This is a genomic window from Pseudarthrobacter sp. AG30, assembly GCF_003116525.1.
GTDB lineage: Bacteria > Actinomycetota > Actinomycetes > Actinomycetales > Micrococcaceae > Arthrobacter.
The window spans coordinates 456,493-502,988 of record NZ_QEHL01000003.1; the positions used below are offsets into that span (position 1 = coordinate 456,493).

41 protein-coding genes and 1 pseudogene (1 of these 42 running past the window's edge) are annotated in these 46,496 nt (G+C 66.5%); 22 read left to right on the forward strand and 20 right to left on the reverse strand.

The window, feature by feature from the left end:
- The 3 genes in view from fdh to nrfD are tightly spaced (each overlapping or abutting the next) and all read left to right on the forward strand, a layout consistent with a single transcriptional unit that may run on beyond the window.
- On the forward strand, positions 1 to 2,042 hold the 3' portion of the coding sequence (gene fdh, locus DC347_RS05325) for a formate dehydrogenase (protein WP_206073885.1). It extends 1,201 nt beyond the left edge of the window; the window shows 2,042 of its 3,243 coding nt (coding positions 1,202-3,243); the start codon falls outside the window, past its left edge; its stop codon occupies positions 2,040 to 2,042.
- Entirely contained in the window at positions 2,039 to 2,866 is an 828-nt protein-coding gene (locus tag DC347_RS05330; protein WP_109044653.1) for a 4Fe-4S dicluster domain-containing protein, read from the forward strand. The genes fdh and DC347_RS05330 overlap by 4 nt, the downstream gene beginning before the upstream one ends.
- Positions 2,863 to 3,807 carry an NrfD/PsrC family molybdoenzyme membrane anchor subunit gene (gene nrfD, locus DC347_RS05335; protein WP_109044654.1) on the forward strand — a complete coding sequence of 315 codons (945 nt, stop codon included), beginning with the start codon at positions 2,863 to 2,865 and terminating at the stop codon, positions 3,805 to 3,807. Before DC347_RS05330 ends, nrfD begins: the two co-directional genes overlap by 4 nt.
- Positions 3,808 to 3,867: 60 nt before the next feature.
- Here nrfD and DC347_RS05340 read toward each other — a convergent pair whose 3' ends face one another.
- The 4 genes from DC347_RS05340 to DC347_RS05355 all read right to left on the reverse strand — a co-directional run bounded on the left by DC347_RS05340 (position 3,868) and on the right by DC347_RS05355 (position 9,378).
- On the reverse strand, positions 3,868 to 5,868 hold the full coding sequence (locus tag DC347_RS05340) for a VWA domain-containing protein (protein ID WP_109044655.1): 2,001 nt from the start codon (positions 5,866 to 5,868) through the stop codon (positions 3,868 to 3,870).
- Between the two features lie 14 nt (positions 5,869 to 5,882).
- On the reverse strand, positions 5,883 to 7,271 hold the full coding sequence (locus DC347_RS05345) for a sigma 54-interacting transcriptional regulator (RefSeq protein ID WP_109044656.1): 1,389 nt from the start codon (positions 7,269 to 7,271) through the stop codon (positions 5,883 to 5,885).
- Between the two features lie 90 nt (positions 7,272 to 7,361).
- Complete coding sequence (locus DC347_RS05350) at positions 7,362 to 8,093, reverse strand: SGNH/GDSL hydrolase family protein (RefSeq protein ID WP_109044657.1); 732 nt, start codon at positions 8,091 to 8,093, stop codon at positions 7,362 to 7,364.
- A gap of 238 nt (positions 8,094 to 8,331) precedes the next feature.
- Positions 8,332 to 9,378 (reverse strand): NAD(P)-dependent alcohol dehydrogenase, encoded by a 1,047-nt coding sequence (locus DC347_RS05355; protein ID WP_109044708.1) that lies wholly within the window; start codon positions 9,376 to 9,378, stop codon positions 8,332 to 8,334.
- Between the two features lie 312 nt (positions 9,379 to 9,690).
- Here DC347_RS05355 and DC347_RS05365 point away from each other — a divergent pair, with 312 nt between their 5' ends.
- Positions 9,691 to 10,308: a TetR family transcriptional regulator gene (locus DC347_RS05365; protein ID WP_109044658.1), complete on the forward strand. Its 618-nt coding sequence runs from the start codon at positions 9,691 to 9,693 to the stop codon at positions 10,306 to 10,308.
- 12 nt (positions 10,309 to 10,320) lie between these two features.
- Here DC347_RS05365 and DC347_RS05370 read toward each other — a convergent pair whose 3' ends face one another.
- Entirely contained in the window at positions 10,321 to 11,145 is an 825-nt protein-coding gene (locus tag DC347_RS05370; RefSeq protein ID WP_109044659.1) for a DUF1206 domain-containing protein, read from the reverse strand.
- A gap of 154 nt (positions 11,146 to 11,299) precedes the next feature.
- The gene (locus DC347_RS05375; RefSeq protein ID WP_109044660.1) at positions 11,300 to 12,472 is read right to left on the reverse strand and encodes a serine hydrolase; all 1,173 of its coding nucleotides are present in this window, start codon (positions 12,470 to 12,472) and stop codon (positions 11,300 to 11,302) included.
- Between the two features lie 90 nt (positions 12,473 to 12,562).
- On the opposite strand from DC347_RS05375, the gene DC347_RS05380 reads away from it, so the two are divergent.
- The 4 genes from DC347_RS05380 (at position 12,563) to DC347_RS05395 (ending at position 17,325) form a co-directional block, all read left to right on the forward strand.
- Entirely contained in the window at positions 12,563 to 14,095 is a 1,533-nt protein-coding gene (locus tag DC347_RS05380) for a S8 family serine peptidase (protein WP_109044661.1), read from the forward strand.
- Between the two features lie 23 nt (positions 14,096 to 14,118).
- On the forward strand, positions 14,119 to 15,402 hold the full coding sequence (locus DC347_RS05385; protein ID WP_109044662.1) for a serine/threonine protein kinase: 1,284 nt from the start codon (positions 14,119 to 14,121) through the stop codon (positions 15,400 to 15,402).
- Positions 15,403 to 15,639: 237 nt separating this feature from the next.
- Complete coding sequence (locus tag DC347_RS05390; RefSeq protein WP_018761201.1) at positions 15,640 to 17,073, forward strand: flotillin family protein; 1,434 nt, start codon at positions 15,640 to 15,642, stop codon at positions 17,071 to 17,073.
- 9 nt (positions 17,074 to 17,082) lie between these two features.
- On the forward strand, positions 17,083 to 17,325 hold the full coding sequence (locus DC347_RS05395) for a hypothetical protein (protein ID WP_109044663.1): 243 nt from the start codon (positions 17,083 to 17,085) through the stop codon (positions 17,323 to 17,325).
- A 23-nt stretch (positions 17,326 to 17,348) separates the two neighbouring features.
- Here the strand turns inward: DC347_RS05395 and DC347_RS05400 are convergent, their stop codons facing one another.
- From DC347_RS05400 to DC347_RS05410, 3 genes are all read right to left on the reverse strand, one after another.
- A complete protein-coding gene (locus tag DC347_RS05400) occupies positions 17,349 to 18,380 on the reverse strand; it encodes an aldo/keto reductase (RefSeq protein WP_109044664.1) in 1,032 nt (343 codons plus the stop codon).
- A 14-nt stretch (positions 18,381 to 18,394) separates the two neighbouring features.
- Entirely contained in the window at positions 18,395 to 19,288 is an 894-nt protein-coding gene (locus tag DC347_RS05405; protein ID WP_018761198.1) for an SMP-30/gluconolactonase/LRE family protein, read from the reverse strand.
- 113 nt (positions 19,289 to 19,401) lie between these two features.
- Positions 19,402 to 20,181, reverse strand: coding sequence for an SDR family oxidoreductase (locus tag DC347_RS05410; protein WP_109044665.1), 780 nt, complete (start codon positions 20,179 to 20,181; stop codon positions 19,402 to 19,404).
- Between the two features lie 236 nt (positions 20,182 to 20,417).
- Here DC347_RS05410 and DC347_RS05415 point away from each other — a divergent pair, with 236 nt between their 5' ends.
- On the forward strand, positions 20,418 to 21,884 hold the full coding sequence (locus DC347_RS05415) for an FAD-binding oxidoreductase (protein WP_018761196.1): 1,467 nt from the start codon (positions 20,418 to 20,420) through the stop codon (positions 21,882 to 21,884).
- Positions 21,885 to 21,916: 32 nt separating this feature from the next.
- Here DC347_RS05415 and DC347_RS05420 read toward each other — a convergent pair whose 3' ends face one another.
- From DC347_RS05420 to DC347_RS05430, 3 genes are all read right to left on the reverse strand, one after another.
- Positions 21,917 to 23,830 (reverse strand): DUF2264 domain-containing protein, encoded by a 1,914-nt coding sequence (locus DC347_RS05420; RefSeq protein WP_109044666.1) that lies wholly within the window; start codon positions 23,828 to 23,830, stop codon positions 21,917 to 21,919.
- A 65-nt stretch (positions 23,831 to 23,895) separates the two neighbouring features.
- A complete protein-coding gene (locus tag DC347_RS05425; RefSeq protein ID WP_109044667.1) occupies positions 23,896 to 25,041 on the reverse strand; it encodes a LacI family DNA-binding transcriptional regulator in 1,146 nt (381 codons plus the stop codon).
- Entirely contained in the window at positions 25,038 to 27,047 is a 2,010-nt protein-coding gene (locus DC347_RS05430; protein ID WP_240617695.1) for a heparinase II/III family protein, read from the reverse strand. Before DC347_RS05430 ends, DC347_RS05425 begins: the two co-directional genes overlap by 4 nt.
- A 160-nt stretch (positions 27,048 to 27,207) precedes the next feature.
- Between DC347_RS05430 and DC347_RS05435 the strand changes: the two genes are divergently transcribed.
- The 6 genes and pseudogenes from DC347_RS05435 (at position 27,208) to DC347_RS05460 (ending at position 33,931) form a co-directional block, all read left to right on the forward strand.
- Positions 27,208 to 28,221, forward strand: a complete 1,014-nt coding sequence (locus DC347_RS05435; protein WP_109044668.1) for a hydroxyacid dehydrogenase — start codon at positions 27,208 to 27,210, stop codon at positions 28,219 to 28,221.
- A 44-nt stretch (positions 28,222 to 28,265) separates the two neighbouring features.
- Positions 28,266 to 29,546: a sugar ABC transporter substrate-binding protein gene (locus tag DC347_RS05440; RefSeq protein WP_109044669.1), complete on the forward strand. Its 1,281-nt coding sequence runs from the start codon at positions 28,266 to 28,268 to the stop codon at positions 29,544 to 29,546.
- Positions 29,547 to 29,555: 9 nt separating this feature from the next.
- Positions 29,556 to 30,494 carry a carbohydrate ABC transporter permease gene (locus tag DC347_RS05445; RefSeq protein ID WP_018761190.1) on the forward strand — a complete coding sequence of 313 codons (939 nt, stop codon included), beginning with the start codon at positions 29,556 to 29,558 and terminating at the stop codon, positions 30,492 to 30,494.
- Positions 30,494 to 31,429 carry a carbohydrate ABC transporter permease gene (locus DC347_RS05450; protein ID WP_109044670.1) on the forward strand — a complete coding sequence of 312 codons (936 nt, stop codon included), beginning with the start codon at positions 30,494 to 30,496 and terminating at the stop codon, positions 31,427 to 31,429. The genes DC347_RS05445 and DC347_RS05450 overlap by 1 nt, the downstream gene beginning before the upstream one ends.
- Positions 31,426 to 32,160, forward strand: coding sequence for a DUF624 domain-containing protein (locus tag DC347_RS05455; RefSeq protein ID WP_109044671.1), 735 nt, complete (start codon positions 31,426 to 31,428; stop codon positions 32,158 to 32,160). The genes DC347_RS05450 and DC347_RS05455 overlap by 4 nt, the downstream gene beginning before the upstream one ends.
- A gap of 10 nt (positions 32,161 to 32,170) precedes the next feature.
- Positions 32,171 to 33,931, forward strand: a pseudogene (locus DC347_RS05460) (beta-galactosidase family protein).
- 46 nt (positions 33,932 to 33,977) lie between these two features.
- Here the strand turns inward: DC347_RS05460 and DC347_RS05465 are convergent.
- A complete protein-coding gene (locus DC347_RS05465) occupies positions 33,978 to 34,514 on the reverse strand; it encodes a GNAT family N-acetyltransferase (protein ID WP_109044672.1) in 537 nt (178 codons plus the stop codon).
- 73 nt (positions 34,515 to 34,587) lie between these two features.
- Positions 34,588 to 35,340, reverse strand: coding sequence for a lytic transglycosylase domain-containing protein (locus DC347_RS05470; RefSeq protein WP_109044673.1), 753 nt, complete (start codon positions 35,338 to 35,340; stop codon positions 34,588 to 34,590).
- 55 nt (positions 35,341 to 35,395) lie between these two features.
- Between DC347_RS05470 and DC347_RS05475 the strand changes: the two genes are divergently transcribed.
- Both DC347_RS05475 and DC347_RS05480 read left to right on the forward strand, forming a co-directional pair.
- Positions 35,396 to 35,911 carry a nucleoside kinase gene (locus DC347_RS05475; protein WP_109044674.1) on the forward strand — a complete coding sequence of 172 codons (516 nt, stop codon included), beginning with the start codon at positions 35,396 to 35,398 and terminating at the stop codon, positions 35,909 to 35,911.
- Between the two features lie 185 nt (positions 35,912 to 36,096).
- Positions 36,097 to 36,606: a hypothetical protein gene (locus DC347_RS05480; protein ID WP_109044675.1), complete on the forward strand. Its 510-nt coding sequence runs from the start codon at positions 36,097 to 36,099 to the stop codon at positions 36,604 to 36,606.
- Between the two features lie 177 nt (positions 36,607 to 36,783).
- On the opposite strand, the gene DC347_RS05485 is transcribed toward DC347_RS05480, so the two are convergent.
- Both DC347_RS05485 and DC347_RS05490 read right to left on the reverse strand, forming a co-directional pair.
- The gene (locus tag DC347_RS05485; protein ID WP_043423874.1) at positions 36,784 to 37,398 is read right to left on the reverse strand and encodes a gluconokinase; all 615 of its coding nucleotides are present in this window, start codon (positions 37,396 to 37,398) and stop codon (positions 36,784 to 36,786) included.
- Positions 37,395 to 38,801, reverse strand: a complete 1,407-nt coding sequence (locus DC347_RS05490) for a gluconate:H+ symporter (protein ID WP_018761181.1) — start codon at positions 38,799 to 38,801, stop codon at positions 37,395 to 37,397. Before DC347_RS05490 ends, DC347_RS05485 begins: the two co-directional genes overlap by 4 nt.
- Positions 38,802 to 38,956: 155 nt before the next feature.
- On the opposite strand from DC347_RS05490, the gene DC347_RS05495 reads away from it, so the two are divergent.
- Entirely contained in the window at positions 38,957 to 39,673 is a 717-nt protein-coding gene (locus DC347_RS05495; RefSeq protein WP_109044676.1) for a FadR/GntR family transcriptional regulator, read from the forward strand.
- A gap of 176 nt (positions 39,674 to 39,849) precedes the next feature.
- The gene (locus DC347_RS05500) at positions 39,850 to 41,235 is read left to right on the forward strand and encodes an MBL fold metallo-hydrolase RNA specificity domain-containing protein (protein ID WP_109044677.1); all 1,386 of its coding nucleotides are present in this window, start codon (positions 39,850 to 39,852) and stop codon (positions 41,233 to 41,235) included.
- Between the two features lie 168 nt (positions 41,236 to 41,403).
- Here DC347_RS05500 and DC347_RS05505 read toward each other — a convergent pair whose 3' ends face one another.
- The 3 genes from DC347_RS05505 to DC347_RS05515 all read right to left on the reverse strand — a co-directional run bounded on the left by DC347_RS05505 (position 41,404) and on the right by DC347_RS05515 (position 43,013).
- The gene (locus tag DC347_RS05505) at positions 41,404 to 41,712 is read right to left on the reverse strand and encodes a transcriptional regulator (RefSeq protein WP_018761178.1); all 309 of its coding nucleotides are present in this window, start codon (positions 41,710 to 41,712) and stop codon (positions 41,404 to 41,406) included.
- Positions 41,709 to 42,152, reverse strand: a complete 444-nt coding sequence (locus tag DC347_RS05510; protein ID WP_109044678.1) for a hypothetical protein — start codon at positions 42,150 to 42,152, stop codon at positions 41,709 to 41,711. The genes DC347_RS05505 and DC347_RS05510 overlap by 4 nt, the downstream gene beginning before the upstream one ends.
- Positions 42,153 to 42,290: 138 nt before the next feature.
- Complete coding sequence (locus DC347_RS05515; RefSeq protein WP_109044679.1) at positions 42,291 to 43,013, reverse strand: HNH endonuclease family protein; 723 nt, start codon at positions 43,011 to 43,013, stop codon at positions 42,291 to 42,293.
- Between the two features lie 173 nt (positions 43,014 to 43,186).
- On the opposite strand from DC347_RS05515, the gene DC347_RS05520 reads away from it, so the two are divergent.
- The gene (locus DC347_RS05520; RefSeq protein ID WP_109044680.1) at positions 43,187 to 43,588 is read left to right on the forward strand and encodes a VOC family protein; all 402 of its coding nucleotides are present in this window, start codon (positions 43,187 to 43,189) and stop codon (positions 43,586 to 43,588) included.
- Between the two features lie 182 nt (positions 43,589 to 43,770).
- The gene (locus tag DC347_RS05525; RefSeq protein WP_018761174.1) at positions 43,771 to 43,971 is read left to right on the forward strand and encodes a hypothetical protein; all 201 of its coding nucleotides are present in this window, start codon (positions 43,771 to 43,773) and stop codon (positions 43,969 to 43,971) included.
- A gap of 121 nt (positions 43,972 to 44,092) precedes the next feature.
- Here the strand turns inward: DC347_RS05525 and DC347_RS05530 are convergent, their stop codons facing one another.
- The gene (locus tag DC347_RS05530) at positions 44,093 to 44,677 is read right to left on the reverse strand and encodes an NADPH-dependent FMN reductase (protein WP_018761173.1); all 585 of its coding nucleotides are present in this window, start codon (positions 44,675 to 44,677) and stop codon (positions 44,093 to 44,095) included.
- Between the two features lie 460 nt (positions 44,678 to 45,137).
- On the opposite strand from DC347_RS05530, the gene DC347_RS05535 reads away from it, so the two are divergent.
- Complete coding sequence (locus tag DC347_RS05535) at positions 45,138 to 46,202, forward strand: neutral zinc metallopeptidase (protein WP_109044681.1); 1,065 nt, start codon at positions 45,138 to 45,140, stop codon at positions 46,200 to 46,202.
- Positions 46,203 to 46,496: the final 294 nt, after the last annotated feature.

The window sequence follows — 46,496 nt, forward strand, 5'->3', positions numbered from 1 at the left end:
TGGTGGAAGAGGTGTGCGGGGTACCGCAGGCCTTGTTCGAGGAGGTGGCCGAGGCGCTCACCAGCAACTCGGGCCGGGACCGGACCACGGCCTTCGCCTACGCCGTGGGCTGGACGCAGCACACCACGGGGACGCAGTACATCCGGGCCGCATCGGTTTTGCAGCTCCTGCTGGGCAACATCGGCCGCCCCGGTGGCGGGATCATGGCCCTCCGCGGGCATGCCAGCATCCAGGGCTCCAGCGACATCCCCACCCTCTTCGACCTGCTGCCCGGCTACCTGCCCATGCCGCACGCCAAGCAGCACCTGGACTTGGCCGGCTACGTCGAGGCGGACTCCGCCAAGCAGGGCTTCTGGGCCAACATGTCCGCCTACACCGTGAGCCTGCTCAAGGCCTGGTGGGGGGACGCCGCCACGGCCAGCAACGACTACTGCTTCGACTACCTTCCCCGGATCACCGGCAGCCACAGCACCTACGACACCGTCATGGCGCAGCTGGAAGGAATCTGCAAGGGCTACTTCCTCATGGGCGAAAACCCCGCCGTCGGATCCGCCAACACCCACCTGCAACGTGCCGGGATGGCCAACCTCAACTGGCTCGTGGTCCGCGATTTCTCCCTGATCGAAAGCGCCACCTGGTGGAAGGACGGCCCGGAAATCGCCACCGGCCAGATGCGCACGGAGGACATCGGCACGGAAGTCTTCTTCTTTCCGGCCGCAGCCCATACGGAAAAGGCCGGCAGCTTCACCAACACCAACCGCCTTGTCCAGTGGCGCGAGCAGGCCGTGGAGCCTGGCGCCGAGCGCCGCAGCGACCTCTGGTTCATCTGGCACCTTGGCAACCGCATCCGGAAGCTGCTCGCGGACTCGCGCGACGACGTCGACCGTCCCATCCTGGACCTGACGTGGGACTACCCCACCGTCGGCACCCAGGATGAACCGGACGCGGACGCCGTTTTCGCCGAGATCAACGGCCGCGGCCCCGACGGCAACCCGCTCTCCGCCTACACCCAGCTCAAGGACGACGGCTCCACCTCATGCGGCTGCTGGATCTACTGCGGCTGCCGCGCCGACGGCGTCAACCAGGCGGCCCGGCGGAAACCCCACACCGAGCAGGATATTTCCAGCCGCGAGTGGGGCTGGGCATGGCCGGCCAACCGGAGGGAACTGTACAACCGGGCCTCCGCCGATCCGGAGGGACGGCCGTGGAGCGAGCGGAAAAAGCTCATCTGGTGGGACGCGGACGCCGGGACATGGACCGGCGACGACGTCCCCGACTGCGAGCCCGCCAAACCACCGTCCTACCGTCCCGCCGAGGACGCCACGGGCACCGACGCCCTCTCCGGCATCGACCCGTTCATCATGCAGTCCGACGGAAAAGGCTGGCTCTTCACCCCCGCCGGCCTGACCGACGGGCCGCTCCCCACACACTATGAGCCGCAGGAATCCCCCTTCGACAATGCCCTCTACGGGCAGAACCGGAACCCGGTCCGGAAGCTCCTCAAACATGACGGCAACCGGTACCAACCCAGTGGCCGGGAACCGGGGGCGGAGGTGTACCCGTTCGTGCTGACCACCTACCGGCTCACGGAACACTTCACCGCGGGGGCCATGACCCGTTGGCTGCCCTACCTTGCCGAGCTGCAGCCGGAGTCGTTCTGCGAAGTGTCACCGGAACTGGCGGCCGAGCGGGGACTCACCAACAACGGCTGGGCCACCCTGGTCTCGGCCCGCGGAGCCATCGAGGCCAGGGTCCTGGTGACCGGCCGGATGAAACCGCTCACCGTGCAGGGCCGCACCGTGCACCAGATCGGGATGCCCTACCACTGGGGCCCCAACGGGCTCAGCCGCGGCGATGCGATGAACGAGCTCTCCTCCATCGCCATGGACCCGAACGTCCACATCCAGGAGGTCAAGGCATTGACAGTGGACATCCGTCCCGGGCGGAGGCCGCAAGGGCCGGCCTTGCCATCCCTGGTGGCGGAATACCGTCAGCGGGCAGGCATCGATGAGCACACCGGCCAGGAAGGAATCAAGGCATGAGCGTCACCCAGTTGGGAATGCCCGCCATCGGAGCACCCGGTGAAGCACGCAAGGGCTTCTTCACGGACACCAGCCTCTGTATCGGCTGCAAGGCTTGTGAGGTGGCCTGCAAGGAGTGGAACTCGCTGCCGGCAGAGAGGCCGTTACAACTCACCGGTGAGTCCTTTGACAACACTTCCCGGCTCAGCGCGGACACCTGGCGGCACGTGGCCTTCATCGAGAAGAAGGTTCCGGCTCCGGCGGCTGGCGGAACCGAGGGCATCAAGTGGCTGATGTCCTCGGATGTCTGCAAGCATTGCACCAACGCCGCCTGCCTGGATGTGTGCCCCACCGGGGCGTTGTTCCGTACCGAGCATGGCACGGTGGTGGTCCAGCAGGACATTTGCAATGGCTGCGGGTACTGCGTTTCGGCGTGTCCGTACGGCGTGATCGACCAGCGGCCCGACGACGGCCGCGCCTTCAAGTGCACCATGTGCTACGACCGCCTGGGTGTCGGCGAAGAGCCGGCCTGCGCCAAGGCATGCCCCACCCAGTCCATCCAGTACGGTGAGCTTGATGAGCTCCGGGAACGGGCCGACGCCCGGGTCGCGGAGCTCCACGAGCGGGGTGTGGATGAGGCCAGGCTCTACGGCAGGGATCCCGACGGCGGGGTGGGCGGTGACGGGGCCTTCTTCCTGCTGCTGGATGAACCCGAAACCTACGGGCTGCCGCCGTATCCGGTAGTGACCACCCGGGACCTGCCTGCCATGTGGCGGCGGGCCGCGGGTGCTGCTGCCGGGCTCCTGGCGGGGGCCGCCGTCGTCTTCTGGGGAGCCAGGAAGTGAGCCGCCGCCGGGAGCGTGAGGAATTCACCTCATACTATGGCCGGCCCATCCTCAAGGAACCCACCTGGGAGGCGGCGGACATCGCGGGGTACATTTTTGCCGGCGGCGTGGCTGCAGCCTCCTCCATGCTGGCGGCCGGAGCGCAGTACACGAGGCGGCCCGCACTGGAACGCCGGGCCAAGCTCACGGCGCTGACCGCGATCTCGGTGTCCGCAGCGGCGCTGGTGCATGACCTGGGCCGGCCGGAACGGTTCCTCAACATGCTGCGGGTGGCCAAACCCACCTCGCCCATGAGCATGGGTTCGTGGATCCTTTCCGTGTACGGCCCGCTCGCCGGCGCGAGTGCGGCCGCCAACATCACGGGACTGTTCCCGGCGGCCGGGCGGGCCTGCGGCCTCGGCGCAGCTGTCAGCGGTTCCGCGGTGGCCACGTACACGGCGGTGCTGCTGGCCGACACCGCGGTTCCCACCTGGCATGACGCCCACGAAATCCTGCCGTTTGTGTTTGCCGGTTCGGCCGCCGCTGCCGGCGGCGGCATCGCAGCCGCCCTGGCGCCCGTCCCGGAGGCCGGTCCTGCGCGGCGCATGGCAGTGGCGGGTGCGCTGCTGGAAACGGTGGCGAGCCTGCGGATGGAACGCAGCGGCCACCTGAGCACGGAGACACTGCGGGAGGGCCGGGGCGGTACGTTGATGCGCCTGTCCAAGGCCTTCAGCATCGGCGGCGCCGTGGGGCTGGCCCTCGGCGGTCACCGGTCGCGCACCGTCAGCGTCGTGGGTGGCCTCGCCGTGGCTGCGGGGTCGGCCCTGCTGCGGTTCGGTGTCTTCGAGGCCGGAAAAGCGTCGACGCGCGACCCCAAGTATGTGGTGGTCCCCCAGCGGGAGCGCCTCAACGCTGCCGAAGCCGCCAAGAGGGAAGCCGCCGGCATCGACGCGGCAGCCTGAGCCGGCCGCCTGAACGGAAGCCGCAGCCCGGGCCGGGACGCTGCGGAGCGCCCGGCCCGGTCAGAACCAGTCGCCGTCGGCGTAGGCGCTGCGGACGTGCGCCCGGAGGTATTCCCCCACCACGGCTGCGCCCAGGTCGCCGACGTCAGGGGCCACCACGCGGCCGTCCACCCGGCGTGCCAGGCGCTGGATGAAGCGCTCCAGCCCGGGATCGTTCCCAAGCCGGAAAAACGTGGTCTGTGTCCCCGCCCTTCCCAACCGGTCCAGCTCGGCAACGGTGGCCCGGATGGTTTCCGCGTCCGGCGGCCAGTTGAACCAGGAGTCTCCGTCCGGCAACAGGTGGGCGGTCGGTTCCCCGTCCGTCACCACCAGGAGCACCGGCTGCATGGAGGGGTGCCGGCGGAAGAAGCGGCCGGCCAGCAGCAGCCCGTGGTGGAGGTTGGTGCCCTGTTCCCGCAGGGCCGGCAGGGCCGTCAGTTCCGCGATGTCCATGGACTGGGCGTAACGGCCGAAGGTCACCAGCTGCAGCCGGTCACCGCGGAACCGGGTGGACACCAAGTGGTGCAGGGCCAGCGCCGTGCGCTTCATCGGGACCCACCGCCCCTCCGCGGCCATGGAAAAGGAGACGTCCACCAGCAACGCGACGGCGGCCTGGGTCCGGGCCTCCGTTTCGGTTACCTCGATGTCCCCGACGGCGAGGCGCAGTCCGCGCGCCGGATCGCCGCCGTCGGCCATGGTGCGGCGGATGGCGTTGGTCAAGGTGCGCGTCACGTCCCACGGCTCGGCGTCGCCGAACTCCCACTGGCGGCTGGAGCCGGACTGTTCACCGGCGGCCCCTGCCGTCCGGGTATCCCTGTTTCCCTGCCGCCCGGACAGCTGTTTGGCGGTGTCGCGCAGCAGCGACTTGCCGAGCCGGCGCATGGCCTGCGGCGAGAGCCGGAGGTCGCCGTCGGCGCCGCGGCGCAGGTAGCCGCCCTCCTGCATGGCCCGCTCGATTTCGGCAAGAGTGCGGGCGCTGACGGCCGCACCCTCACCAAGTTGACGGGCCAGCGCGTCGAGGTCAAGGTCATCGAGCCGGGATCCGTTGTAGGACTGGGACAGCTGTTCGGAGAGCTCATCAAGTTCCGCGATGTCCTGCAGGACGCCGGTTCCGTCGCCCAGGCCGAGTCCTTCCTGCCCCTCGAACCGTTCCGAGCCGCTCCAGTCCTCCCCTGGGCGCAGTGCCTGCAAGGAGGCGTCGAGCTCGCTGAGCTGGGCCATCAGTTCCGGCGAGCCGAATGCCTGGGCGGACAACTGCATCAATTCCGCGCGCTGTTCGGCGGACATGGACTGCAGGAGCCGCTGGGCGGCGGCGGCACGTTGCGCCAGGGCATCCACGAGCTCTTCCACTGATTGCGGGTCTTCCGGGAAGAACTGGCCGTGCTTGGCCATGAACTCCTGGAAATCGGCCTCGGTGTCTTCGCCGCGGCGGTGCTTCGCCAGCAGCCCGTTGAGGTCCCGGAGCATGGCATTGACGGCCTCGCGGTCCTCATCGGTGGCGCTCTCCAGCGCCTGTTTCATTCCGGCAAACCGCTGTTCCAGGACCTCCCGGCCCAGCAGGTCCTTGATCCGGTCGTACGCTTCCTTGGCGGTTCCGGACTGCCAGTCGTAGGAGGCGAGCTCGTTGACCGCTGCGGCGGTGGAGGCCGGCAGGTTCTGGAGCTGCATCTCGCGGAAGTCGCGTTCGGTGTTGTCCATCATGGCGTCCCGGGCCAACTGCTTGCGTTCCTCCAGCACGGCGGTATCCAGGAGCTTCCTGACTTCCTCCAGCGTGCCGTCCAGCCGGTGCCTGCTGAGCAGGTCCCGCCGCCGCTCCTGCACGCGGCGGGCAAGGTCGTCCAGGCCTTCGCGGTTCCGTCCACCTCGCCGCAGGAACTCTTGCAGGGCATGCCGCGGCGAATAGCCTGCCATCACGTCGTCGGCGACGGCGTCGAGCACTTCCGCCAGGTCCACCGGCGGAGCCAGGGGGTCCGGGCCGCCGGTGTACCGGCCGTACCTGGCGGACCTTTTGTGGATGGCCATGCTGCCTCCTGCGCCTAGCCGTAGATGGTTTCCTCGTCGTCGGACTCCTTGGAGATCCGCCGGCCCAGGTAGAGCCCTTCCAAGGCCAGTTCGACGGCGGCAGCCCGCTGCCCGTCGTTCGTCGCACCCAGGCGGCGGCCGATTTCGTCGTACAGACCGGAGCCGTTGAGGGACGGGAGGTTAGCGAGGAACTCCTGTGCCGTGACTTGCTCCCCGGTGGTGACGGTTCGGTGGCCGTCCAGGGCCGATACGAGCGGTCCCATATCGAGACCTTGGAAGTGGGCCCTGACGGCCTCTGCGGTGGCGGTGCGGAGGAGGTGGTCGAGGATGCCTTGTTCGCGGCCTTCCTCACCCGATTCGAACTCGATCTTGCCGGTCAGGACTTCCACGGCAGGTTCAAGGTCGATGATCCGGGCCACGGCGTGGTCCTCCCCGCGGAGCCGGGCCCGGCGGAGCGCCGCCGCGGCCACGGTTTCGGCACCGGCGATCGCGAACCTGGCCGAAACTCCGGAGGTCTGGTTGATGGCCGGGGACTCGCGCAGCGCCCGGGTGTAGCGGGCAAGGATCTCCAGGATGAAGGGCGGGACGTCAGCCACCAGCCGGCCCTCCTGCCGGATGACGGAGACCTCGTCCTCGAGTTCGATCGGGTAGTGGGTCCTGATCTCGGCACCGAAGCGGTCCTTCAGCGGGGTGATGATCCGGCCGCGGTTGGTGTAGTCCTCCGGGTTGGCGGAGGCCACAACAAGCACGTCGAGGGGCAGCCGCAGTACGTACCCGCGGATCTGGATGTCACGTTCCTCCATCACGTTCAGCATGGACACCTGGATGCGTTCGGCCAGGTCCGGGAGCTCGTTGATGGCGATGATGCCGCGGTTGGAGCGCGGAATAAGCCCGTAGTGGATGGTCTCCGGATCCCCGAGCCTTCGGCCCTCGGCCACGCGCATGGGGTCGACGTCGCCGACGAGATCCGCCACGGACGTGTCCGGCGTTGCGAGCTTCTCGACGTACCGTTCGGAACGGTGCCGCCAGCCGATCCTCAACCGGTCCCCCTCGGCCCGGACGCGGGCCAGGGACTGTTCGGTGATCGGCTGATAGGGGTGTTCGTTCAGTTCCGAGTCCTCAATCACCGGAGACCATTCGTCCAGCAACCCGGCCAAGGTGCGGAGCAGGCGGGTTTTGCCCTGTCCGCGTTCTCCCAGCAGCACGAGGTCATGGCCGGCGATCAGGGCTCGCTCAAGCTGGGGCAGGACGGTCCGGCTGAACCCATAGAGGCCAGGCCACGGGTCACGACCTGCTGCCAGGGCGGCGAGGAGATTGTCGCGGATTTCGTGCCTCAGGTCCTTGAGGACATGGCCCGCTGCTCGGAGTTCACCAACGGTGTAGATTTCGGGGCGGTCAGTCACTCCTCTACCGTAATCCCCGCCCTGAAGGTAATCGATAGATTCCTCCAGATTCCTGGACCGTCATGCCGGCCGCCGGCAGGAGCCGGCGTATCACTGGGGTTCGGGGCGTCCTTGCACGGCCGCCGCGGCAGCCGGCGCCGCCTGCTCAAGGTAGGCGCCGATGTGTTCCAGGAGGTAGTGCTGTCCGGCCACGGTGGGGTGGTCGCCGTCGGGGCCGATCAAGTCATCGAAGTCGCCGCTGATCCAGCCCTCGGCGATGGGGTCCACGAATTCGCCTCCGGCCCGGGCCGTGGCGGCCTTGAGCTGGCTGCTGATCTCCAGGAGGCCGGGGTCCGGGTCCGGGGAGTACGACGGCGGTCCCACCACAATGATTTTCGCTTCCGGGGCGAGCGTCTCGGCCCGGTCCATCGCCGCCAGCGCGGCGTCGCCAATTTCATCGGACGCGTAGCCGAGGTCGTTTTCCGAGCCGAAGAACACCACAATCCCCGTTTTGGCGTTGACGAGCTCCTCAACCTGGGTGCCAAACGTGCCGTCAAAATCGCCGGGGCTGACGTATCCACTGCCGTCTTCTGCTGCGTTGACCACTTCCAGGCCGGCGCCTACGGGGTCGTTGCGCATCAGGGCCGGCCAGGCTTCCTGCGGCGAGGTGCCGTGGCCGGTGCTGAGCGAGTCCCCCACCACTACCACCCGGACCGGGGCCTCCCCCGTGGCCGGCGGCTGGGTTTGCGCCGCGCTGCCTGACGTAACGGCCAGCAGGACGCCGAACGTGCCGGCAGCAACGAGCCTGGCCGGGTGCCCGCGCAGCGGCACGGTGTGTTGCATGGGTGCCGCCTCCTGCCTGGAATCCGGCGGCGGCTAAGTCGCCGGCCGCCACGTTATTGTCGTTTGTCCGTGTCCCATCGTAGGCATTCAGTGAGGATACTGTAGTGCCGGCGGGGCCAATGCGACAGATCGCACAGCAACTCCACAGCCAATTCACACCTTCCGCATCGGTTGCCTGCCGGGCGGCCGGACTCGTCCGGCAGGCCTGGAGTGGCCGCCCGGGACCGGCCCCGGGTGGTCAGCCCTGGTGCGGGACAACCACCGCCCGGGCGCTCAGCTTCCCCTCCGCCAGCCGGCGGTAGGCGTCCAGGCCGTCGTCAAGGGAGAAGGTCTCGATCTCCGGTACGATCTGGCCCGCCCGGTACATGTCCACCACCTCGTGGAGCTCCTCGATGGTGCCCCAGTACGTGTTGGTGATGGTGGATTCGTAGGGCGTGTTGAAGAACGTCCATTCGTGGACTCCGCCGGCGATGCCCACCACGGTCAGCCGTCCGCCCTGGGCCATGGACCCGGTGGCGGTGGCGATGGTGGGGGTGACGCCCACGAAGTCGAAGGCCGCGTCCACGCCCCGGCCGCCGGTAAGCTCACGGATTTTGGCCACCTGGTCCGGGCCGCCGGGCACGGTGACGGCCCCTGCCGCTTCAGCCTTGGCCATGGCCTCCGGCTTCATGTCGGTGGCAATGATGGTGGCGCCCGTGAGTGCCGTGAGGATCTGGACTGCGATCTGTCCCAGCCCGCCGAGTCCCACCACCAGCGCGAAGCGGCCTCCGCCGTTCAGGTGCGGAAGGGCAGTCTTGATGGCGTGGTAGGGCGTCAGGGCGGCGTCGGCCAGCGGTGCCGCGGCAATCGGATCCGCCGCACCGAGCGGAATGAGGTTGCGCACCGGGACGGTGACGTATTCGGCCATGCCGCCGTCCCGTCCAAGTCCGATACCCAGGTAGGGGTTGGTCGCCGCATTCTCGCAGTAGGTGTCCTGGCCGCGGGAGCATGCCTTGCAGTGCCCGCAGCCGATGGGCCCGTACACCAGGTAGGCGTCGCCGACGTTGATGCCGTCGACGCCGGGGCCGAGCTCTTCAACCCACCCGGAGTTCTCGTGGCCCAGGATGAAGCCTTTCGACATGTTTCCGGGCACCTCAGCCGTGAAATCCTCGAAGATGCTGACATCCGAGTGGCAGGCACCCGCTCCGGCCACCTTGAGCAGGACTTCGCCGGGCCCGGGAACGGGCCGGGCCACTTCCTGAAGCTCGGGAAACTGCTTCCATTCGTTGAACACTATGGCGCGCATGCTGCTGCCCTCTTCTTTCTGTTGCATTGATGTGGGTTTCTGGTTCAGCGGGCGGTGTAGCCGCCGTCGAACACGAGTTCGGACCCGGTCATGAACGCGGCGTCGTCGCTGGCGGCGGGAAGGATGCCGCCGCCACATCCTCAGGGCGGCCCAGCCGAGACATGGGAATGGTGGTGCTTCCTTTCAACCGTGAGCCGAAGGTACAGTGGCCCGATCGAACTATCCAACAAATGTTGGATAGTTAGAACGCTACGCCCGCGGGGGCGGTATATCCACCGCCGGCGGCCAAGATCACCAGGGAGTGTGACCGGCATGACAAAAGGACCGGATCAGGGCACGGAGGTACCGGCTGCCCGCGATCCCCGCGCGGCCAGGAGCCATGCCAGGCTCGCCGCCGCCATCCTGGAACTGGCAGCGGACCACGACGCCGGGACACTGGGGGCCGCGCAGGTCGCCGCTGCCGCGGGGGTCAACAGGTCGACGTTCTACCAGCACGCGGCATCCCCCGCCGCCTTGCTGCGGCAGGTCCTCTCCGCCGAACTGGATGCCCTGCGGGACGAGCACCTCTCCGTGTCCGGCGGCGACATTGGCCACGCCGTCGCAGCCGTAACCGCCGGGGTGGTCCGCCACGTGGATGCCCACCGCCGGATCTACCGCCACGGCCTGGCCGCCGAGCCGGGAACTGCGGGGTTGCACGGCATGCTCGGCGCCCATTTCGAGGGTTCGGTCCGCCTGCTGATCGAACGCAGGGCCATCGCCGTTCCGGCACCGGGTGGCCGCGACGTCCCGCCGCCCATGGTGGCGCGGTTCATTGCCTACGGCGTGGTGGGGGCACTGGAGTCACGCCTCCTGGAGGATCAGCCCCGGCCGGCGGAGGAATTCCTGGCGGACCTGTGGCAACTGCTTCCGGACTGGTGGCCCATCGGCTGACAAGACCGCTCCCTAGAACTTGCCGTACCGGGCCCGCGCCATGGAGTACACGCCGTAGCAGATGAGGCCGGCGGCGATGGCCGCGAGCAGGAACACGCCGTAGGGCTGTGAACCCAGTGCCTTCAGGCCGCCATCCAGTCCTGAAGACTTGGACGGATCGGCGGTCGCAGCCGCCACGATAATCAGGACACCAACGACGGCGAGGACCACTCCTTTGGCGATGTAGCCCACGGTGCCGAGCCACTCGACAGCGGTGCGGGCGTTTCCGGGATCCTGCAGGTCTTCCATGAACTTTCGGGTGAAGCCCCGGTACGCGTAGTAAACGCCGGCGGCAACGATCGCCAAGCCGACAACGACCAGCAGCACCACTCCAGCGGGCGCAGCCATGAGCTTGGCCGTAAAGTCACTGGCCGACTGGCTGGAACTCTTGGAACCGCCCGTCGCGAACACGGCGAACGTGAAGGCCAGGAAACCGAACACCACGGCCTTTCCCGCAGCGGATCCTGCCTCTTTCAGCTTCTTCTTCGAATCACTTTCGGAACGCGCACCAAACACGGCTTCGCCGACCATCCACAGAGCGAGGGCCGCGCAGGCAACCGCCCCTGCCCACAGGAGGATTCCGCCGCCGGGTTTTGAGGCAAGGGATCCGATCGCCCCTGACTGGTCCGCTTCCCCGCCCTGGCCCCGGTCCAGCTGCAGGGCGATCACGCCGATCAACACGTGGACCAGGCCGATGAACACGAAGCCGGCACGGGCCAGAATGCGTAACGCCGGGCTGCGGCTGGCCGATGCCGCTTCCGAAACTGCCCGGTTAGCTCCCTGCGACGCGTTGCCCATGGTCCGCCCTTCCAGCTATGTAGTTGATCCTCTGTTCCCACGCCAGCTTTCCCCGGCCGCAACGTGTCGCGGGATGCTTCAGTGTAGATCCGCGGGGACCATCCGGACAGGCCCCGGGTGCGGCCTTAGGCGCGGCTGACCGGCGCGTTTGTGCTCAGCGGGCAGGCTGGCAGAGCCTGTCCAGCGCCTCGTTGAGGGTGGACTCGATCTGGCCGTTGAGGAGGTCCCGGCGGCCGGTGCTGGCGGGGTCTTCAACCTCGCCGGGCATGGGCGGCGCCGTGACCGTCATTGCGGCTTGGTAGCGCCCGTCGTCGCTGCTGACGGCAACGGTCTGGAAGTCCCGGAACGAGCCCTTGCTTTCCTGCCGCATGGCCGGTGAACACTGATCCGCGAAGCGCCACAATCCCAGCCCGAAGCGGCCAAAGCCGGGGCTGGTCTTCATCTCCCGCAGCGAGGACGGGGAAACGGCCCGGCCCTGGAGGAGTGCGGCCATAAAAAGGTTCAGGTCCGCCACCGTTGACACCACACCGGATGCCGGGGAGCCGGCGACGGACGCGTCGTCGGTGGTGTCGATACGCTCGCCGTGAAGGGTGACGTAGCCATGGAGGATGTTTGGTGCCCGCGCGTCCGGCCGGTCCAGGGTGCTGTCCTTCAGCCCCAACGGGGAGAACACCTGTTCCAGCATGACCTGCGCGAATGGCTTATGGCGCAAGGCTTCCACCACGAGGCCCAGGACCACGTAGTCGGTGGTGGAGTATGTGAACAGTCCGACGTCGGAGGCCCGCCAAGGCAGCGTCCCGGCGGCCTGCACCTGCTGCTCGAGGTCCAGGGCCCGCGACAGTGCCGGGCGGAAGTCCACGTCATGGGGCAGTGCCGTGGCGGCGTCCGGCATCCCGGAAGTGTGACTCAGCAACTGGCGCACAGTGAGCGGTCCGGGCGGCCGCAGCAGGCCCGCGAGTTCAGGGACGGCGTCGATAACAGGGTCATCAAGGCCGATGAGATGGTCATCGACGAGCCGAAGCACCGTGACGGCGGTCATCGCTTGGGTGACGCCTGCTATCTCCACCCTGTCCGTGGGCTGCGCCGGGTCCAGGGAGTCGAGGTCGCGCACGCCAAAGGCCTGTGACCATTCGCCGCCCGGCCACCGGACCTGGACTACGGCCGAGACGGCGCCTTGGTTCAGGAACAGCTGGATCTGCTGCACCATAGGCTCCAAGGCAGGGGGAAAGGTACCGGGCGGAAGGGGGTCGTCCGTGTAGGTGCAGCCGGAGACGGAGAGGGCCACCGCGAGCGCCGCCCGCCTCACGATGCGGTTTTTCGAGCCCACACCTCATGGTAGGGCGGCCCGCGCCGTATTGACATGCCGGGGCCGCTGCCCATAATTGGTGGCAGCACCTCAGTGAGACCGGAGAATGGCATGACGCGTTTGGTGAGCTCACTGCTAAGGCCCCGCAACAATTCAGAGCAGCGCGGACACGACCTTCTGGTCCACACCGACGTCAACCAGCGGCAGGCCGTCCTGGTGGAACTGCAGGTGGGGCACGGGACGTTGGCCACATCCGCGGGGGCCCGGTTCGCCACGCTCTTCAACGACACCTTTTCATCGGTTGCGGATCCGCCTGCCCCGCCGCTGCAGGTCTCAACCCTGTACCTCCAGTGCCGGCTCCGGCCCGACGAGCTCATCGACCTCCTGGCCGCAGATGCGGCACACGGGGTTGCGGAGCGCACCATCTACCGTGTGTGGCCCGACTACATTGTGCGTCCGCACATCGACAGGTCGGCCGCCACTGTGCAGGCCGATGCCGCCCTGCGCACATTCGGGGCCTCGGGCCGCGGATGTGTATGGGCCGTCATCGACTCGGGCATCGACGGCACGCACCCGCATTTCCTTCCTGTCCAGGCGGGAAAAGCGGACAACCTGCATGACCCGCGGGTGGCGGATCTCCACCGCGACTTCACGGCTCTGGTCTCCGGCCCGGATGCCGACGGCTCGGCTCCCCAGGACGCAGGAGCCGTCCGCTCAGCCAAGGACCTGGTCCCGCAGGACCCGGCACCTGCCCTGGTGGACGACGTCGGACACGGGACACACGTGGCAGGGATCATCGCCGGCTCCGCTCCCCCGGCGGCAGTCATCATGATGAGCCGCTCCACCCCGGACGGGCTGCCTGAATGGACACCGCGGGAACTGGACCCCGGCCGGTCTCTGGCCGGCCTGGCTTCCGAGGCCCTGCTGGTGAGCCTGAAGGTCCTCAACAACCAGGAGCACACGCTGTCCAGCGCCGTGATCGCCGCACTGAACTACGTCAGGGCGGTCAACTCCTACGGCCGCAACATGGTGATCCACGGCGTCAACCTCTCGCTCGGCTGCGATTGGTACCCCGGTGACTTCGCAGCCGGCCAAAGCCCCCTGTGCCGGGAGATCGACCTGCTGGTGGGCTCCGGCGTCGTGGTGGTGGTCAGCGCAGGCAACGGTGGCGACGCCCGGGACGATAACGGCGACTTCTACGGCCGGCTCTCCACCATCACCGACCCGGGAAACGCAGCCAAGGCCATCACGGTCGGCTCAACGCACCGGGACCAGCCGCACGTCTTCGGGGTGTCCTATACCTCCTCCAAGGGGCCCACCCTTGACGGGCGCCTGAAGCCGGATCTTGTAGCCCCCGGCGAGCGCATCACGTCAGCAGCAGCCGGAAAGACCCGCAGCCAGGTCCCGGGCTTCAAGGACGCGACCGCTCCCATGCCCTGCTACGTCGAGGACAGCGGAACCTCGATGGCTGCCCCGCACGTTTCAGGAGCCATCGCCGCGTTCCTCTCGGCACGGCCGGAATTCATCGGCAAGCCTGAGGTGGTCAAAGACCTGTTCATGCAAAATGCAAGCTCTCTGGGCCGGCACCCGTTCTTCCAAGGCAGCGGCCTGGTGGACCTGATGCGGGTCCTGAACTCGATCTGACCACCCACCAGCCAGGAGCAGCCATGACCGGTCGCATCGGTGACCTCGACTACTACGAGCTGGCCTTCGCCGCAGATGGCAGCCCAGACCCTGGAAACCCGGCAGACGGTGCTTCCCTGGCCGCCGCCGTTGCGGATGGCAGCATCCGTGACCTTTTCGTCTTCTCCCACGGCTGGAACAGCGATGTCCGGTCCGCGCGCAGCCTCTACCAGTGGATGTTCGGCAATCTGTCCGGCCAGCTGGGACAACAGGCGGAAGGCTGCGCCGCCGTCGGAATCATCTGGCCGTCCCTGCTCTTTCCCGAGGACCAGGCAACCGCCGCGCCGGCAGCCCCGTCCACGGGGGCGGCACTGGCGGCGCACCTGGCCCCGGCGTTCCCCCGGAACGAGCAGGACCTCGGCGCGATCGGAGACCTGCTGGACCGGCAACCGGAAGATCCGCAGGAACTCGAACGCTTCCACCACCTTGCGCTCCGGCTGGTCAGCTCCCCCGTGCCGCCGCCCGAATCCGAGGACTCGAACCTGCAGGCAGCGTTGGCAGCCACCACAGCGCCCCTCCTGACCCACGCCGCCGCGCTCGCCGCCCCGTCGCAGTCGAGTGCGCAGGACATCGGGAACCCCTTCGGCATGCTGTGGAAAGGCGCCCGTGAGGTGCTGCGCGCGTTCAGTTACTACGAAATGAAGAACCGTGCCGGCGTCATCGGCAGCCAGGGACTGGGCCCGTACCTCGGTTCCCTCGCAGGACCCGGTGGCCAACCGCGCATCTACCTGATGGGGCACAGCTTCGGGGCCCGGCTGGTGGCCAACGCGCTCGCCGGGCTGCCGGCCTCCGCTGTTGGCCCTGGCAGCCCCGTCAAGTCGCTCTACCTCATCCAAGGGGCCTTCTCACACTTCAGTTTCGCGTCCCCGCTGCCCACCGACCCCGCACGGTCGGGCCTCCTGGCATCCTGTGCCGGCCGGGTGGACGGGCCGTTCATCGCCACCTTCAGCAAAGCCGACCGCGCGGTGGGGACCTGGTATCCGACGGCTAGCTTCCTCCAGCGCCAGGACAACGAGGACGTCCACGACTTCATGTACCGCTGGGAGGGGATGGGCCATGACGGCTACCAGCAGGCCGGCACAACGACGGTCCCCATGCGCCGGCCGGGTGAGTCCTACGGATTCAGCGCGGGCGGGTTCTACTGCCTTGACGCCAATGCGGTGATCTCCCAGGACCAGAACCCCTTCGCCGGCGCCCACAGCGATATCCGGCACCCCGAGGTACTGTGGCCGGTCGTGGACGCGTTCGCTGCCGCCGCCGGACGGTGAGGCTCGCCGGCCAAGACTGGACAGCCGCCGACTCCCCCGCAGGCCGCCCCGTTTTCTGTTGCCGCAGGCAAATATCAGCCCAGCTCTGGACTCTTGGGCGGGGCCCAACCAGACTGTCTACAACAGCTGGCCGGGCGCGCCGACGGCGAGATTTATTTCTACGGCGGAATTCCCGACGGCTGCATTTATTGGGGCTTTACCGTGATGCCTGTTCCGCGGCATCGAAAGGACCTGGTCATGCCGGATTTCACCGCATTCTTCCCGCTTATTGCCACCATTCTGGCGGTGCTCGTCGCCATCGGATTCATTTGGACGGCAACAAAACTGATGTGGAAGGTGGCCGAACCCAACGAAGCCCTGATCATTTCCGGGCTGACCCGCGGAACCCTCGAAACCCGGGCCGGAATGGACTTCAAGATCGTCACCGGCAAGGGCGCCCTGGTGCTGCCCGGACTCCAGACGGTGCGGACCCTCTCGCTCACGCTGAATGAGACTGAGCTCAAAGTGTCCTGCGTTACTTCCCAAGGCATCCAAGTGATCGTGGAAGGGGTTGTCATTTACAAAATCGGCGATGCCCCGCCTTTTATTGCCAATGCGGCCCGACGTTTCCTGGGCCAGCAACCAAAAATGGAAAGCCAGGTCTATAACGTTTTTGAAGGGCACCTGCGCTCCATTATTGGCAGCATGACCATGGAGGAAATCATCCGCGAACGCGACAAGCTGGGTTCGCAGGTCCGCAGCGCCAGCGGCGTGGAAATGGAGAAGCTGGGCCTCGTGGTGGATTCGCTGCAGATCAAGGACCTGCAGGACCCCACCGGGTACATCCAGAACATCGCCAAGCCGCACATCGCGCAGGTGAAGATGGAGGCCCGCATTGCCGAGGCCACCCGCAACCGCGAGGCGGCCGAAAAGGAGGCGGAGGCTGCCGCGCTGATTGCCGACGCGCAGAGCGTCTCGGCGATCAGGCAGTCAGTGGCGCAGGCGAACGCCGAACGCGCCAAAGCCAACGCTGCGCAGGCCGGCCCGCTGGCGGAGGCCACGGCCCGGCAGCAGGTGGTGGTTCAGGAGACCGAAGTTGCCAAGCTGGAGGCGGACCGGGAAGAGCAGAAGCTGCAGACCACCATCCGGAAGCCTGCCGATGCGAAAGCGTACGCCAAGCGCACCGACGCGGAGGGCCAAAAGGCCGCCGACATCTCCGCCGCAGAGGCCCTGGCCCGGCGCACCGAGCTTGAGGCCACGGCCAATGCCCGCCGAACGGAACTTCAGGCGCAGGCCAACGCCAACGCCGCAGCTGCTGCCGCCGGCGCCACCAAAGTCACCGGTGAGGCCGAGGCCGCAGCCACCAAGGCCAAGGGCGACGCGGCAGCGTCGGCAATCAAGGCCAAGGCCCTTGCAGAGGCGGACGGCATCAAGGCCCGGGCCGAGGCTTTGGGAACCAACCAGGACGCCGTCATTTCGCAGCAGCTCGCCGAAAACATGCCCGCGATCATCGCCGCAGCGGCCGAGCCCTTCTCCCACGTGGGGCAGATGACGGTCCTGAACGGCGGCGAGGGGGTCAACAAGATGCTGGGCGGGATCCTGGCCCAGGTGGGTGACTATCTGCCGGCCCTCTCGTCAGCGCTCCGCAAGGGCGGCGAGGATAAGCGTGCGCCCAAGGCTCCGGGCGCGTAGGGACCGCCGATGCACAAAGAGGTGGACCGGAGCCTGACGGGAAAGATTGGGCGGGTGACCGGCCGCATCGGGCCGGGCACCATCGGGGAGGTCATGCTGCCGTACCTGGGCGGCATCATGGCGTTCCACGCCTACCCGTATGACAAATCAAGCGGCTTCGCGGTGGGCGAGGAAGTGCTGGTGATCTACTACGACCCGCCGCAGACGGTGTACGTGGACCAACTGCCCGATGTGCTGAAGCACCCGGCGTAAAGGCCCACGCACCGCCGCCGTTCCTAGCGGCCGCCCTCCATTTTGCGGCTTCGCTGCTCCTGCGCCATCGGCCCATACGGGTAGACCCCCGTCTGCGGCAGGCTGGCCTCGGTCAGCCTGCTGACTTCTTCACTGCTGAGCCGCAGGTCGGCAGCAGCCATGTTGTCGGCCAGCTGTTCGGTGGTTCGGGCTCCCAGGATCACCGAGGTCACGGCCGGCCGGTCCGCGAGCCAGGCCAAGGCCACCTGGGCGGGGCTTACCCCGTGGCCCGCGGCGATGTTTTCGACTGCGTCAATGACCGCCCAGGTCCGGGGGTTGTCATTGCGTGCCTTCCACGCCTCCATGCCGCGTTCGGGGTTTTCACCGAGGCGGGTTGCGCCGGCCGGACGCTGGTCCCGCTTGTACTTGCCGGACAACCAGCCGCCGCCCAACGGGGACCACGGCAGCAGGCCAATCCCGGCGTCGAGGGCCGCGGGGACAATCTCGAATTCGATGTCCCGGACCAGCAGGCTGTACTGCGGCTGCAGGCTCACGGGCGCGCTCCAGCCCTGGTTGCGCGCCGTGTGGACGGCCTTGGTCAGCTGCCAGCCGAGGAAGTTGGAGAAACCGTAGTAGGCGATCTTGCCCCGGCTCACGGCGTCGTCGAGGAAGCGGAGGGTCTCTTCCAGCGGCGTGATGGGGTCCCACGCGTGCAGCTGGTAGAGGTCGATCTGGTCCACGCCCAGCCTGCGGAGGGAATCGTCCAGAGCGCGCGTCAGGCGCCGCCGCGAGGTTCCGACGTCGTTCGGTGCCGTTCCCATGGGGAAGCGTCCCTTGGTGGCGATGACCGCCGTGTCCCGGAGCGCGGGACGCTGGGCCAGCCAGCGGCCAATGATCTCCTCCGACGTGCCCGAACTGTAGACGTCGGCGGTGTCGATGAAGTTTCCGCCCGCGGCGAAGTAGCTGTCCAGGATGGCGTGCGAATCTTCCTCAGTGGCTTCCGCGCCGAACGTCATGGTTCCGAGCGCGTAGTTGGTCACGACAGTGCCGCTGTGGCCCAGGGTTCTGTACTGCATGGATGTCCTCACGTTCAGGGGTGGGTTGATGGAATGTTCCGGCCGGCCGCATCGCGGGTTCTGGTGCGGATCCGGTACAGGCTGGTGGTCGCGGTGAGATAGAGGTCCCGGCCGTCCGGGCCGCCGAAGCAGAGGTTGGAAACCGTCTCCGGGACGTCGATGGAAGCCAGCAGCTCGAAAGATGGTGAGTAGATCCTGACGGCGGGGCCTGCGGAGGTCCAGATCCTGCCCTCGACATCGACCCGGAGGCCGTCGGCTGCCCGCCCGTCGGGGAGTTCCACCACGACGCGGCCGGGCCCGCAGGCGGCATCGCGAACGTCGTAGGCCACGATCCTCAGCGGCACCCCGTGGCTGGGCCCGGCGGTGTCCGCCACGTACAGGACAGTCTCGTCCGGGGAGAACGCCAGCCCGTTGGGGTGCACGAGGTCGGTGATCACGGCGTCAAGGTTTCCGGACGCCGGATCGAGACGGAACACGTAGCAGCCTCCGTATTCCTGCTCGCCCTCGTGCCCTTCCGTGGTGCCGGGAAGGATGCCGTAGGGCGGGTCGGTGAACCAGATGGACGCGTCGCCGGCAATGACCACGTCGTTGGGCGAGTTCAGCCTGTGGCCCCGGAAGGAATCAACCAGGCCGGTCACGGTGCCGTTCCTGTCCCGTTCCACCCGGCGTCGGCCGTGGCTGCACTGCACCACGCTGCCGTCGTGGTCGAGCGTGCGCCCATTGGTGAATTCGACGTTCTGCGCGTAGTCGCGGACGGCGCCGGTGGCGGGGTCGAATTCCAGGATGCGGTTGTTGGGAATGTCGCTCCAGCGCACGGTCTGCGTCGAGGGTACCCACAGGGGCCCTTCAGCCCAGACGGTTCCCGTGTAGAGGCACTCCAAGGCGCCCGTCGTCAGTCCATCAGCCATCGGCGCACCTTCGCATAGGCACCACCATAGCCCCACGGCCGGGGCGGGGCGCCTGTCCCGCGCCGACGCCGTGGATCAGGCCGGGAGGCCGTGCAGCATGGGTGGCTTGGGGGTTACCAGACGGAGTCGCCGCGCAGGACGGCGTCGCTGCCGCCGTCGATGTAAACCACCTGGCCGCACAGGTGGGTGTTTTCCTCGCCGCCGAGCCAGGCCAGCAGGCGGGCCACGGCGATCGGTTCGGCGATGCCGTTCAACGGCATCGGGACCATCGCAAGCAGGGCTTCCCGGCCTTCGGCTGTGTCAATCAGGCCCGCCGTCATGGGGGTGGCAATGATGCCGGGGGCGACGGCGTTGAGCGGGATGCCTGCGCCGGCCCATTCCGGGGTGGCTGCCTGCCGCCGGACCCAGCGTGAGAGCGCCAGCTTGGTGGAGGCGTAGATGAGTCCCCCTGTGGTTTCCGGTTCCCGGGCCAGGACCTCGGCGCGGGCAAGCGACGCCGCTTCGTCCCCTGCCGTGAGCAGGGAAACGAGGTCGGGGTCGCTGGGCATCAGGGCGGCCATCGAGGAGACCAGCACGGCCCGCGGGGAAGGGGATCCGGCCAGGAGCGGGCGCAGGCCATCAAGGGTGGCGACGGTGCCGAAGAAATTCACCGCCACGGTAGCCGGCGTGGGGGTGGCCAGGCCGGCCACCGCGTACACGGCGTCCACCTGCTCCGCCAGGTCCCGGACTCCCTGCACCAGCGCTGTCCGCCCTGCGGGGGTTGAAAGGTCGGCGGTCACGTCAGTGCCGTGGATGTCCACGCCAATGACGCGGCCGCCCCGCTGCTCCAGCAGCTCTTTGGTTGCTTTGCCAATGCCGGAGGCGGCGCCGGTGACGACTGATATCCGGGTCATTCGATCCCCTTAAGCGTTGCTGCGGTGACGTGTTCGGTTTCACAGTAGAGGGGGTGTTGGCGGGCAGGACAGGGTCCAACGGCCCCTGTCCTGCCCGGACCGGGCCGATGGCACCGGCGCTCCCTTGACCCCGCCAGAGGCCAGGCGTATACCGAAAGAATCATCATGCTGGCCCCCGCTGGGCCCTGTATGGAGCCGGCTGCCCCTGGTCTTCGACACAAATATCTGGAGTTGTGATGGGTAGCGAACGTTTCAACGTGCTCCGCGAACAGGTCCGCGGGCAGGTCATCGAAGAGGACGACGCCGAGTATGAGGCCGCGCGCCTTGTCTACAACGGCATGATCAGCCGCCGTCCGGCAGCAGTCCTGCGGGTCTCGCAGGTGGCGGACGTCCTGGCGGCCGTCCGGTTCGCCAGGGGCCTCGGGATCGAGGTCGCCGTGCGTGGCGGCGGACACAGTGCCCCGGGATTTGGGACGGTCGACGGCGGCCTGGTCCTTGATTTCTCGGCCCGCCGCGGCGTCCGCGTAGACCCCGCGGCACGGCTGGCCCGGGTGGAGCCCGGCGCCACGTGGGCGGACTACAACCACGCTGCGCATGCGTTCGGGCTGGCCAGTACCGGCGGGATTATCGGTTCAACCGGGGTCGCCGGCCTCACGCTCGGCGGGGGCATCGGCTACCTTTCCCGGAAGTATGGGCTGAGCTGCGACAACCTTGCATCAGCGGACGTGGTCCTTGCCGACGGGACCTTCGTCACGGCCAGCGAAGCGGAAAACGTGGACCTCTTTTGGGCGCTGCGGGGCGGAAGCGGCAACTTCGGCGTGGTGACGTCGATGGAATTCCGGCTGCACCCGGTGGACATGGTGCATGTGGGGATCATGTTCTTCGATGCATCGGCCGGTGCCGCGGTGGGCGCTGCCTACCGGGAGTGGATCGCCGCCGAGCCCGACGAGATGGGGGCCTTCCTTGGATTCCACCAGGGACCGCCGGTCCCGTTCCTTCCCGAAGAATGGCACGGGAAGCCGGTGGCCGTGATTGCCGGCATGTGGACGGGCGATCTTGACGCGGGACCGGCACACTGGCAGAAGATGCTTGACGCGGGGACGGTGCTGGGCAGCTTTTTCGCACCCATGCCGTACCCGGCGCTGAACGTCATGTTCGACGGACTCAGCGGCGTTCCGGGACTGCAGGGTTACTGGAAGGCTGATTTCCTCCGCACCCTCAGCGACGAGGCGTTGCGGACCGCCGTCGAGTACGCACCGGGTATTCCCAGCGTCCACTCGGCCAACCACTTCTATCCGATCGACGGGGCGGTCCAGAGGGTGGCGCCCGAGGCCACCGCGTTCGCGTACCGCGACGTTGACTTTGCGCCGGTCATCGCGGCGCAGTGGCCCGACCCGGCGGAAAACGAGCGAAACATTGCCTGGGTCCGGGAATATTGGTCCGCGCTGCACGAGTTCTCCGAGCCCGGCGGCTACCTTAACTTCCAGGACGCCGACGACCAGTCCCGGATCGAGGACACCCTCGGATCGAACTATGCGCGGCTTGCCCACCTGAAGGCGAAGTACGACCCCGACAACTTCTTCCATGTGAACCAGAACATCAAGCCCGCCGCGGCAGGGGCCACGGCGCCATCGGAGGCGGCGCCGCACGAGGCCGCTGCGCCGCCCGCGGCACATCCGGCCGAGGGCGCCGCAACGTCCTGAGGTGCAGTGGGCCCGTGCGGAAGGTGCCGGACCTACGGCCGGAGCTGAGCCCACACGGCGGCGGGGTCCACGGCAGTGCCGTCGGCAAACACGAACAGGCCGTCCCCGCGGAAGCCGGCGGCGTCCAGTTCGGTGGTGAGTCCGTTCCCGCCGAGTCCGACGACGGCCGCGTAATCTCCGTCAGCCGCCGGACCGGCGGTGCCGGCCCACGGAATGGCCACCTGCTCCCCCACCGGGTGCGGCGCCTCCGACTGCCACGTGCCGGCGTCGTCAAGGTCCTGCCCCCGGCCCACGGGACGGACCATACTGCTGAGCGTGGACCCGGCGGGGACCGGCCACCCGCCGATCCGCAGCCGCGCGGCCGCCCCGGACGCCCCGCGCACACGCACCAGGCGAAGCTCGACGGCGCCGCGCGTCACCGAAACAACCGTCACTTCCGGACCGGGCGTGGCAATCCCGGCAGCTCCGCTGCCGTGGTCCGGACCGCCGTCGGGATCGATCGCGATCCAGTGCGTGGCCGCACGGGAGGCGCCCACCTGCACCCCGCCGGCGCCGAATTGGCCCAGGAAATCAAACCCGGTGCGGTGCGTCAGCCGCCCGCCGGCATCGGCGAACACCACCGCGTTGTCCAGGGACTCGGACGCCAGGTCCGGGAAGGTGGCCGTGGAGTAACCCAGGCGTGCGTACAGCGGTGAATCAGCCACCCGGGTTCCGGGGTTGGCGTGGTCGGTTCCATGGTTACGGACCCGGACCACGCCGTCCGCTGCCGTGCCATCCACCTGCCAGCCCGGGGCCGGGATGAACAGCCGGGTGTCTGCGGTCTCCACCGGCAACGGCTCCTCGACGGCGGTCCACGCCGGATGGTCCGCCGGAAGGGCCAGGCCCAGCATCCCCTTGGCCGCCCAGTAGGGCGAACCTGCGCCGGAGTAGGACTGCTTCATGCCCGGGAACTCGCCGTGGAACCCAATGGTGAGCAGGCCGTCGTCGTTCGTCGCCCCACGGCCCATGAAATAGGCCAGGACACCGGACGCTGCCCGCCGCGAAACACCGGGGCTCAACCGGGTATGGCCCAGCAGCTGGCCGCTCCAGAACGGGGCTGCCGCCGCAAAGCGGTAGATCAGGCTGCGGCCCTGGACCAGGGGCGCGCCGTCCGCCCCCACCAGGTGGATGGCGTCGTCGAGGAAGTCCGCCAGCCGGCCGCCGTCCAGCGCCGCCCGCGCCTGCACCCGGGGATCCCCGGGCGCCATGAGCTGCAGCAACTGCGGATACACCTGGAAGGCCCAGCCCACGTAGTGGTCGTACGCGCGCTCCGGCCCGTCGGCGAACCAGCCGTGGCCGCGGTGGAGGGAGTCATGGACGGCCAGGCCGGCGTCGATATCGGCATCCGAAGACCTGCCGCCAACGCCGGCGAGGAAGATCTCCACCACGATCTGGAACCACACCCAGTTGATTGGTGGGTAGGTTTCACCAATCACCGTCTCTAACCAGGCGATCAGTTGTTCCTGCACCCGGCGGGGCAACGTGTCCCAGAGGATGTCGCGGGTCAGGGCCAGTCCAACGGCCAGCGATGCGGCTTCCACCTTGGCCTGGTCCAGTTCGCCCGGCGTGGGCCAGCGGTCGGGGTTGGCGGGGTCGGTGCCGGCGTCGAGCCCTTTCGCGTACCAGTCCGCGAGCCAGCGGGTGCCCTCCGGGTCTCCGGCGATCCGGAAGGAGGCGAGCAGGAATGTGCGGGCGAAGGCTTCGAGCGAGTCGCTTCGGCGACCGTAGGCGCTGGTGGCGCCCGGCAGGAACAGGTTGGCGTGGTCGTCGGTGGCGAATCTGTGCGCCGAGCGCAGGAGGTGGTCCGCGTAGGCGCACCAGTGCTCACGGGTGAGGCCGGTGTAGGGCGACAAGTCCCGGTCCAGCGGGGGAAGGACAAGGGCGAGGGGACGTGCAGGGACAGGCATGGATTCCTAGGGGTGTGTGTTGCCCGCGGGCCGGGCAGTGGGCGGCCCGCGGAGCGGCATCGTGATTACGGCGAGTCCAGCAGCGCACCCGTGGCAGCGCGCGGCGCCCCCACCGATGAATCACGCAGGATCAGGTCGGGATTCAGTTCCACCCGGTGCACAGGCCGCATCCGGCCCTCGGCGAGCCGGGCGGCCACGAGCTGGACCGCCACCTTGCCCACGTACTGCTTGGGCGGGCGGACGGCTGAAATGGCGGGTTCGCCGAGGTAGGCCACCTCGTCGTCATATCCCACCACAGCGATGTCCCCCGGCACGGCAAGTCCACGGTCCACGCAGTGCTGGACGAATGCGACCGCCTGGGTGTCCGAATGCACCAAGATGGCGGTGGTACCGGTTGCGGAGCAGAGTGCCAGCACCTGGTCGAAGTGCTGTGCCCGGTCACCGTTGACCTGTTTCACGGAGTCTTCGAGGACGGCTCCCTGGACTGGAATCTTGAGCGCGGTGAGGGCCTGCTGCCAACCCCGGACGACGTGCGGGCTGGTGGGACTGGAGGAGTCCGTCAGGCAGCCGATCCGCCGGTGCCCTTCCTGCCACAGGTGCCGTACGGCCATGCCGGCGCCAAAGGCATGGTCCGTGGCCACCCACTCGAGCCGGTGCGCCGGAACCTCGGGCGGCGAGCGGCGTTCGGCCAGGACCACCGGGATGGGCAGCGCGTTAAGCCACCGCAGCAGCTCCTGCCCGTGCTCCCCGCCCATGTCCGGTGCCACGATCAGTCCGTCGATGTTCTGGGTATCCAGGAGGGCCTGGACCTGCCGCCGGTTGTCTGCAGCGTCGTAGGCGGAGCCGCGGACCAGGATCCGGAGGTTCTGGACTTCCGCTTCGGCACGCGCCCCGCTGATCACCTGCGGCCAGTAGTAGTCCAGCGACGGGACCACCATGCCGATCGAATAGCTGTGGTTGGCCGGCCGGCCCGCCGCGGTGCGGTCCAGGGGGCTGGGCAGTGTGGCACCGCCGTGGACCCGGGACACCAGCCCTTCATCCGCCAGGGTGTTCACGTCGCGGCGGATGGTCAGCTCACTGACCCCGAACCGCGCCGCAATGTCCCTGACGGTGATGGCGCCATGGGCGCGCAGCTCCTCCATGAGCCGTTCCCGGCGCTGCAGGGAAAACAACGATTTTCCTTCCGCTCCGGCGGATGGCTCAGGACTCATGGTGTTGCCTCCACAGTGAGGGTGAATGCGCCTGGGGCGCCGGACGGGGTTGGCGCGCGGAAGCGCAGGCGGGTGAGTTTCGGTCCCCAGACGACGGACAGCAGCGGGTCTTCCAGGTGCCATTCATCCACGAGGACGACGGCGGATCCAGGCTCCCAGCGCAAGGCGGCTCCCCGCCCGGTTGCCGCGGCGCCTCCGCAGTCCGTGCCGGGAATACCGGCCGGGTGGACTTCCGCGCTGCCCGCCGGACCGACACGGACGGTGCCGGAGGCCAGGAACGTGATGTCGACGTCGGACGCCGCTCCATCCGGTGCTGGAGCGTGCGGGCCTTCACTGTGCGGGCCGGCAGGGAGGTCCCAGTGGTCGGCAATAGTGACCCGGCCCATGACCCGGTCCAGGGTGGACGTGCGGATCCACTGGTGCGGCTGCAGCCCGTAGGCTGCCCCCAGGGCGAGTCGGAGTCGTGGCTGCTCCGCCGTGGGCAACCCGAGGACTTCGGCGGCGAACCCGCTGCCTGTTCCCTGCTCCATGCCGAACGGGGCAGGGACGTTGTGCCAGTTGCTCTGCATGGCGCGGATATCGTAGCGGTCCGGACCAAACGTCTTTGCGGTGTACGTGGGCTGGCCGGCGTCCACCAGCACGGGGGTGCCGTCCACGGCAACCACCACGGATCCGACGTCGCGGTGGTTGTGGTGCTCGCCGTTGTGGCCGCCCTTGGCGGCGAGGAGGAGGCCGCGGGTGGAACCTGCCGTTTCCCGGGCAACCATGATCTGGACCGACGGCAGGTAGGTGAACGCCACCAGCGGGAAGGCGCCATTGACGCCTTGGGGACGCCCGGGCGCCGACGCACTCCGGAACAGCGAATGCAGGACGCGGCCCAACCCGGCGGCCGCATCCGGCGCTCCGGAGAGCATCGAGGCCGCGTGCCGTGCCGCGTCATCGTCCCCCAGGCGCACTGCCCAGCGGTGGAGCATGTCCCACGGAAGGGCCGTGGCGGCGCGTGCGGGCCCATCCGCCACGTTCAGGAACCAGTGGCCGCCGATGTGCATCCGGTGCGGGAAGGCAACGAGCTCCCGGATCACCGGCAAGCCGGCACCGAGGACGCCCGCGGTGGCCTCCTCCAGCAGCGCCAGGCCCTCCAAGGCGCGGCCCGCCCCATTCCACCAATAGGCAAAACCTTCGTCGATGGCGCCGTCCGCCGGAATGGCGGCCAGGAAACGGTCCATCCCCTCGATGCAGCGGGCCAGGACCCGAGCCTGCAGGCGGGAATCGTCCACCAGGAACAGCGCCGCGACGATGAGGTTCGAATGGATCCACGGATTCCAGTTGTGGACGTCACCGTCCAGGCCCAGCCAGTGCCAGTCGAGCCGTTCCAGGAAGGGCTGGATCACGCGTTGGTGGACTTCCTCGCGCAGGCGCTTCCGCAGGCCGGGCGCCCGGCTGTCCAGGCGGGCACCGAGGACGTGGTCAAGCCAGGCCAGCTGTGCGGCCACCTCGCCGGCGCCCAGGTCGAGGAACGGCCGCCCCCGGTCAGGAACCACGTCCCCGGAGCAGCGGAATACGTCGTCGTGTGCCGCCCAGGACCAGGAGCTTTGCTCGCAGAGGAGGTAGGCGCCGTCCACAACATCGTCAAGCCACCCGTCAGCTTCATCACCGTCGGCAGCGGTCAGGGCCATCACCACGGCTCGGGTGAGTCTCTGCTGCCTGGCAGCCACCAGATCCTCGTAGGCGGTGCGGTTGCCGTCACGGAAGTAGCGCGCGTAGTGGGAAACCAGCGGTTGCGGCCAAGGCGTTCCGTGTTCCAGGACCGCCTGATGCTGCAGCGCCGCCAGGCTGGTTCCGGACACAGCGCGCCAGGCTCGATCGCCTGACGGGCGGACGGTGATGCGGGCCTCCGCGCCCTCGAGGGCGCGCAGCAGCTCATCCGGCCGGGCGTGCGTCCCCCACGCCGATGCAAGGGGGGCGCCGGGCGGCGTTGCCGCGCCGGGGATTAACGGAACAGGCATCAAAAATCGATTCTGTTGTTCGATCATGATCGTTTGAGGGTGATCTAGATCATCTTGGTTGTTCTGTCTTGTTCATGAGTATGTACTGATTGTTAGATGTGATGCAAGACATGAACAGCGGCCCGATCCGCTCTCCAACCAATGAAGAAAGGAGGCCCGAATGTCGCGTAAACCCAAGGCCCTGCTGGTCATGAACCAGGGAACCTTTGCCGACCAGTTCGATTCCCTGCGGCTCGACCGGCTGGCGGGCCTGGTGGACCTGGGCAAAGCGCCGTGGACCGATTCCCTGGACAACCCGGCGATCACCGGCCACCTGGCCGACGTCGAAATCCTGCTGACCAGCTGGGGGGTGCCCCGCCTCGACGCGCCTGCCCTGGCACGGATGCCCAACCTGCGTGCGGTGTTCCATTGTGCCGGTACAGTTCGCAGCTTCGTCACTCCGGAGTTGTGGAAACGCGGCATCGTGGTGACGAACGGCGCCGACGCAAACGCCATCCCGGTAGCCGAGTTCACTTTCGCTTCGATCGTGCTGGCCGGCAAGAAGGCCCACGTGCTCGCGAACGACGCACGCATCCACCGCGAGGACTGGGGCTACGCCACGTCACGCGGGGAGTTGGGCAACATCGGCCGGGTGATCGGCGTGATCGGGTTCTCCCGCATCGGCCGCCGGGTGGTCCGGCTGGTCCAGCAGCTGCAGGACGTGACCTGCCTGGTCAGCGACCCCCATGCGGACTCCGCGGCCGTGGCGGACGCCGGCGGGAAACTGGTGTCCCTGCAGGAGCTGCTGGAGTCCTCGGACATCGTCACGGTCCACGCCCCGGCCCTGCCGGAAACCCGGCACATGATCGGGTCCGCCGAGCTGCAGGCCATGAAGGACCACGCAACACTGATCAACACCGCGCGGGGTTCACTGGTGGACACCAAGGCCCTCGAAGCCGAGTGCGCCACGGGCCGGATCCAGGCCTTGTTGGATGTCACCGAACCCGAACCGCTCCCGGCGGACTCGATTCTCTACGACCTTCCCAACGTGGAGATCACTCCGCACATCGCAGGCTCCCTGGGAACGGAAACCCGGCGGATGTCCGATGCAGCACTGAACGACCTTGAACGCTACCTGACCGGGCAGCAACTCGCGGCGCAAGTGGTCTCAGCAGACCTCTCCCTCAGCGCCTGAACAACCTCACGCCGCACACAACCAAAACCTCAAAGGAGAACGCAATGAAGCGCAGGACTTTCACCGCCATGGCGCTGGCCGTCACCGCAGGTCTCGGCCTGTCCGGATGCGCCGGGGCCGCAGGCACGGCACCGCAGGCCCAGGACGGCAAGACCACGTTGACGGTATCCGTGTGGAACTACGCAGGGACACCGGAATTCAAGGCCCTCTTCGACGGCTACGAAGCCAGCCACCCCAACGTCCACATCGAACCCGTTGACATCCTGGCCGACGACTATCCGCAGAAAGTCACCACCATGCTGGCCGGCGGCGACACCACCGACGTCCTGACCATGAAGAACGTCATCGACTATGCCCGCTACGCGAACAACGGCCAGCTCCAGGAAATCAACAACGTGGTGGACGCCGTGGGCAAGGACAAGCTGGCAACCCTTGACGCATTCAACATCAACGGCAAGTACTACGCGGCCCCGTACCGCCAGGACTTCTGGCTGCTCTACTACAACAAGGACCTCTTCAAGGCGGCCGGCATCGACGACCCCAAGGACCTGACCTGGGACAAGTACGCCGAGATCGCCAAGAAACTCAGCGGCACCACCCCCGACGGCAAGAAGGTCTACGGTACCTACCAGCACATCTGGCGCTCGGTGGTGGAAGCCATCTCCGCGGCCCAGAACGGCAAGGACCAGAACAGCGGCGACTACAGCTACTTCAAGGACCAATACACCATGGCCCTTGACCTGCAGAAGAGCGGCGCCTCCCTGGACTACGCAACGGCCAAGAGCCAGAAGACCAGTTACAGGACCATGTTCGAAAGCGGCCAGGCCGCCATGATGCCCATGGGCACCTGGTACATCGCCGGCCTGCTGCAGGCCAAGAAGGACGGCAAGACCAACGTCAACTGGGGCCTTGCACCCATGCCGCAGAAGGACTCGAACGGCAAAACCACCACCTTCGGCTCCCCCACCGCCTTCGCCGTGAACAAGAACGCCACCCACTCCGACGAGGCCAGGAAGTTCATCGAGTGGGCCGCCGGCGAAGAAGGAGCCAAGGCCATCTCCAAGGTGGGCGTGGTCCCGGCCCTCCAGGACGACGCCGTGACGGACGCCTACTTCAAGCTCGACGGCATGCCCACCGATACCCTGTCCAAGAAGGCATTCGCGCCGGACAGCACCGCCCTGGAGATGCCGGTCAGCGACAAGTCCGCGGCCACGGACAAGATCCTGAACCAGGAGCACGACCTCATCATGGTCGGTGAGAAGTCGGTTGCCGACGGAATCGCCGAGATGGGCAAGCGTGTCAAGAGCGAAGTCCTGGGCCAGTAACAGGCAGCCATGACAACCAAAACCATCACCCCGGCCGCCGCGCCCGCTGCAGCCCCGGCTCCCGGCCGGGGCAACCGGAAACAGGCGCGGCGCAACACCCTGATCGGCTGGACGTTCATCCTGCCGAACTTCCTGGGATTCCTGGCCTTCACGCTCATCCCGGTGCTGGCCGCATTCGCCCTTTCCTTCATGGAATGGACCTCCTTCAGTGCCCCCAAGTGGGTGGGACTGGCGAACTTCCAGCGGATGCTGGCCAGCGACTCCTTCTGGGTGGCCCTGCGGAACACCGTGGTCTACGCGATCGGGCACGTGCCGCTGACCATGGCCCTGGCCCTGCTGCTGGCCATGCTGCTGAACCGCAAGCTCAAAGGCATCGGCTTCTTCCGGGTGGCCATCTTCTTCCCGTACATCACCTCCCTGGTGGCCGTCGCCGTCGTCTGGAACATGCTCTTCAGCCCGGACAACGGACCCATCAACCAGTTCCTGCACGCGATCGGCATCGCCAACGCGCCGGGCTGGACCTCCAGCTCGGACTGGGCACTTCCCGCCGTCATCATCACCAGCGTCTGGCGGGACATGGGCTATTACATGGTGCTGTACCTGGCGGGCCTGCAGGCCATCCCCTCGGAACTTTACGAGGCCGCGGAGGTTGACGGCGCCAGCGCCTGGCAGCGGTTCTGGAACGTCACCATTCCGTCGCTGCGGCCCACCACGTTCTTCGTGGTGGTCATGCTGACGGTTTCCAGTTTCAAGGTCTTCGACCTCATCGTGGTGATGACCAACGGCGGTCCCGGCCGCTCCACCACGGTCCTGTCCCAGCTCATCTACCAGGAGGGCATCGGCGAGGGGAAGTTCGGCTACTCGTCCGCGATCTCGCTCGTGCTGTTCCTGATCGTGCTGACGGTCACCGTCCTGCAGTTCAAGATCCAACAGCGGAGGGAACGCTGATGACCAACATGGCCGAAGACCTCAAGGCCGAGTCCCGGCTCCTGGGAATCGGGCTTCCCCCGAACACCGCCGAAGAGGACCGCCGCACCGAACGCCGCCGTTCACCGCGGGAGCAGAAAAAACGCACCACAGACCTTGTCATCTACGCCGTGCTGGCCGTGCTCGTGGTGGCGCTCATGGTGCCGTTCATCTGGATGGTCTCCTCCTCGCTGAAGGAAAACAACCAGGTCCTCACGGTGCCCATCCAGTGGATTCCCAGCGAGTTCGTGTGGAGCAACTACACGGACATCTGGACCCGGATCCCCATGATGGGGTACCTGCAGAACTCGCTGTACCTGGCCGTGATCATCACCTGCCTGCAGGTGGTCACCGGATCGCTGGCAGCCTACGGCTTCTCCAAGGTCCGTTTCCCGGGCCGGGACGTCCTGTTCCTCTGCTACATCGGCACCATCGCCGTGCCCTGGCAGGCCTACATGGTGCCGCAGTACATCATGATGCAGAACCTGGGCCTGACCAACAGCTTCAACGCCCTGATCCTGCTCCAGGCGTTCGGCGCATTCGGTGTTTTCCTGATGCGGCAGTACTACATGACCATCCCTGATGAACTGTGCGAAGCCGCCCGGATCGATGGCTTGAGCGAATACGGGATCTGGGCCCGGGTGATCCTGCCGCTGTCCAAGCCGGCGCTGGCCAGCCTGGCACTGCTGACGTTCGTGAACACGTGGAACGACTACATGGGCCCGTTCATCTACCTCACCTCCAACCGGCTCTGGACCGTTCAGCTGGGGCTGCGTTCCTTCGTGGGCCAGTTCGACGCCGAGTACGCCATGATCATGACCGGGTCCGTCATCTCGGTGATCCCCATCCTGGCCATCTTCCTCATCGGGCAGCGGTACTTCATCCAGGGCATCGCCACGAGCGGGATGAAGGGATGACCTCCGTGGCGCAGGACCACACGTCCCGGCCGGGTGGGCCCCCACGGCGCAGCCTGGCCGGGCGCATCCCCAACCCCGGGTTCGACGCGTTCGGCAGCATTTTCGGCTTCATCTACACCTTCCTGGCCGGTAATGTGCTCGTGGCGCTCGCCAACGCCCCGCTGGTGCTGTGCCTTGCCCTGGTGGCGGATCCGGCCGCGGCATGGCCTTTCTTCCTGGCGCTGTGCGTCACCGTTGCGCCGTCGCTCGCCGGACTCTTCGCCTCCTTCCAGGCATTGCACGACGACGGCGCCGCGGCCAAGCCGGTGGCCTCCTTCCTGCGGGGCTACCGGCGCGGTTTCCGTCGGGCGGCCCTGCTCGGAGTCGCGGCCGTGGCGGTACTGCTCTTCCTTGGCGTGGACCTGGCGATCGTGCAGTCCATGCCGGCCGCCGCACTCCTGGTGCCCGTGATCGTGGTGGCCGCCGCGATGACCGTGAGCGTGGCCGTGATGGCGATTGCCGGCGTCGTACTCCTTCCCGGCAGCGGGCTGAAAAGCCTGCTCAAGGCGTCCCTCTACCTGTCCGTCCAGCGCTGGTACCTGAGCCTGGCCATGCTGGTGCTGCTGGGGATCATTGCCTCCGCGGCCGTGCTGCAACCGCTCCTGGGCGTGGCCCTGGCACCGGCACCGCTGCTGTTTGTGGCTTGGAGCAACGCCGCCTATGCCTACTCTTCCGTCCTGCGTACTTCCTAGGATTCCCTCCGTGCACACCTTTGCCATCGGCAGCCGCGACTTCCGGCTGGACGGGGAGCCGTTCCGCATCCTCTCCGGGGCCATCCACTACTTCCGCGTCCACCCGGACCTTTGGGCAGACCGGATCCGCAAGGCGCGGCTGATGGGCCTGAACACCATCGAAACGTACGTGCCGTGGAACGAGCACTCCCCCGCTCCCGGAGTGTTCCGGACCGGCGGCGGCCTGGACCTTGCCCGGTTCCTGGACCTGGCAGACGCGGAAGGAATGCGGGCCATCGTGCGGCCGGGGCCGTATATCTGCGCGGAATGGGACAACGGCGGACTGCCGGCGTGGCTTTTCACCGATCCCTCCATCGGTATCCGCAGCAGCGAACCCCGTTACCTGGCGGCGGTGGATGGTTTCATGGAGAACCTGCTGCCCATCGTCGCGGAGCGGCAGGCCACCCGCGGCGGGCCGGTCATCCTGTTCCAGATCGAGAACGAGTACGGCGCCTAAGGCTCGGACAAGGCGTACCTGCAACACCTGGTGGACGTCGCAAGGCGGGCAGGCGTGGACGTTCCCCTGTTTACCTGCGACCAGCCGTTCGGGACCATGATCGAGGACGGCTCACTGCCAGGGCTGCACAAGACCGGCACTTTTGGTTCCCGCGCCGCCGAGCGGCTTGCGTTCCTGCGGGAACGGCAGGCGGACGGCCCGCTCATGTGTGCAGAGTTCTGGAACGGCTGGTTCGACACCTGGGGAACGCACCACCACACCACGGACGCCGCCGAGCTGGACACCTTGCTGTCCGCCGGGGCGTCGGTGAATATCTACATGTTCCACGGCGGCACGAACTTCGGATTCACCAACGGCGCGAACGACAAAGGCATCTACGAACCCACCATCACCTCCTACGACTATGACGCCCCGCTGTCCGAGGACGGATACCCCACCGACAAGTACTTTGCGTTCCGCGAGGTCATAGCCAAACATTTCCCCGTTCCTCCGGAGGTCCCTTCGCGGCGCCCGGCCGCTGCCGAGGCGGCGGTGGTTGTGGGGTCGAGCGCCGCGCTGCTGGACGTTGCCGGCGCCCTGCCCGCCGCAGCGGTCCCCGGCCCCGTGCCACCGGGCGAGGCCACCGGCCAGTACCGGGGGTTTGTCCTCTACGAACGGCACATGCCCGACGCCGGAGTCCTCACCTTCAGCGACGTGCGTGACCGCGCCCAGTTCTTCCTGGACGGCATCCCGGCGGGTGTCCTGGCCCGCGAACTCGGCGAGCGCACCATCGTCCTGCCGTCAGGTGGGAAACTGCAGATCCTGGTCGAAGACCAGGGCCGGGTCAACTACGGGCCAAGGATCGGCGAAGCCAAGGGCCTGATCGGGCCGGCGCTGCTGAATGGCGTTGAGCTTGCGGACTGGACCATCCGGCGTGTGGACCTTTCGTCCCTTGCGGCTTTCCGGGCCGCTGCAGTGCCGCTGCCCGGTTCCGGGGGCGGTGCGCCGCACGGCTCCGGCGGCGTGGCCGGACCTTCCGTCTCCTTCGCCATCTTCACGGCCGACGCTCCCGGCGACCGGTATTTGCGGCTGGACGGATGGACCAAGGGCAACGCCTTCATCAACGGCTTCAACCTGGGCCGTTACTGGAGCCGCGGGCCGCAGCGCACTCTCTACGTGCCAGGGCCCCTGATCCGGGCCGGCAGCAACGAACTCGCCATTCTCGAACTGCAAGGCAGCGCCACCCGCGCAGCGCAGTTCGTGTCCGGCCCGGACCTTGGGCCGGACGAAAAGTAGGCTCCCCGCGTCTCAAAGCGGCAGCGGCTGCCGCGGTCCGGCGCTCTTAAAGGATGCGCTGGTACATGCGGTGGTCCTGCCACTGGCCGGCGATCCGCAGGTAGGCCCGGGCGGTGCCGTACGCCTCGAAGCCGTTCTTCTCCAGCACCCGTTGCGATGCCGTGTTGTGCAGGAGCGTGGCCGCCTCGAGGCGGTGCAGGCCGAGTTGGGCCTTGGCAATGATCATCGCCGCGGCCAGCGCCGACGTCATGAGCCCTCCCCCTTGGGCGTCCTGTGCGGTCCAGTAACCCACGTGGGCGTTTTGGAAGGCGCCGCGGACGATCGAGCTCAGGGTCAGCAGGCCGACCACTGCCTTGTCCGCCACGAGGACCATCGGGAGTGCGGTGCCGTCGTCGAGGTCCTTCACCCGCCGGGTGAGGACGTCATGCTGGCCCTGGACCGTGTAGAACTCCTCGGGCCTGACCGGTTCCCACGGTGCGAGGTAAGCGCGGTTGGCCTGGAACGCGGCGGCCAGCGGCGCGGCGTCAGACAGGTGGACGGGACGGAGCACGATGCCGTTGGCGAGTTCGCAGGAGAAGTCCACGCGCCCAGACTACCTGCCGTGCGGGTGTGGCGGATTGCCCTGGCAGGTGTCTAACCACGCCCTTAATTCTGTGCTACTCGGCCGTGCCCGTCTTCGCGGCATAGGCAGTGGCCTGGGCGCGCACCTGCCGGATGTAGGCATCTGACTGGTTGTACGCGTAGATGGCATTAGTCCACCCCTGCGCTGTGGTCAGGTCGCGGCCGTGGCCGCACAGGTACGTCGCGGCGGTGAGGGCGGCGTCGTCCAGGTTGAACGGATCCGCCAGGCCGTCGCCGTTTCCGTCCAGGCCCGCCATCTTCCAGGTGGAAGGGATGAACTGCATCGGTCCAACGGCATGGTCCCAGCGGGCGTCACCATCCAGGGCACCGCCGTCCGTGTCAGGGATGGCGGCGAAGCCGGCGCCGTTGAGGCTTGGGCCCACAATGGGGCCCGTTGCGTGACCGTCCTTGTCCAGGCTCCCGCCGCCGTAAGTTCCGTGCGCCGATTCGACGAAGCCCACGGCCGCCACCGTGTTCCAGCCGATCCCGCAGCCAGGATTGGAATCGTTGGCAGCAGCAGCTGCGGCAACATACACGCGCAGCACGGTAGCGGGGATCCCGGTCTGCGCGGCCGCCTGCGCGAGCCACCCACCGTCCGGGGTCCTGGTCACCTTCACCGCCGTCGTCATGCCGGCGGACAACGCATCCATCTTTACGGCCGCCCGGGGCGGCGGCGAAAAGGCCCCGTGTGCGTCAGCGCCCGGCTGCCCGATGGCCCAGAACGAGAACGCGGTCATAACGCCCACCAGGAAGAGGCAGAGAACCAGGTAGCGTTTGAAACGGAGCACTGACCAATCAAACCATTTCCGGCCGCAGCCGGTTGACGGCTGGGTACCATCAGGCATGGGCAGAAGGAATTACCTGGTGGAAGGTGGTTCAGGGACCGGAAAGACCGCCGTATGCAACGAGTTGCGGCGGCGCGGCTTCCAAGCCATCAATGGCGACCGGGAGCTGGCCTACCAGGGTGATCCGGAAACCGGCGAACCACAGGCGGGCATCACCGGCGCCGCTGCGCATCATCACCACCTCTGGCGGGTGGGCGACGTGGAAGCCCTCGCCTCGGACCGGAGTGAGGCAGTGACCTTTTTCTGCGGCGGTTCAAGAAACCTCGGAAAGTTCATCCACCTGTTTGACGGCGTCTTCGTCTTGGAGGTGGACCTGGAGACGCTGAAACGGCGGCTTGACGGGCGCCCCGATGAGGAATGGGGTGGGCGGCCGGCGGAGCGGGCACTGATTGAGCAGCTGCACAGGACACGGGAGGACATCCCGCCTGGCGGCATCGCCATCGACGCCACCGCGCCGCTCCATGACGTGGTGGACGAGATCCTGCGGCAGGTCCAGGCGACGGGCGGAGCCTGAACCTCCCCGCGGTGCCAGTCCAGGGCGGCCCCTTGAGGCGGCCGGTCCCGGCATGCGGTGCCCGCCGGGAAGTCACCCTGGTCCGGCGCGGACTTTAAGTGCGGTCTTCCATCGAGCGCGCGGCGGGAGCAAACTGCGAGAACGCGGGTGCCCGCGTACACACCATCCAGCAGAAAGGCGTTCCAATGACCACTTTCGAACCTCTCCTTGGGATCGGCGTCAGCGAGATGCAAAGCGCCGCGGGGAGGGAAGTCAAGAGGATCATGGCCGAGGCAGGCGGCGACCGTCTCAAGGCCGACAAGATCGTCCTCAACAAACTCCTTGAGCTTCAGTTCGTCACCGAATCGGAGCTGCCCGTGCTGACGCGCATCTGCGAACTGGGATACGCCGTCACGGGCGGCAAACACGACGCTGCCGCGGCCCACACCGAGGTCAAGAAGGCGTACGAAGAGCTCTTGGTCCGCGGCAACGCCACCCCCGTGGCGCTGTCCTATGCATCCGGCGCCATGGGCTCCTACGTGCCAACCAGTTCCGGTGGACAGACCACAGTCGTCTACAAAAAATCAGGCGGCAACTGGCAAGGGACCCTGGCCGGGGCGGGAGCCATCATCGGAGGATACTTCGGGGGGCCGGGCGGCGCGGCCGTCGGCGGCGCCATCGGCGGTGTCCTCGGCAAGATTGTCGACGACTGCTGACCGGGAGCACTGAAACACCCGGGCCTTCAACAGGTGCACCATCACGAGATGCGGCGTGAAGATGTACCCCGAGAACGCGATAGGAAACTACCCGAAATGCGGCGGATCGATTCCGGGCAAAGAAAAATGCAGCGCGCCATTGGCGCGCTGCATTTTGTGGCCACTCCTGAGGTGGCCCTAGCCGTCGCTTCCGGCAGCGGACGTGCCGGCGGACGACGTGCCCGGCCTGGGGTGGCCGAGGGCCGAGGAGCCTGCGGCAGGGGAAAGGCCCAGACGGCGGACGATTTCGGCTGCTTCCTCTGCGGGTGTGCGGCCCACGTCGATGACGACGGTATTTTCCTCCGGTCCCGGAGGTTCCAGGGTGGCGATCTGTGAATCCAGCAGGGTGGCCGGCATGTAGTGGTCCATGCGGCTCGTCAGGCGCCGTGCGATCTGTTCCTTGGAGCCAGACAGATGCACAAAGACGACGTTCTTCTCACGGAGCCGGTCACGGTAGATCTTCTTCAACGCTGAGCAGGTAATGATGCCTGGTATCCCGGCCATGGTGTGTTCGATGATCCAGGAGGCGATCGTGTCGAGCCAGGGCCAACGGTCGTCATCGGTCAGCGGGATGCCGGACGCCATCTTTTCGATGTTTTCCGGTGAGTGGAGGTCGTCGCCTTCCTCAAGGTCCCAACCAAGCTGGCCGGCGAGGATGCCTGCCACCGTGGACTTGCCGGAACCTGAGACACCCATGATGACGAGGACGGGCTGTTGGTCCTGCCCTGGTGCGGGCACTGGATCCTGCGTCATGGAATCACCACGGAAAGAAGCATCACCAGGCCGAAGCCGACGAGCGAGATCAGCGTCTCCATCACTGACCAGGTCTTGAAGGTCTGGCCCACGGTCAGGCCGAAGAGTTCCTTGACCAGCCAGAATCCGGCGTCGTTGACGTGGGAGAGGAACAGCGATCCTGCACCCACCGCGAGTGCCAACAGGCCTGCGTGCGCCGGGGAAAGGGACGTGGCCAATGGGGCGACGATGCCGGCCGCCGTGACGGTTGCCACCGTGGCCGAACCCGTGGCCAGCCGCATGGCCACGGCGATGAGGAACCCGAGGACCAGCACCGAGATGTTCGCGCCGGTGGCCCATTTCGCGACGGCGTCTCCGACGCCGGCGCCGATCAGTGTCTGCTTGAACCCGCCGCCGGCGCCGACGATGAGGATCACCGCGGCGATCGGTCCCACGGAGGCACCGATCTTGCCGCCGATCTTGTTGCCGGAGAAGCCGACGGCGTAGCCGAAGGTCACCAGGGCCAGGAGCACGGCGAGGGTCATGGCGACGAGCGGTTCACCGATGAAGTCGAAGAACACGCGTGCCGCGCTGGGGTTCTTGGCGTCCGGGGAAATGATGTCAACGATGGCCTTGAGGAGCATGAGCACGACAGGGAAGACGATGGTCAGCAGGGTGACGAGGAAGGTCGGCTGGCGTTTGGCGTCCGGGTCCGCCTGCGTGTGTTCGGTGTCGATACCGCCGGCCAGCTTCGGTGCGTCGACGGGGACCCAGCGGGCGGCGTAGATCGCGAAAAGCGGTCCGCAGATAATGACGGTGGGGATGGCGATCAGGAGGCCGAGGGCAAGTGTGATGCCGAGCGGGGCGTTCAGGCTGGAAATGGCAACCAGGGGGCCGGGGTGCGGCGGGACCAGTCCGTGGAGCACGGAAAGGCCGGCAAGGGCTGGTATGGCGACGCGCATCAGCTTTCCGCCGGACCGCTGGGCGACCAGCACGATGACCGGCAACAGGAGCACCAGGCCGATCTCGAAGAACATCGGCAGACCGATGATCACCGCCACCAGGGCCATGGCCCACGGCAGGAGCTTCGGGGAGACCTTGCCGAGCAAGGTGTCCACCACGCGGTTTGCCCCGCCGGAATCGGCAAGCAGTTTGCCCAGCATCGCGCCCAGGGCAATCAGCAGGCCCACTTCCTTCAGGGTGTTGCCCACGCCGTCTTCGAAGTTGCTGATGACCTTGTCCAAGCCGACGCCTGACGCCAGCCCGACAAAGGCCGAGCCGAGCACCAGTGACAGGAAGGGATGAAGCTTGAATTTGACGATCAGCAGCACGATGAGGGCGATGCCGATCGCGGCGACCACCACGAGTTGGGTGTCGTGGCCGTTCCAGGGCTGCGCTGCCGCAGGAAGGAGGAGGGGTGTCATGGGTTTCCTTGGGTTGGGGCGGAACCGGGATCTGTTTGTTTTTGACCGGACCGCCAAATATGCTGTGGATCACCGTACACACTAAATACGATTTATGGAACCCGGCGGCGCTGCCAGCAAATTGACGTGCCTCCGGCCCAAAGGGGGACGCTGCGATGACTGATCAACCAGGGACCGCCCGGCACGTCAGCAGGCATTCTGCGATCGTCGAGCGGCTCGGGAGTGACATTACGTCCGGCAAGCTGGCCACCGGACTGGTGCTCCGCTCCGAAGACATGGAGCAGCAGTACGACGTCACGCGATCCGTGCTCCGCGAAGGCCTGCGCGTCCTGGAAACGCTGGGAATGGTGACCTCCCGCCGCAGCGTGGGCGTATCCATCCGCCCCCAATCCGAATGGAACGTTTTCGATCCGCTCGTGGTCAGGTGGCGGCTGAATGGTTCAGGCAGGGCAGCCCAGCTTCGGTCACTGACCGAGCTCCGCTCCGCCGTCGAACCGCTGGCCGCAAAACTCGCTGCCACGCGGATAGCGGCGGAGGACGGCCGCCTGCTGCTTGAACTCGCGGCAGGACTTGAAGTCACGGCCGAAGCCGGCGACCTCGAAGCCTTTCTTCCCCTGGACATCCAATTCCACGCGTTGATCCTCAAAGCGTCCGGCAACGAGATGCTGCTCAACCTGGAATCGGCGATCGGAGAGGTCCTGACCGGCCGGACCCACCACGGGCTGATGCCCGACCGGCCCGAACCAGAGCCGCTGCGCCTGCACCTCGAAGTCGCACGGGCCGTTGTCGCCAGCGAACCCGCGGCGGCACATGCGGCCATGCAACGCATCGTGGACATCGCGGGCCGGGAAATGGACGCAATTTTGGGATAGGGATCCGGAGTGCAGGCATGAACCCAGGATTCCCTCCCCGGAGGCAGGGCGTTAGGCCCTGTCGGCGCCCACAGGTCAGGTATCTACTGAAAGGACGGCGGGCCCTGCGTGGCCCTTTACGGCCAACGAGTCGAGCGCATGGTTGGGTCACCCAGCCAGGCGGATCAGGAGCACGTATGAGCGGGCAACATCCACCAGCGCTGCAGTTCCTGGGCGCTACGGACACGGTGACAGGTTCCCGATACTTGGTCCGTTCGCAAAATCACCGGATCCTTGTTGAGTGCGGACTTTTCCAAGGCTATAAGGTCCTCCGTGATCGAAACCGCACTCCGTTGCAGGTCAGCCCGGCGAGTGTCGATGCGGTGGTCCTCACCCATGCCCATTTGGATCACAGCGGGTACATCCCCGCCTTGGTACGCGATGGTTTTCGCGGTCCTGTTTACTCGACACCCGGTACCGCGGAACTGTGTTCCCTCCTGCTCCCGGACAGCGGTTATCTCCAGGAGGAGGAGGCCCGGTATGCGGACCGCACCGAATCGTCAACGCACCATCCGCCCATGCCCCTCTATACCGCTGAAGACGCCGTCCGGTCGCTGGACAGTTTTCAAACCCGGGCCTTCGACTCCCCTTTCCTGCTGCCAGGGGGCATCGAGGCAACATTCCTTCCGGCCGGGCATATCCTTGGGGCAGCACAGGTACACCTCGCACTCGCAGGCCACACCGTGCATTTCACCGGCGATCTGGGACGCAGGAACGACCCCCTGATGTACCCGCCTCGAGACCTTGGGACCACTAACGTCCTTGTCACGGAATCCACTTACGGCAACCGGACACACCCAGGCGGAAACCCGGAAGCTGAACTCGGCGAAATCATCAGCCGCGTGGCCAAGCGACATGGAGTCATCATGATCGCCGCGTTCGCCGTCGGCCGGGCCGAGACCGTCCTCCTGTACCTCTCCCGCCTCCTGGCCCGGCATGCGATTCCCGCCATCCCCATATACCTCAACAGCCCGATGGCGATCGACGCCTCCGGTATGTATCAGCGCCACCGCGAGGAACACAGGCTGGCACAGCACGACTTTGAAGCCATGTACAGGGTCGCGAAGCCCATCCGCAGCGCGGACGAATCGAAACTGCTCAACCTCCGCGGCGGACCCATGATCATCATCTCCGCCAGCGGCATGCTCACGGGCGGCCGGATCCTGCACCACCTCGCTGCCTACGGCCCAGACAAGCGCAATGCCATCATCCTTAGCGGATACCAGGCCGGAGGCACGCGCGGCGCAGCACTCGCCGAAGGTGGAAAACACCTCCGCATCTACGGGCAGGATGTCCACATCGAAGCAGAAGTCATCCAGATGGAAGGCCTCTCCGCGCACGCGGACTCCAATGAATTGCTCCAATGGATGCAGGCAGCCCCACAGGCACCAGACATGACCTACATCACGCACGGGGAGCCGGACGCCGCTGACGCTCTCCGTGTCCGAATCAAGCGTCAACTTGGCTGGAAAGTCCGCGTTCCTGAACACCAGGAGTCAGTTTCGATCGAAAACCCCCGCTGACACCCGGCCTGCCACGTCCGCCGTGCTGGTTAGCTCAGTGACAGACGCGCGCAGCTGGCCACTCCACACACTCATTCGCTTGGGGGGCCGGCGGCCGGTTGGCCTCGGCGTTCGATTCTCCGGTGCCTGCTTGACCGTCCCGCACTGTCGCGTACCAGGCAGGGGCCCCTACAGTCCGGCGGCGATGGACCGGAGCGCTTCGAGGTGGTGCTGGTAGGCAGTCCGCCCGGCAGGCGTGAGGGAGAGCCAGGTCCGCGGGCGTTTTCCGACGTAGCCTTTTCGGATTTTGATGTAGCCGACAGCTTCGAGTTGGGCAGCCTGCTTGGAGAGCACCGGGGCCGTCACCTCGATCGTGTCGCGGACGTGGGCGAACTCGGCTTCGTCGACCTGCGCCAAGGCGGCAACGATACTGAACCGGACGGGTGCGTGAATGTGCTCATCCAGCCTGTGCCGGGCATGCTGGCCGGCACTGCTCACCTGGAGATCCAACGGATAGCTGCAGCGGCCACCAAGGCTGGGGCGGCGGCGAGGACGGCGCCCAGAGCGACCATGGGCCACGTGTTGTCGGCGGATTGGGACGCATGGTTGAGCCAGGGCAGAACGGCGATCAAGGACAGGACGAAGGATCCTGCAATGCCTGTCCTTGACCACAACCTCGCCCTTCGAGGGACCGTTTTCGCTGCCCGTTCGATCCACCAGGCAACGAGCAGCCACAAGGCAATGAAGGCAACGGTCTTCACGGCATGGGCCATGCCGCCAGCGAGGATATTCTGACTCGCCATGTAAAAGGCCGTGGTAGCACCGAACACAGCCGTTGCCAGGGCGTGGACCGAACGGTCCCGCTCTGAGGTGATGCTGCGGGCCTGGACGGCAGAGAGCTGCTCACAGGCTTGCTCCGGGGTTGGATGGTTTGTCACGGAAACTCCTCGCTCAGTTGAATGTCTGTCCATCTAAACAAGTAGTTTCCAAATTGGAAACTACTTTCCATTGGGCGTTCGCAGCTCATATGCGGGCTCTAACCAGGAATCAGAGGACGGGCGACGCAGGCACCTCCTCTAATTGCAGTCCTTAAGGGTGCGGGCGATGGAATCATGCTCGGCCGGAGTGACCCAGAGGCTGTACTTGGCCTTGACGGTAGTCTGGCGGGCGACGTAGTCGCAACGGAAGGCTTTGTTCGGCGGCAGCCACGTTGCCGCGTCGCTGTCACCCTTGGCGGCGTTGGTCGGTCCGTCCGCAGCCATGAGGTTAAGCGGGTCGTTGGCGAATTCCTTGCGCCGCTCTTCACTGAGCTGCTGTGCACCTTTCTGCCATGCATCACTGAGTGGAACGATATGGTCGATCTGGACCCTGGAACTCGTGTCCTGGCCGCGGACGAAGCCGATCCTCGAGCCGGTGTACTTGTCGGCCAAGGTGCCGCTGGCAACGACACAGCCATTGGTGCCGGGCTTGAAAGTCTTGTCCAGGAGATCACGCCCAAGAATGTCATTGCGGGTATCACAACCGTTGTGGTCGACGTCCGCCCACGCCGGCCCGAACTCATCGCGGGTATAGCCGGTCTTGGGCGCCCGACCTTTTACTTGGATGGTTTCCAGTTGGGCGAGAGCTCTCGCGGCGTCAACGGAAGCTTCGGCATGCACAGTTGCTCCTGAGGCGATGCCTGGGCCAGGCTGGCCGTCGTCGAAGGCGTGGGCTGTGGCGTCACATCCTGCTAATGACCCACCCAGCAGCAAGACAACGGCGGCCGTTAGGGCTTTGGAAGGCAGAAGGGCGGTTTTCATGGTCCTCTGGATCGCTGGGGGTCACTCCACGCTAGCTTCGAACCACCGCTGCCGCGCGCAACGGCGCCCGTGGTGCCTGCCACACTCGTCGGACCCGCGGTCCCCCGGCAACATCCGCCCAGACACCGTGTTCTCGCTCCCCTGGGCAAGAAACGCCGTGTACGCTGTGGGCCATGACGGCGCCGCAAATCTATGTCATGTTCCCCGGCACGGCGCGTGAAGCACTTGGTTTCTACGCGGACGTTTTCGGCGGCGAACTCTCCTTGTTCACGTACCGGGAGTTCAGCCGGAATGACGGACCACCGGATGCCATAGCCCACGGCGTCCTCGCAGGCCCGGTCGCCGTGGCCGGGGCGGACGCGGCCACCGGCGAGAATGCCGTCCAATCTGAGGGGCTGATGCTCTCGCTGCTGGGAACCGCCGTACCTGCCGTTCTTCACCAGTGGTTCGACAAGCTCGCCTTGGGCGGCAGGGTGGTCGATCCCCTTGGCCCGAAGCCATGGGGCGCGGCGGACGGCCAGGTCATCGACCGCCACGGGCTCCACTGGCTCATCGGCTATGAGACGGCACCCTGAAGCACGCACACCTGTGACCTCGCCTCGTCGTCAGCAGATCGACGCCGCGGATGTCGGTCCGGGAGTTCCACCGCAGGCCGGTGGGTCGAGACGCTCTGGACACCCGCGCGCCCTGCGGCCAGGCCCCAGTACACTGATCCACACACGATTAATCGGGACAGTACCTGAAGGATGGCCAAGAGATGACGGACAAGCTGCGCCTCACCCCGGACGACGACTTCCCGGAGGATCTGGAAGTGATGACCGATAACGATGTTCAGGTACTGGACAGCAGGATCCAGCGACAGCTCGATCATGAAATCGTCACTACGGGCGAATCGGATCCCGAAACGGAATTCCGCCACTACGAACTCGATGATGAGTTCACAGAACGCGGCAAATAAACCCGGTAGGTAGACATGCGGGGTTTGCGCTTTAACCAGGCGGTCTCGAAGGCGGCGGTTCTGGTGCCCAGGCATGTCGTCGTCACCGACGACGACCCGTGTCACGGGTGCGGCAAGCCCGTCATTCGTAGTCGATGGCGCGGCCTTTGGCGAGGGTTTCGGCCCACCACTTGAGCCCTTCGGCGAGAGCTTTGAGCCGGGGCTCGATAGGCTCGAAGACGCTGAAGTCAGCAGGGTCTTTGGATTTCAGTGCCGGGCGTATGACGTCAGGCAGGATGTGCACGGCCTGGCGGATGGCTGCCATGTCAAGTTCCACGGCCACCAGTCGGAGTTGTTCGATCACCCGGGCTCCCCCTACGCCGCCCCAGCCGACGAAGCCAACAGGTTTGCGCTGCCACTCGATGAAGGTGTGATCGATGGCGTTCTTCAACACTGCGGGGTAGCCGTGGTTGTATTCACCACTCATGATGACGAACCCGTCCGCTTCATCAAGTTTGCGGCCCAGCGCCGCGATTGCCTCGGTTGGGTAGTCACGCCCGGTGACGGACGGCGGTTTTTGGTCGAAGAACGGCAGCGGATAGTCGCGGAGATCCAGCAGTTCCACGTCCAACCCGTGCTCCCGCAGCCGCTGCTGCACCCAAGGGGCGACACGTTCGCTGAAGCGGCCCGTCCTGGTTGTTCCCATGATGACCTGGATCCTGGTCATTGGCGCCTCCTGGCCGTACTCCCACTCATTGAAGAAACGCCGGCGCGGATGCCGTTATTTCATCACGGTTACCACCGCGCCGGCCAAGTGGTGAACCCTCCCTCGGATGCCACCGCCGACGGCGCCCTGGAGAGACGGCCGTCTTCGGCGTGCCCGAGAAGCGCCAGGCGGTGTTCATTCCCGATGGGCTGATGCTTCGAGACAGGGCTGTTGTAGGTATCGGCGCCTGTCAGGACTCCGCCCGCGTGTCAAACCCGGAATTGTACGGAGATCTCCAGTTAGCTCCCCCAAAACAGATTAGGGAGGCAGGACAATAGCTATACGCGCTAAATGATCCTTAGAATTGGCGGACCCAAACGCGGCCTTTCATGGCCCCAATATCCAGGTTTTCCCATCCGCCGCAGGGAGTGCAGGGGCTCCCCACCGAATTCAGCTCGTCATTAATTGCCAGGAGGCAACAGTGAATTCGCTCCCCCGCAAAATCGCAAAGTTTCTCTCGATGACCGCATTTTTTGCCCTGGTCATATCCGGCTGCAGTTCGCAGCCCGCCACACCTGCCAACCAAGGGCCACCCGCCGGCCCAGCAACCTCTGCCGCTCTCACAACGGATTCTGCAACGATCCCAGCGACCATCACGGCCCAACCGCAATTTGAAACTCCCACGCCGGCCGCCACCCCTACAGCGCAAAGGCAAACCGTCACCCCCACGGCTCAACCGCCAACCGCCACAGCAACTGTCAGTTGCTCAAGCACCGACAGGCTTAACCCGGGCCATTGCATCGAGAGCGACCCATTGGGTGATGCACCGCTCGGTGCTGCGCCTCCGCAAAGCCAGGTCATCCCGGGTAGCGACTACTCGTACACCGTGGAGCAGTACCTGAATTTCGTTATGGACGATGTAGGAAACCAATGGGCGAAGTGGTTCCCTTCAGTTGGCCTGCCTCAACCGTCCGTATACTTCATCCTCATCGAGCCAAATACGACAACCACGAGCAAATGCTTCACCGTGCCCCTCACCAGTGATCATCCGAACTCTTATTACTGCCCCAAGGACAGCGACAGCCAACATGACGGGACAATTATTCTCCCCGTCACGACCTTCCAGAAGATGTGGACAGGGGACGTCTTCGAACGCAACAGCAAGACCAAGGGTGACTTTGCTGCCGCCATCCTTGTGGCCCACGAGTTCGGCCACCACGTTCAGAATGCGATCCAGCTGGGTTACAACAAATTGCATCCGGAATCGCCAATATCGGCCGCACCGCAAGGAAAAAACATTGAACTCATAGCCGACTGCTTCGCAGGCAATTGGATGGCCACTGCCTATTACGAAGGGCTGCTGGAGCCAGGTGACTACGAAGAAGCCATTGCCGGCCTGGAGTCCATTGGCGACACACTCCCCGGCGGAACGGCCCCGCACGGCTCGGCAGACGAACGGAAGGCGGCGCTCTTGACCGGCTACAACGGCACGGCGGAGACGAAATCGGGCGATCCCCTCGCCTGCATCTCCACCTACTGGAAATAGAGGGCTCCCTCGGCTGCTCGCCACCGTGTCGTCGAGGGTGCCTGGCCTGGGAGGATCCGGTCCCCCAGTGGAACCCAGTAGATCGTCAAAGCCTGGGACTGGAGTGACGGCGCATCTTGTAATACAAGTTGTCAGCTTGTATTATATGTGAGCGGGGTAACGTTGCCCCCTTTCCCAGGAGTATCAATGAGTACTGTCGATCTGATCCGGCACGTCAAGCTGTCCACCGCACGCCTGCCGCTCACTGTCCCCATCAGCGACGCCAAAGTCTTTACCGGCCGGCAGAAGCCCATG

Excerpts from the sequence above, each read along its gene's own strand:
- DC347_RS05330 (WP_109044653.1), top strand. The coding sequence starts at position 2,039 with ATGAGCGTCACCCAGTTGGGAATGCCCGCCATCGGAGCACCCGGTGAA.
- DC347_RS05340 (WP_109044655.1), bottom strand. The coding sequence starts at position 5,868 with ATGGCCATCCACAAAAGGTCCGCCAGGTACGGCCGGTACACCGGCGGC.
- DC347_RS05350 (WP_109044657.1), bottom strand. The coding sequence starts at position 8,093 with ATGCAACACACCGTGCCGCTGCGCGGGCACCCGGCCAGGCTCGTTGCT.
- DC347_RS05355 (WP_109044708.1), bottom strand. The coding sequence starts at position 9,378 with ATGCGCGCCATAGTGTTCAACGAATGGAAGCAGTTTCCCGAGCTTCAG.
- DC347_RS05365 (WP_109044658.1), top strand. The coding sequence starts at position 9,691 with ATGACAAAAGGACCGGATCAGGGCACGGAGGTACCGGCTGCCCGCGAT.
- DC347_RS05370 (WP_109044659.1), bottom strand. The coding sequence starts at position 11,145 with ATGGGCAACGCGTCGCAGGGAGCTAACCGGGCAGTTTCGGAAGCGGCA.
- DC347_RS05380 (WP_109044661.1), top strand. The coding sequence starts at position 12,563 with ATGACGCGTTTGGTGAGCTCACTGCTAAGGCCCCGCAACAATTCAGAG.
- DC347_RS05385 (WP_109044662.1), top strand. The coding sequence starts at position 14,119 with ATGACCGGTCGCATCGGTGACCTCGACTACTACGAGCTGGCCTTCGCC.
- DC347_RS05390 (WP_018761201.1), top strand. The coding sequence starts at position 15,640 with ATGCCGGATTTCACCGCATTCTTCCCGCTTATTGCCACCATTCTGGCG.
- DC347_RS05395 (WP_109044663.1), top strand. The coding sequence starts at position 17,083 with ATGCACAAAGAGGTGGACCGGAGCCTGACGGGAAAGATTGGGCGGGTG.
- DC347_RS05400 (WP_109044664.1), bottom strand. The coding sequence starts at position 18,380 with ATGCAGTACAGAACCCTGGGCCACAGCGGCACTGTCGTGACCAACTAC.
- DC347_RS05405 (WP_018761198.1), bottom strand. The coding sequence starts at position 19,288 with ATGGCTGATGGACTGACGACGGGCGCCTTGGAGTGCCTCTACACGGGA.
- DC347_RS05410 (WP_109044665.1), bottom strand. The coding sequence starts at position 20,181 with ATGACCCGGATATCAGTCGTCACCGGCGCCGCCTCCGGCATTGGCAAA.
- DC347_RS05415 (WP_018761196.1), top strand. The coding sequence starts at position 20,418 with ATGGGTAGCGAACGTTTCAACGTGCTCCGCGAACAGGTCCGCGGGCAG.
- DC347_RS05420 (WP_109044666.1), bottom strand. The coding sequence starts at position 23,830 with ATGCCTGTCCCTGCACGTCCCCTCGCCCTTGTCCTTCCCCCGCTGGAC.
- DC347_RS05425 (WP_109044667.1), bottom strand. The coding sequence starts at position 25,041 with ATGAGTCCTGAGCCATCCGCCGGAGCGGAAGGAAAATCGTTGTTTTCC.
- DC347_RS05430 (WP_240617695.1), bottom strand. The coding sequence starts at position 27,047 with ATGCCTGTTCCGTTAATCCCCGGCGCGGCAACGCCGCCCGGCGCCCCC.
- DC347_RS05435 (WP_109044668.1), top strand. The coding sequence starts at position 27,208 with ATGTCGCGTAAACCCAAGGCCCTGCTGGTCATGAACCAGGGAACCTTT.
- DC347_RS05440 (WP_109044669.1), top strand. The coding sequence starts at position 28,266 with ATGAAGCGCAGGACTTTCACCGCCATGGCGCTGGCCGTCACCGCAGGT.
- DC347_RS05445 (WP_018761190.1), top strand. The coding sequence starts at position 29,556 with ATGACAACCAAAACCATCACCCCGGCCGCCGCGCCCGCTGCAGCCCCG.
- DC347_RS05450 (WP_109044670.1), top strand. The coding sequence starts at position 30,494 with ATGACCAACATGGCCGAAGACCTCAAGGCCGAGTCCCGGCTCCTGGGA.
- DC347_RS05455 (WP_109044671.1), top strand. The coding sequence starts at position 31,426 with ATGACCTCCGTGGCGCAGGACCACACGTCCCGGCCGGGTGGGCCCCCA.
- DC347_RS05475 (WP_109044674.1), top strand. The coding sequence starts at position 35,396 with ATGGGCAGAAGGAATTACCTGGTGGAAGGTGGTTCAGGGACCGGAAAG.
- DC347_RS05480 (WP_109044675.1), top strand. The coding sequence starts at position 36,097 with ATGACCACTTTCGAACCTCTCCTTGGGATCGGCGTCAGCGAGATGCAA.
- DC347_RS05485 (WP_043423874.1), bottom strand. The coding sequence starts at position 37,398 with ATGACGCAGGATCCAGTGCCCGCACCAGGGCAGGACCAACAGCCCGTC.
- DC347_RS05490 (WP_018761181.1), bottom strand. The coding sequence starts at position 38,801 with ATGACACCCCTCCTCCTTCCTGCGGCAGCGCAGCCCTGGAACGGCCAC.
- DC347_RS05495 (WP_109044676.1), top strand. The coding sequence starts at position 38,957 with ATGACTGATCAACCAGGGACCGCCCGGCACGTCAGCAGGCATTCTGCG.
- DC347_RS05500 (WP_109044677.1), top strand. The coding sequence starts at position 39,850 with ATGAGCGGGCAACATCCACCAGCGCTGCAGTTCCTGGGCGCTACGGAC.
- DC347_RS05515 (WP_109044679.1), bottom strand. The coding sequence starts at position 43,013 with ATGAAAACCGCCCTTCTGCCTTCCAAAGCCCTAACGGCCGCCGTTGTC.
- DC347_RS05520 (WP_109044680.1), top strand. The coding sequence starts at position 43,187 with ATGACGGCGCCGCAAATCTATGTCATGTTCCCCGGCACGGCGCGTGAA.
- DC347_RS05525 (WP_018761174.1), top strand. The coding sequence starts at position 43,771 with ATGACGGACAAGCTGCGCCTCACCCCGGACGACGACTTCCCGGAGGAT.
- DC347_RS05530 (WP_018761173.1), bottom strand. The coding sequence starts at position 44,677 with ATGACCAGGATCCAGGTCATCATGGGAACAACCAGGACGGGCCGCTTC.